Origin of the sequence: Serratia sp. Res13-Sevr-LER1-36-b, from assembly GCF_015673035.1 — a bacterium.
Lineage (GTDB): Bacteria > Pseudomonadota > Gammaproteobacteria > Enterobacterales > Enterobacteriaceae > Chania > Chania fonticola_C.
This window is the reverse complement of the sequence record NZ_JADACK010000005.1, coordinates 57,672-115,342: the sequence shown is the minus strand read 5'-3', so window position 1 is coordinate 115,342 and position 57,671 is coordinate 57,672. Positions and strand designations below refer to the sequence as shown.

The following is a 57,671-nucleotide window of genomic DNA, read 5'->3' as shown; positions in this document are numbered from 1 at the left end:
TTTTATGTGTCATTTCACAATCCAGAAAGGATTTATAGGATTGCATTATGAAAGTGAGTTTTTTAGGTTACCTTTTTCTGGTTTTAACCAGTTCCTTTTTTTGTGGGAACTTAAGCGCAGTCAGCACAGGCACGCTTACGGTGAAGTTTGGTCAGACAACGGAGGATACTTTTAAGGCAACTCATCCGGAAGCGGTAAATGTAGGTTATAATAACGAACTCAGAGGGAACATTTATAAAGAAACACCCGATAACAACAAGGACAAGCGAAGCAATATTATTTTTGAAAGTACCAAAGATGTCTTTGTCTTGTTTGATCAGAATAAAAATTTATCCGCACTGCAGTTACAATTTAAAAACGATCAGTTTAGTCTTATCAGTGCAATTCTAGCCAGTAAGTACGCCACCGTCGTAAAGAAAACCCCACTTATCGGCAGTGACTATATGGAGCTATACAATGACGGCGTTTCTATTTACTTGATGGATCCTTTTTTCTATTCAAATACGTCACTCTTCTTTATAAAGACCGATATTAGAGATAAAATTCTAAAAAACCTCCCCTCGGTGATGCTCAATGATGATATTAACGTACTGAATTACCTCGTGGAAAGGAGTTTCCCTTCAATAGAGTAATCCGATCAATGCCTCCTGCTATTATGCAGAATAACATAATAGCGGGCGGAGTAAAAACCAGCATCCCATCAATGTTTTTCTATCGGCACCACCAGCATATCAACCGCAATATGGTTGATCGTACGGCGCGTACTGGATACCAAACGACTCCACATATCGTGGTGGTGACCAAAAATCACCAAATCAATGCCTTTTTCACGAATGGCATTGTTCAGCGCTTCGCTTAGATCACCACGGCCAATGATCACTTCACTGATGGGATACTCCGCCTGCTGCTGGATAGCGTTAAGCATATTTTTCACTCGTTCAGAGAAGGTCTTATCGGCATAGTTGAATTCGCCACTACCAAACTCGCTGTAGTGGTTAGCTTGCTCATCGATATAAATCAACGACAGCTTGGCCTGCAGTGCGCCAGCCAATTCAGAACCTTTACGCACCAGTAGTTCGGCATCATCGCTCAGATCGGTTGCAATAACGATATGTTGATAAGTCATATTGTCGGCCCTCCGTATTACCTAATACCCAGCCTGATAACCTACCTATTAATTCTAGTCTAGCCTGAGAGTAGCTGCTTATCCTCTTATCATTCTACTGCTGAAATAATCCATCTCGGCATCAGGCACTACTGCAAAATCTGCAGGCAGATAAACTCTTTCATATGTTGATTTAACGCTATACCAAGGCGCAGGAAATGGTGCAAAACCAGGTAAAACTGGATTCCCAACTGTCTTAAGCGTCATAGCAAGCATGAGCTAACCCATTGTTTACTCGAACGGGCGCAGCATGATACTGCCCCCTATGTTGTCACCCCAGTGAGGGAATGTCTGCAGTCTAGGTTAGCCGATGCGCATCTAACCCCCAGCCCCATCTTCCATTACAGAAAGGTTCAGAAAATAAAGAAAATATATGATGGTGTGATTTGCCCATGAACTCCTTATACTCGGCCCTGTCGATAAGAAAAATCACCTGTCCTCCAACACCCAACCCTTTCCCCTCCCATTCGACACTTACTCTCAGATTAATCCAAACTTCGGCTTAATCATTTACCCGTGATTGGCCCCGAGTGCCGGAAACGCCACGTGCCATCATCAGGATAACGCAATGTCAATTTCTCCCTCTGCCCGGATCGCAAGCAACAGCTTGATTGAACCGGGGGCGATTATCGGTGCGCGCGTCAGCATTGGCCCCTTCTGCATCATCGCAGCTGGCGTCGAGATTGGTGATGACACGGTGATAGCCTCTCATGTCAGCATTAACGGCCTCACCCGTATTGGCTGCAATAACGTTATCGGGCAGTTTTCAACCATCGGCGAAGTGAATCAAGATTTGAAATATGCTGGTGAAGCGACGGATGTGGTCATCGGCGACAGAAACAGGATCGGTAAGAACGCGACCATTCATCGCGGCACCGCTCAAGGCTATCGACGAACGGCTATCGGCAATGACAACCTGTTCTTGAACAATGTTCACATTGGCCATGATTGCATTGTCGGCAATACCACGGTTATCGGTGATAACTCGGGGCTAGCCGGGCATGTTGAGTTGGATGATTTTGTGCAGATCGGCAATATATGCGCGATACATCAGTTTTGTCTGCTGGGTGCCCATGCGCATATCGCTCATCAGTCCGGCGTGGTGCAGGATGTTCCACCTTTTGTCAGTGCCAGTGGCAACCGCGCGGCCCCTATCGGTGTTAACGAGTCAGCGGCAGCCTTCCAATCGTTGGACGATCGGCAACAGCAAGTGATCCTAACCCTGTATAACATGCTGTATCACAATGCGCTGGCGATCGATGAGGTCAAACAGGAGGCGCAGCGCTTGAGCGAAACCTATCCGCTACTGCAATGGTTTAATTCTTTCTTCTCACGCTCGGCACGCGGCATTATCCGCTAGTCTTTGCCATTGAACATTCAGATGGGCGCCGCATGCGGCGCCCCTACATGGCGTAGTTTACAGTCGTTTATTTAGTTACCGCACGGCCAGTATTTTCGCTGGCTGACCAGATGCGATAGCGCACCTCGACGTCCTTCGGCACGTAAACCACGATCGGCAAGCGGCTGTTATAGCGCTGCATCGCGGCATCCCCCAGTTGAGCGGCAACGAACTCCTGACGCTTGGTATTATCTGGGCAAGCCATCATAGTAGAGGCCGGAGCCGAAAGCTTCGGCAGTACAAAATAGTTGTAACCCCAACCGGCCAGCGTTTTACTCTCCAGGTTGCCGCCCATCATGTGGCGGTTGCAATCCACTTCCAGCGTTTGGCCAATCAGCAGCTCAACCTTAAAGTTTTCTTCATTCTCCTGCTTGGGTAAATAAATGACCTGCCGGCTCATGCCCGGCTCTGCTTTCGGGAACGGTGCTACTTTTTCCAATGGCTGCATATTGAGATCGTCAGTACTTGCGGTGGTTGCAGCAACGGCGCTGACAGACGCGGCCATCAGCAGGCTGGTCACTACCATAGAAAGCTTGTTCATTTTTTATCCTTACAATTCATAACCTAAATACCCAACTACGCTAGCATACTTTGCGCCGTTAAATTATAGGCCAAATCTGGATATCGCCCCCAAGCCACTTGCCATCCATTAAGGTTTTCTTAAGACGGGATGATTACAGTAGCCCGATCCGTTACCGCCTATGAGCCTTCGTGTGAACCCATCAAACGCCAAACAATCGTCATTAAATCAATCCTCAACGGCTAGCCAAATTCAGACTGACGCCCTTTACTCCTTGCCCACATCCTTTTACCGTTGGCAAGCCTTTGGGCTGATGGTGGCTGCACTGTTGTTTATCTGGCTGTCACGCAATGAACAACTGGATTGGGCGGTCAGTAATTATTGGTATGACGCCGCCAGCCAGCGTTTTCCGTGGCAGAACAACTACTGGCTGGATCTGATCAACCATAGGTTGTTAAAGATTTCGGTGATCGCCGGAGCGGTACTGGCGCTGTTTTGGGGAATTTATCGCCATAACGCGCGGCTAATCGTCACCATGCTGTTGATCGGCATTGGGCCGTTGGTGGTGGGGATCCTGAAGGCCACCAGTGCACACTCATGCCCTTGGGATCTGCTGGAGTACGGTGGCAAAGCGATGTCATTTCCCCTGTTTGGCACCACGCCAGCGTTTCCGGGGCCTGGCCGTTGCTTCCCCGGAGGGCACGCCTCCAGCGGCTTCGCCGTGATGGCACTGTTCTTTCTGTTTTATCCGCAACGCCCGCGCCTGGCTTACTGGTGCTGGCTGGGCGGCATCACGCTTGGCATGCTTATGGGTTTTGGCCAGATCATGCGGGGCGCACATTTTCTTTCCCATAACCTGTGGGCCGGGTGGTGGGTTTGGTTCAGCCAGGTGGCTGTTTATTGGTGTATTAGCGGCTATTTTCGCCGTAAGACGAGGTAATACTTAATGGAGCAGTTGAACTATCTTCTTTTCGCCTGGATCAATGCCACTCCGGCCAGCCCGGAATGGTTGATCGATCTTGCCACCTTCATCGCACGGGATCTGATCGCCATTATCCCACTGCTGATTGTCGGCCTGTGGTTCTGGGGGGCACATAGCCAACTGGTAGCACAGCGAGAAGTGGTAGCCAAAACGACCATTGCCCTGTTATTTGCCATGTGCGCTTCGGCCGCTATCGGTGCGCTGTTGCCCCATGAGCGCCCTTTTGTCACCGGTATCGGCTATACCTTCCTGGCGCATGCACCAGATAGTTCTTTCCCCAGCGATCATGGCACCGCCATCTTCACCTTCGCCCTGGCCTTCCTGTGCTGGCATCGTGCCTGGTCAGGTATTTTGCTGATGGTCGCGGCAGTCGCCATTGCCTGGTCCCGCGTATTCCTTGGTGTGCACTGGCCGCTGGATATGGTGGGCGGTTTCCTGCTGGGTTGTGTGGGGTGTCTGTTTGCCCAATTGGTGTGGAACCTGTTTGGTGATGCCATCGCCCAACGTCTGACTCGCCTGTACCATTTCCTGTTCGCCTTCCCGATCCGTAAAGGATGGGTGAAGGAGTAATACCTGCCCGCGGGGGGCTTGCCCCCCGCCAGCTATAGCATACCGGTCGTCACGCGGAACTCCCGCATCTCCCCCGCTTTCAACATCACTGCCATTGGTATCACTGCAACCTCTGGGCTGCAACTGGCCGGCTGGACAAACGCCGTCGCCCGCGAGTTGGCTCGTGGCCGCTGTAAGACGGCATAGCTGAATTGGCGGGTGGCAAAACGGGTTACATACCTTCTGCCGCATGGCGCCAGCATAAAGAACTCGGCCTGATCGACATACAGCGAGAGGTCGTCAGAGCAAATGACCCGTAGTGGATTATCACGGATATTGAGCGCACAACCCGGCAGATTTTGGCGGAAAACGGCACCCTCTTCACAGGCATAGTTCATATGGCACATATAACTCAATGGCTGGGCCTGCTCGGCCAGGTTGTTGATCACCATTTCAATACTGAACTGTGTGCTGTTGGCGGCTAGCTGAACGGCCGGTTGGATGCGGCAAGGGCCATCGGCAGTGCTGGCTCGTACAGCGATCGCTTCCTCTTCTACCTCCAGCCAGACATCAATCACCGCACCATAATTAGCTGGCAAGCCTTGGTGAGAGGCAAAACAGCCACGGGCATCATTACGTCGAGGCTGCGATCGGCTGGCTTTTGCTTTGAGAGACTGGCCGTCAAACACCGCATCCCAAATCATCAAATCCTGGTAGGGCAACAACGTTAAGGTACCCCGCTGGTTTTGCAGCGCTAACGCGGCGATATCACCAGGAAACATAAACGCGGTCACCGTAAAACCAGCGCCGCAATACACTTCATTCGGCTGTGTGCCGAACAATCCAGGGCTCAGATTAATGATCGTCTTCATTTTCTTTCCTCAGGGGGCAGTCGTTGCACCGTGAACGAATTGGTCAAGGTGTAATCTATGTTATTTAAATAACATTTACCAGCACATTCTGTGGCAGATGGTGCTCATCAATTCCGCTTATGACTCAAAAATTAGTGTTAATACAGCTACCAATCGCGATGTGACAATGTTAGGATTATAACATCACTAACATCCAAAAGCGTTATTACACCCACTGAGGAATTACCATGACTACTGAACAGATTGATTACGCTCGCTATATCGACCACACCCTGCTGGCTATGGACACCACGGAAAGCCAGATCAACCAACTGTGCGAAGAAGCGCGTCAGCATAATTTCTATGCCGTTTGCGTTAACTCGGGTTATGTTCCGTTGGCCGCTCACCTGTTGCAGGAAAGCAACGTTAAAGTATGCTCGGTTATCGGCTTCCCTCTGGGGGCTGGTTTGACCGTCTCCAAGGCTTTCGAAGCCAAAGCTGCCATTGCCGCTGGCGCCCAGGAAATCGACATGGTGATCAACGTCGGTTGGCTGAAAAGCGGCCTGAATGACGAAGTGAAGGCCGATATCGCCGCGGTGCGTGAAGTTTGCGCGGCTATCCCGTTGAAGGTAATATTGGAAACCTGTCTGCTCAGCGATGAACAAATCGTTGTGGTTTGTGAAATGTGTCGTGAACTGGATGTCGCTTTCGTTAAAACCTCTACCGGTTTCAGCACTGGCGGCGCTCGTGAAGACCACGTCAAACTGATGCGTGCTACCGTAGGCAGCGAGATGGGCGTCAAAGCCTCTGGCGCAGTGCGCGATCGCGCTACCGCTGGGAAAATGATTGCCGCCGGTGCAACACGTATCGGCACCAGCTCGGGCGTTGCGATCGTTTCTGGCGATGCGGCGGCCACCGGTAGCTACTGATTTTCGCTAGCTCTATCTAGGTATAGCGACATCTAATGCGGGGTTGTGCCCTCAGTGCGAACTGGGTCTGCACTTCTCCGCATTATTGTGTTGGAGCGAACGAAAGAAACTTTTGGCTCCTTTATCCCTTTCGGCCACACTTGAGAAACTTGGGGTATAAACCTGTAGGAAAAACTGATGGAAACCCGGCGCGACGAACGTATCAACCGGCTAGTTCAGGCTCTAAAGCGTTCTGACAAGATCCACTTAAAAGAAGCAGCCGCACTGCTCGGCGTCTCGGAAATGACCATCCGGCGCGATCTCAGTGCCGAACCTGCTGCGGTGGTCTTGCTTGGGGGTTATGTCGTAGCCGATCCGCGTATCAACGGAGTCACCAATTATTTTGTCTCCGATCAGAAAGCCAAGCAGGTGGCGGAAAAGCGCCGTATTGGCATGTTGGCGGCACCGCTGGTCAACGAAAACGACACGGTGTTCTTTGACTGTGGCACCACCACCCCGGCCATTATCGACGCCATTGCCGATGAACTCCCCTTTACCGCCATCTGCCACTCACTCAACACCTTTCTGGCGCTGCAGGACAAGCCCAACTGCAAGGTGATCCTGTGCGGCGGCGAATTCAAACCGAGCAACTACATTTTCACCGCTGTTGGCCAACATAACGAGTTGGACCATATCTGCCCTAACGTGGCCTTTATCTCCGCGGCAGGCATCACTCTGCAGCATGGCGCAACCTGCTTCAATCTTGATGAACTGGCGATGAAACACAAAGCGTTGGACAAGGCGCAGCAAAAAATCCTGGTCGCCGACCACAGCAAATTTGCCCAAACCAAGCCTGCCTGCATCGGGCCGCTGGCATTGTTCGACAAAGTCATCACCGATCGCCAGCCTGACCCTGAATTCATCGACTTTTTCAACCAACACGCGGTCACTTTGCGTTTCTGATCTTGGCCTCACTACCGATTTTATGCCGTGTCCCTGGTGTTACCTGAGGGACGCGGTTGCCAATTTCTCGTTAAACTCAGGCTTTTTTTTAAGCAATTAAACTTAAAATAATCCTAATGGCCGATAATTACAGGTTAATGGATTGCAACAACTTGCCAGCGTTATTATTTCCCACAGAACATTATTGCAGTAATTTGCATCAAATCTCACCCAGATAAAATGGTTCCCTTCTTCCACCCACCTCATTAATCCGCCTTTTGGCAAAAAATTATCAGCTATTTTTAATCAAATTATCAGAGTTTACCTTTATTCATATGATGATTAAAATCGTCGTATTACGGTCATCCTCTTCCAGCCACACCGACAATCAAAATCAGTAAATAAGTTTAAAAACAATCAGATAAGCTTTTCCCCCTCACTAACCAAACGTGATCTATATCACTAAAACAGCTAAATCCGGCTTTTTAGCTAGATCCAAACCAGCACATAAAATATATTGCTCGCCCTGCCACACAAGACAGGTTTTTATCCGGCTAAACATCATACAAACCGGATAAAGGTTGTGGGATTAGTGAGAGCGGTTGCAGCATGATGTTTCGCACAAACGCGCAACATTTGCATGAAAATTTACAATAAAAGCCTTTAACCGCACACATCACGCATTTGGGAGCAAGATCACGGTTGTTTCTGCTGTAAATCGTTATCTTGCCGCCAACAAAATCGGTGGGCAGTTGCTCCTCCGACAGAAACATCGGCGTTGACCCCGTTAACAGCAGAAACCATTTGGACAGGTTAGCAACATCATTAGCCTGATAAACAATTCAGAGGCGCAATTCATCCTCTAGTTGTAACAACTGATTTTACCACTGGTGAGACAGCCACTTATTTCACCAGCGGATTTTAAACTTAAGTTTTTCTTTTTATTTTAAATTATCGTGTTCACCTCGGAGATATTTATGGACACTACACAGACCGGCACTATCGCCTCTGCAGCCTCAGGTTCCAGCACGGCCTGGCGTAAATCAGATACCATGTGGATGTTGGGCCTCTACGGCACCGCCATCGGCGCTGGCGTCTTGTTCTTGCCAATCAACGCCGGTATCGGCGGTTTAATCCCGCTGATCATCATGGCCATCATCGCCTTCCCGATGACCTTCTTCGCCCACCGTGGCCTGTGCCGTTTCGTTTTGTCTGGTAAAAACCCAGGTGAAGACATCACCGAAGTGGTAGAAGAACACTTTGGCATTAGCGCGGGTAAACTGATTACCCTGCTCTACTTCTTCGCCATTTACCCAATCCTGCTGGTTTATAGCGTCGCGATCACCAACACCGTGGACAGCTTCATCACCCACCAGTTGGGTATGGCCTCGCCACCGCGTGCCATCCTGTCGCTGATCCTGATCGTTGGCCTGATGGGCATCGTGCGTTTCGGTGAGCAGGCGATCGTGAAGACCATGAGTATCCTGGTATTCCCGTTTGTTGCGGTGCTGATGCTGCTGGCGCTATATCTGATCCCTAACTGGAGCAGTGCCATCTTCGAAAACGTCTCACTGGCCGGTTCTGGCGGCAGCCTGGGCCACGGCCTGGTAATCACCCTGTGGCTGGCAATCCCGGTTATGGTGTTCTCGTTCAACCACTCACCGATCATCTCCGCCTTTGCAGTCGCAAAACGCGAAGAGTACGGCGTGGACGCTGAGAAGAAATGTTCCCGCATCCTGGGCTACGCACACATCATGATGGTGCTGACCGTGATGTTCTTTGTTTTCAGCTGTGTGCTGAGCCTGTCCCCGGCGGATCTGGCCGAAGCCAAAGCGCAAAACATCTCCATCCTGTCTTACCTGGCTAACCACTTTAACAACCCGGTGATCGAGTACATCGCCCCAGTCATCGCCTTCATCGCTATCACCAAATCCTTCCTGGGCCACTACCTCGGTGCTCGTGAAGGCTTTAACGGCATGATTGCCAAATCGATGAGAAGCCGTGGTAAAACCATCACCACCCACAAGCTGAACCGCATCACTGCCATCTTCATGCTGGTGACTACCTGGATCGTTGCCACACTGAACCCAAGCATTCTGGGCATGATCGAGAACCTGGGTGGCCCAATCATCGCGATGCTGCTGTTCCTGATGCCGATGTATGCGATCCGTAAAGTGCCTGCCATGCGCAAGTACAGCGGCCACATCAGCAACGTATTTGTGGTCGTGATGGGCCTGATTGCCATCTCTGCCATCCTGTACACACTGTTCGGTTAATAGCGCTCAGCCGGTGCCCTATGGCACCGGCTATCTCGAATCTCCCCCTCCTACCCCGCCGCGAACTCAAGCATTACCCATATGCCCCCTAAACGGCAGGCTGAGGGAATTAACTTCAAGAAGGAAGCGAGACTATGGTCAGCGTTTTCGATATTTTCAAAATTGGCATCGGCCCTTCCAGTTCCCACACCGTCGGCCCGATGAAAGCCGGTAAACAGTTTATTGATGATTTGCAGGCCGCCGGGCAACTCCACGATACAACGCGGGTGGCGGTTGACGTCTACGGCTCACTGTCACTGACGGGTAAAGGGCACCATACCGACATCGCGATTATTATGGGCCTGGCGGGCAATCTGCCCCATGACGTGGACATCGACAGCATCGCCGGCTTTATTCGTGATGTAGAGCAGCGGGGCCGCCTGTTGTTGGCAAAGGGTGTGCACGAGGTCGATTTTCCACAGCTTGGTGGCATGAACTTCCACAGCACTAACCTGCCGCTGCACGAAAACGGCATGTCGATCAGCGCCTATGCTGGCGATCGGTTACTTCACAGCAAAACCTATTACTCCATCGGCGGCGGATTTATCGTTGATGAAGAAAACTTCGGCCAATCGGCCAACAATAGCGTTGCGGTCCCCTACCCTTATCGTTCCGCGCTGGATTTGCAGCAGCATTGCAAAGATACCGGGCTTTCACTTTCCGGTTTGGTGATGCAAAACGAACTGGCATTGCGCAGCAAAGCAGAGATCGAAGCGCACTTTGCCGACGTCTGGCAGGTGATGCGTGCCGGTATCGAACGCGGTATGAATACCGAAGGGTTGCTCCCCGGCCCGATGAAGGTACAGCGCCGTGCCGCCGCCCTGCGCCGCATTCTGGTAACCGGTGACAAGAACAATATCGACCCGATGAACGTAGTTGATTGGATCAATATGTTCGCGTTCGCGGTCAACGAAGAGAACGCTGCGGGTGGCCGAGTGGTAACGGCCCCCACCAACGGGGCATGCGGTATCATTCCTGCGGTACTGGCGTATTACGACCAGTTTATCCGCCCGGTGAACACCAACTCCTACAGCCGTTACTTCCTGGCTGCCGGTGTGATCGGCACGCTGTACAAGATGAATGCTTCAATCTCCGGCGCTGAAGTGGGCTGCCAAGGGGAAGTCGGCGTGGCCTGCTCAATGGCGGCAGCTGGTCTGGCGGAGCTGATGGGCGGCAGCCCGGCACAGGTTTGTATCGCCGCAGAGATTGCCATGGAGCACCATCTTGGGCTGACCTGCGATCCACTGGCCGGACAGGTTCAGGTGCCTTGTATCGAACGTAACGCGATTTCTGCCGTGAAGGCGGTCAACGCCGCACGTATGGCACTGCGTCGCACCAGCGAGCCACGCGTTTGCCTGGATAAGGTGATCGAAACCATGTACGAAACCGGCAAGGACATGAATTCCAAATACCGTGAGACATCACAGGGCGGATTGGCCATCAAGGTTGTGGCGTGTAATTGATCTGGCAGAAGGGGCCACTGTTGGCCCCTTATCAAACAAAGATTAACCGAAAATACCGCCAAACCACTGGGTCAGCTTCATCATCACAAAGTCCCACATGCGGCTAAAGAAGTTCCCTTCCTTCACTTCCTGCATCACCACCAGCGGGTGCTGTTCGATAGTTTTGCCATCCAGTTGGAAATCGATGGTGCCTACCACCTGATTTTTTGCCAGCGGCGCTTCCAGCGTCGGTTGGTTAAGCTTGTAGCTGGCCTTCAGGTTTTTCATCTGCCCTTTAGGGATAGTGACGGCGGCATCCTTTGCCACGCCCAGCGGCACTTCACCCACGTCGCCAAACCACACTTTCTGCGTCACAAAGGCTTTATCAGCCTTGATCGGCGTTGCGGTTTCATAGAAGCGGAAGCCCCAGGTCAGCAACTTCTCGCTTTCGCTAAAGCGCACGCGGTCACTCGGAGCCCCCAGTACCACCGAAATCAGGCGCATTGGGCCGTCGGTGGCCGAGGCGACCAGGTTATGCCCGGCCCCGCCGGTGTAACCGGTTTTGATACCATCCACATTCAGGTTGGTGCTCCACAGCAGGCGGTTACGGTTTATCTGGCGGATCTTGTTGAAGGTGAACTCTTTTTCTTTATGCAACGCGTACTCATCCGGCACGTCGCGGATCAGCGCCTGGCTCAGCAACGCCATATCGCGTGCGGTGCTGTACTGCCCTTCGGCATCCAGACCATGCACAGTCAGGAAGTGAGTATTTTGCAGGCCGAGGGACTTGCCATAATTGTTCATCAAGCCAACGAACGAATCCTGGCTACCCGCCACGAAATCCGCCAAGGCGATGCTGGCGTCGTTACCTGACTGGATGACGATGCCTTTATTGAGTTCCGATACCGGTACCTGATCGCCGGGTTTGATAAACATCAAAGAAGACCCCCGCAGCACCGGGTTGCCGGTTGCCCAAGCATCTTTACCCACGGTGACGAGATCGTCCGGTTTGATTTTACCGGCTTTCATCGCCTGGCCAATCACGTAGCTGGACATGATTTTAGTCAGGCTCGCGGGATCCAGGCGGGTATCCGCGTTGCCTTCTGCCAGGATCTTGCCACTGTCGTAATCCATCAATACATAGGCTTTCGCATCGACCTGTGGTGCGGCCGGAGCCTCTGCTGCCTGTACGGTAGGCACAACCAACAACATGACACCTACACTGAGGGCCAATTTACCAAGAGAAGTGGAACGGTTATTTTTCATCATGACGTCGCCAGAGTGTCCATTCAAACCATTGAAATAGCGTTAACTTTCAAACATGTTCACGTTTTCAGCCAACCAGCGAGAGTGGCACGAGGCCGCGCTGCCAACCGCGAAATACCCAGCGGCTCCCATTTGGGCCAACGCGGCACCGAAAGTGCCCCCGTTGTGAGTTTATTAGATTGCTCTTATTTTTGCAGGGTTTAGGCTGATTTTTCTGCATTTTTACATAACTGTACGTTACCGCAGAGAAATTGGCTGGAAATCAGGCTATGCGCAGGTTAAGTAAACCTTCAACAAACCGTCGCCGCACTGTCATCAAAATTACTTATGCTCTGCGCATTTCACCGCGGCAACTGGCTCGCAGCCGCGCGTATCCGTTATCCTGTAGCCCGCAGCATTCCTTGCCGGAGAAATATTGATGGATTTAGCCCTGTTCGACCTGGATGAAACCCTGATTGATGATGACAGCGCCAGCCTGTGGGTTCGCTGGCTGGTGGCCGAAGGGTTCGCCCCGGCAGAGTTGGAACGCCAAGAGCAGTTGTTGATGCAATCCTATTATCAGGGCCAGCTGTCGATGGAAGATTATATGCAGGCAACACTGGTTCCGCTGGTGGGCCTGAGTACCCAAACCGTCGCCGGTTGGGTGCAGCGCTATATTCGCCGGGATATCCTGCCCCGCGTCTACCCCGCGGCACGCGAACGCATGCAATGGCATCGCGAACGCGGCGACTGCATTCTGGTGATTTCAGCAACCGGCGAACACCTGGTTGCCCCCATCGCCGAGCAACTGGGCGCTGATGGAGCGCTAGCTATCGGTGTCGAGGTAGCAGAGGGCCGTTTTACCGGCAATACCTACGGCACCATGACCTACCAGCAGGGTAAGGTCATCCGTCTGCAACAGTGGTTGCAGCAACACCCTGAACTGCAATTTGCCCATAGCCACGGCTATAGCGACTCCATTAACGATAAGGCCATGCTGGAATACGTCGACAGCGCCACTGTCATTAACCCTAATAGCGACCTTGGCGCGTTGGCAGAGCTGCACGGTTGGGAAGTCTGCCACTGGGAACGCTGATTTCAAGGTGACAAAAACGGCTTTGTAGCGTAGGTATGGGGGTTACTTTTATCCGTCGATGAGGAGGTGCTTTGTGCTGACCATTTGGGGCCGTGAAAATTCTAACAACGTCAAGAAAGTGCGCTGGTGTGCCGCTGAGTTAGGGCTGAATTACACCCATATCAACGCCGGTGGTGCCTACGGCAAGGTTAACGAAGAACCTTACCGATCGCTTAACCCCAACGGCCTGGTACCGCTGTTGCAGGATGGGGATTTCGTGCTGTGGGAATCTAATACCATCGTGCGTTATCTGGCGGCCAAGTTCGGCCAGACGCCATTTTACCCTCAGGATCTCCAGGCTCGCGCTGCGGCAGAAAAATGGATGGACTGGAATACCTCAACCATCACCGCCCCTTTCCGCAACGTGTTCTGGGGCATGGTTCGCACTCCGCCCGAAAAGCGTGATATGGCCCTGATTGAGGCTGGCATTGCTGAACTGGAGCAACACTTTGCTATCATCGAACGCACATTGGCTGAGCAGCCTTTCCTCTCAGGCCAAGAGTTCGGCATCGGCGATATTCCACTCGGCAGCTTTGTTTACGCCTGGTTTTCCATGCCGATCGAACGCCAGCCCAGCCCGCATATGGAGCGCTGGTATCAACGGTTGTGCGCACGCCCTGCTTACCAGCACGCGGTGATGATACCACTCACTTGATTACCAAGGTGCCCCAGATGGGGCGCTTCTTACAACGCAGGGACGCAAAAGCATGTCATTGTTTTATTTACAGGTACGCCGTAACCACCTGACATTGAAAAGCCTCGACACTCAGAAGACCGCCTCTAGAGTTGGCCCTTTCAGCACTCAACGGCTGCTGGTTGGCCAGTTTTTTATTGCCGAATACTGCCTGTATAATCTGGTACCAGAGTTTTTCCCTGGCTTTCTCAATCAGCTTAAGCGCCGCCATTTACGTCATGACATAGTGATCCATGCAATGGAAATGCTGGAAGGCGGCGTAAGCCAGGTCGAGCAGCGGATCCTGCAGGAAATTACCGTTGCAAGTTTTCCCAAAGGATATCACTCAGTATATGCAGACCCGCATCCTCTGTGTGATGACACGGTAAAACGGATTTTCTCACTGAATTCCGACCAGGTACTCACCGCCGCCGATCTCAAACTAATCTAACTGGGCACTAATCGTGCCCAACCCGCAGCAGTTTCCCATTACTGTCATCAGTCAGCAGATAAAGGTAACCATCCGGCCCGACGCGCACGTCGCGAATACGCTCATTGCGATCGCCCAATAGCCGCTCTTCTGCCACTATTTTGTCGCCGTCCAGCGTCAAACGGATCAGGTCCCGTTGTGCCAATGCGCCAATAAACAGAGAGTGCTGCCATTCGGGGAATCGCTGGCTGTCGTAAAAGGCCATCCCACTGACCCCCGGAGAAACTTTCCAATAATGCAATGGCTGTTCGGTCCCTGGTACAACTTGGCCTTTAGCCTCAGGGATAGCTAGCCCTGAATAATTAATTCCATAGGTCGCTATCGGCCAGCCATAGTTTTTGCCCGGCAGAGGAATATTGATTTCATCACCGCCGCGTGGGCCGTGCTCATGCTCCCAAATCACCCCACTCCAAGGGTTCAGCGCTAATCCTTGCGGATTACGATGGCCATAAGACCAAATCTCCGGTCGCTTGCCCTGTTGGCCAACCAGCGGGTTATCGGCAGGTACCTTGCCCTCCGCCGTTAGCCGAACAATCTTGCCTTGCAGTTTGTCCATTTCCTGTGCAGTCGCCCGTTGGTTGTTTTCACCCAAGGTAATAAACAGATAGCCCTGGCGATCAAAGGCGAGTTTAGAACCAAAATGGTTGCCGGTAGACAACTTGGGCTGTTGGCGAAAAATCACACGAAAATCTTCCAGCTGTTTATTGTCTGCACTCAGGCGCCCATAACCAACAGCAGTGCCGGCTTTATCGGCATCCCCTGCTTCAGCAAAGCTAAGGTAAACCCGGCGGCTAGTGACAAAATCCGGAGCCAGCACCACGTCCAGTAATCCTCCTTGCCCCTGCGCATACACGTCTGGCACACCGGTAATCGGTGAGGAAAGCCCGGCAGACGGCTGCCATAACCGCAAACGGCCAGGGCGCTCCGTTATCAGGATACCGCTATCGTTCGGCAAGAAGGCCAGCGACCAGGGATGCTCAAGGCTGTCCTGTAATTCGGTCACTACCGGTGCCGCATGCAGCAGGCCATTGCCGAACAGCAACCAACCCGCAATCAAAAAAGGCCGCAACATGTCTTCTCCTTAAATTGGTACAGTTCAATGAGTTTAGCCCAGACGGTAAAGTTCGTGCTTTAATCTAAATTTCAATATGTTGCATTTTTCCTTTACTGTGCTTAAGTTAGTTGAACCATCCAGGGGGCACCATGAAAATCACCGTAACAGACGCACTACAGCCAGAAGATACCGAAGAGATTCGCAATCATTTGAAGACTTTTAACCGCCAATTTGTCGGCGATATCCTGAACAAAAACATTGGGGTTTTTGTCCTGGATGATCAGGGGAATAAACTCGCCGGGTTAACGGGCAGCACCGTAGGCCGCTGGTTAAGCATCGATTTGTTATGGGTTTCTGAGACATTACGCGGCGAAGGTGTAGGCAGTAAGCTCATCAAGAAAGCAGAACAGCAGGCAATGGCGGATGGCTGCAAATATGCGCGTGTAGATACTTTCAGTTTTCAGGCTCGTCCTTTCTACGAAAAACAAGGTTACCAATTGCAAATGACATTGCACAATGCGCCGGTAGAACATGAACGCTATTTCTTCACCAAAACCCTCACAGACTGACAGGTAACGCAATGGAAACCCAGGCAATGGTCATCAACTGCGTGGCGTACAAGGCCGGTAAACGGCTGACGGACGTGACGATTGAGGATATCAGTGAAGTGGTCAAGGAGCCGGACACCTTTATCTGGCTGGGCTTGTGGCAACCGGAAGACGCGTTTATGCGTAAGATCCAAGAGGAGTTCAGCCTGCACGATCTGGCGATCGAAGACGCTCTTTGCGCCCACCAGCGGCCAAAAATAGAAACCTACGGTGACTCGCTGTTCATCGTGGTGAAAACCGCACAGTGGATGAAAGAAGAAGTCGAATACGGTGAGACCCACTTTTTCGTTGGTAAAAACTTCCTGATCAGCGTGCGCCACGGCGCTTCTTCCAGCTATGCCCCTATCCGCGCCAAGGCAGAGGAAAACCCCAAGCAACTGTGCCACGGGCCTGGCTTTGCGCTGTATTCGGTATTGGATTTTATCGTCGACAACTATCGCCATATCGTCGGCAAGTTCGAAGCGATGATCGAAGACATCGAGTCCAACATGTTCAGGTCGGAGTTTGACGAAACCGCCATCGAAAACGTCTACAGCCTGCGCCGCCACCTGCTCGGCCTGCGTAATGCAGCCCTGCCGATGGATGAGATCTGCAATCAGCTGATCCATCTGCATGAGGATGTGATCCCTAAAGAGTTGCGGGCCTACGTTCGCGATGTGCAAGACCATACCCGGCAGGTCGCCAGCACGATAGATGATATGCGCGAAATGCTGACCAACGCCATGCACGTCAATTTGGCATTGGTGACCGTCAAGCAAAACGAAGTGGTTAAGCGATTGGCTGGCTGGGGGGCGATCCTGGCCATTCCAACGGTGATCTTCAGCCTGTACGGCATGAACTTCGCCGATATGCCCGAATTGAAGTTCCCCTGGGCTTACCACACCACGCTGGGCGTCACCGTCGCCGGTTGCTTCTTCCTGTACCAAAAACTCAAGCGTTCCGGCTGGTTATAGATCGCCATCAAAACGGCCTATACTGCTAGGGCCAAGACTTCTGCTGGCTACGTTACGTAGGGCGCTGCATGCGCCCGTCTGGCTTTGTCATCAATCTGGGCCGTTTTTGTTTACGCCGCCAACATATAACGGTGTAATTTCCGGTTGCCCAAGTGTAAAATCCGCCCGTTTCTATTTTGGATTGAGCTATGTCACAAACTATGACCCCAAAAGCCCCCCGTGTCGGCTTTGTCTCACTAGGTTGCCCGAAAAACCTGGTTGATTCTGAACGGATCCTGACTGAACTGCGTAACGAAGGTTACCAGGTAGTGCCCCGCTATGATGATGCCGAGCTGGTGATCGTGAACACCTGCGGCTTTATCGACAGCGCCGTTCAAGAGTCACTGGAAGCGATCGGTGAAGCCTTGAACGAGAATGGCAAGGTGATTGTGACCGGCTGCCTCGGTGCCAAGGAAAACCAAATCCGTGAGGTGCATCCAAAGGTCCTGGAAATTACCGGGCCGCACAGCTACGAACAGGTTTTGTCCCACGTTCACCAATATGTGCCGAAACCGGAACATAACCCCTTTACCAGCCTGACCCCGGCGCAGGGCGTGAAGCTGACGCCAAAGCACTACGCCTACCTGAAGATTTCCGAAGGCTGCAACCATCGCTGCACCTTCTGCATCATCCCATCGATGCGTGGCGATCTGGACAGCCGCCCGATCGGTTCCGTACTGGATGAAGCCAAACGCCTGGTGGAATCTGGGGTGAAAGAGCTGCTGGTGATCTCACAAGACACCTCGGCCTACGGCGTCGATGTCAAACATCGCACCGGTTTCTGGAACGGCCAGCCGGTAAAAACCAGCATGGTCAGCCTGTGTGAACAGCTTTCCAGCCTGGGTGCCTGGGTGCGTCTGCACTACGTTTACCCTTACCCGCACGTGGATGACGTGATCCCGCTGATGGCAGCAGGCAAGATCCTGCCTTATCTGGATATTCCACTGCAGCACGCCAGCCCGAAAATCCTCAAGCTGATGAAACGCCCTGGCGCGGTTGAACGCACGCTGGAGCGCATCAAGCGCTGGCGAGAAATCTGCCCGGAGCTGACGCTGCGCTCCACCTTTATCGTTGGCTTCCCTGGGGAAACCGAAGAAGACTTCCAGATGCTGCTCGACTTCCTGACCGAAGCCAAGCTGGATCGCGTTGGCTGCTTCAAGTTCAGCCCGGTAGAGGGTGCTGCCGCTAATGAACTGGCCGACCCGGTACCAGAAGAAGTGAAGGAAGAACGCTTCCATCGCTTTATGCAGTTGCAGCAGCAAATCTCCGCCCAACGCTTGCAAGACAAGATTGGCCGCGAAGTGCTGGTGCTGATCGACGAAGTGGATGAGGAAGGTGCCATTGGCCGCAGCATGGCGGACGCACCGGAAATCGACGGCGCGGTTTACCTCAACGGTGAAGCCAATGTCAAAGTCGGCGACATCGTCAAAGTGAAGATTGAGAACGCCGACGAGTACGATCTCTGGGGTTCAAAAGTCTGACTTCGACCACCGCGAAAAACAATAAAGGGGTTAGCAGCAGTGCTAACCCCTTTATTTATTGGTGAACTACCAGTTAGTTACTTTTCGTCTGGCAGAGCATAAGCAATGACATAGTCACCCCGCTCTGCGGCCTGACGAGCACCACCAGCGCTGATGATAATGTATTGCTTGCCGTTCTTCGGCGATACAAAGGTCATTGGGCCGGACTGGCTGCCCACTGGCAGACGCTCTTTCCAGATCTCTTTCCCGGTTGCCGTATCGAAGGCACGCAGGTAGAAATCCTGAGTACCAGCAAAGAACAGCAGACCGGATTGAGTTGACAAGCTCGCACCCAGCGTTGGCATGCCCACTTCCATCGGCATACGCATTTTAATGCCCAGCGGCCCCGTATCCTGCACTGTACCTACTGGAACCTGCCACACCAGTTTGCCCGACTTCAGGTCTACCGCTGACATGGTGCCAAACGGTGGCTTCTGGCATGGAATGCCCAGTGGGGAGAGGAAGCGTTCACGGATCGCACCGAACGGCGTACCGTCCATCGGAACCAGACCCATTTCGATGCCACTGGCGCCGGTCGGCACCTTGCTGCGTGGCACCATCGAGTTGGCCAGCCCCAAACGCATATCGTTAACAAACATGATGGCATTGTTCGGATCCACCGAGACGCTGCCCCAGTTCATCCCACCCAACGAGCCAGGATATTGTAAAGCACGGTCGATACCCGGCGGTGTATAGACGCCCTGGTGACGCATCCCTTTGAACTCGATGCGGCACAGCAGTTGATCGAGCGGCGTTGCGCCCCACATGTCGGACTCGGTCAGCGTCTCGTTGCCAATATTCGGCATTCCCACCGAGAACGGCTGGGTTTTGGAGTAACGTTCGCCAGGCACATTGCCCTGCGGGACTTCACGTTCTTCCACTTTCGCCACTGGCTGACCGTTCTCACGGTTGAGCATAAAGATCATGCCCTGCTTACTGGTTTGCACAAGCACGGGTGTCGTGCCGCCCTTGCCGTCTGGCAGATCGTACAGTAACGGTTGGGAAGGCAGGTCAAAGTCCCACAGGTCATGGTGCGTGGTTTGGAAATGCCAACGCACTTTGCCGCTGGTGGCATCAACAGCCACGATGGAAGAGCTGTATTTATCATCCAGCTCGGTACGCTCGCCGCCAAAGAAGTCAGGCGTGGCGTTACCGGTCGGCAGATAGATCAGATTCAATTTGGCGTCGTAGGACATTGCGGACCACACGTTCGGCGTACCGCGCGTATAGGTTTCACCCGCTGGTGGCAGCTTGGTAATGGCCGGATTACCCGGATCCCATGCCCAGGCAAGTTCACCAGTATGCACATCATAAGCACGTACCACACCAGGAGGTTCGCCGGTAGAGAAGTTATCTGCCACGCGGCCACCGACCACCACCAGGTTACCCGCCACCAATGGGGTCGAGGTTTGCTGGTAATAACCCGGTTTAACTTCGCCCATGCCCGCTTTCAGATCGACAGTACCTTTATCGCCAAAGTCGGCGCAAGGTTTGCCGGTATCGGCATCAATGGCAATCAAACGCGCATCGATGGTTGGCAGGAACAGACGGCGTTCGCACATGGCCGGTGCCGAAGCGCTAGCGGCAACCACTGGCGATGAGGCTGGCTGAGCCGCATTGTCGTAATAACCCAGGCCACGGCAACGCTGCCAGTTAGGTGCAGAGGCTTTAGGATCGTAGGACCACAACTCTTTGCCGGTATCGGCTTCCAACGACAGCACTTTGCCGTAAGCAGTACAGACATACAGGGTGTTGCCGATCTGCAACGGGGTATTCTGGTCTTCAGCGCCAGAGCCGTTGCTTTGTGGAATATCGCCGGTATGGGCAATCCACGCCACCTTCAGCTTGCTGACGTTAGACTTGTTGATCTGATCCAGCGCGGCAAAACGGTCACCGTGGGTGGTATTCCCCCAATGTTCCCAGTTTTTCTGCTCACTACCGGCAGCCACAGGTTTAACCGGAATATCTTCCTTGGCCGCCACCAGTGGCGTAGGCACAAAGGTGTAACCAAATCCGGCCACCAGCGCAACCGCCAGCAACCCAGCCAAAGAATAGCTGACGAAGCCGCGAACCGGATGACCGGCACGTTTCTTCAACCATGGATAGGCCAACGCGGCCAGGAAGGCCAGCACGCCGAACATAAACAAGCGTGAGAACAACGGCCAGAAATCCAGGCCAACATCCCACAACGCCCAAATCAGGGTGAACACAAAGGCCAGCGCATACACCCATATGCCTGCAGGTTTGAGCTTGATCACCAGTACCGCAGCGATCAGCATCACCACGCCCATCAACCCAAAATAGAGGCTCCCTCCCAATGAAGCCAGGTAAACGCCGCCGATTGCCAGCGCGAGGCCGATGACGCCCATCAGCCCCCCCAGCAGCCACATCAAGTAATTCCCTATACTTCGTTTATTGCCTGTCTTTGCCATATTCACTTTCTCCCACCGCTAGCAACGCGCAAATTTTGGCGCACTCACTGGTGTCATAAATAACCATCCCAAGATAACAACTCAACGGGGGTTAGGTTCCCCGCTGTACTCCTGCTTACTACTCAAATGAATAAGCAACACTCATGCCCCCACCCCAGTTTCTGCCTGGAGCGGGTTCGAAATAGCGGCCATTGCCTTCGTTGACAATCACCGAGCCGACGTACTGGCGATCAAACAGATTGTCCACCCGGCCAAAAACGGTAAATTGCCAGTTCCCAACCGGGTAGCGATAACCGGTATTCAGCGCCGCCACGGTGTAGGACGGTGCCTGCTGTGAATTCTGATCGTTGGTCTGGATATCGCTCATATAGCGCAGTTCAGCACCGGCGAACCAACCCTGAGGCGGCGACCAGGCCAGCGAAGCGTACCCCATATTGCGGGCAATCCCCGGCAGGCGGTTGCCCTTCGGCACCTGCTTTGCAGCAGAACAGATGCTGTCGCCGCAGACATTATCGCGGTAAGTGGCATCCAGCAGCGTCCAGGCCATTTGCAGACGCCAGTCGTAGTTGAACTGTTGATCCAGCGCTAACTCCACCCCACGGCGACGGGTTTGCCCCGCGTTCTTATAGCTGGTGCGCCCGTTGCTGCTCTCATCGACGACAATTTCGTTTTTGGTATCGGTTTGGAACAGCGCCGCGCTGAACAGGCCGTTGCCGATACGGGTCTTGCTTCCTAATTCAACGGTATCGCTGGTAGCAGGTTTTAGATCGAGATTGAGCCCCGCCACGCCACCTGGGCGATAAGAGAGTTCATTGATGGTAGGGGTTTCAAAACCACGCCCGGCGGAAGCGTAGATATTCCAGGCCTTGGTCAACGCATAATTGAGCGAGCCTACTGGCAGCCACTGGTGATAGCGGGCATCGCCACTGTCATCGCCATTACTGCCGGTAATATAGCGATCGTTGGAGTCAAAATTGACGGTGCTGAAGCGCACTCCGGCATCCAGCGTCAAACGTTGGGTCAGGTTCCAGGAAGTTTGCAGATAGGGATCCACATTCCACATTAGGTTGCGTTCATCCCGCCGTAGATTACCCTTGGTCCCCAATTCGTTAACGCCGTTAACTACCGTGAAGTTCTCATAGCCTTTGCGCTGCTCGGTCATGGTTTCGTAGTCGAGCCCACCGGTCACGCTGAAGGGTAAAGTGGCCACTTCACCACGATGAGTCCAGCGAGTATCGATTCCCTGATAATGACGAGCCAGAGAGATCACTCCGCCGGGATGTTGTTCACTTCGCTGCTGTACGGCCACTGGAATTGACTGATACTGCGTGGTTTCCCGCTCACCGGCGTAAGTCATGATGCTCAGATCGTCATTGGCACTCATCTGACGTTCATAGCGCAACCCGGCCTGGGTTTGTGAGATGGTTTTACGCGTGTTGTATTGATCTGCTCTTGGGGCCTGGCGCGGATTGTCGTGCCATTCAGCTTCGGTTAAACCACCGGGATCGTCGGCATTGATGTCGACCGAGTTAAACAACAGCGTCAGCGTGCTGACATCATCAATGCGCACACCCAAACGCGCGTTGCCCAGGTTCTTGCGTGCCCCACTGTGGTCGCGGAACCCTTCGGTGGTAAAACGGGTCGTGGAGACGGCGTAGTTCACGTCACCGGCGTGCGTGCCATCGCCGGTTGCACCGCTGGCTTTCATGCCGTAGCGCCAGGTGCCGTCACTGCCGCTATACATCCCCGCTTCAATCTTGATAGGCTGTTGGCCGGTTTCGGTCTCTACATTGATGACGCCGCCGGAAGCGTTGCCATACAGCGCAGAAAACGGCCCGCGCAAAACCTCCACCTTATCCACTGAATTGAGATCGATATTCGACGTTTGCCCTTGGCCATCCGGCATGGTGGCAGGAATACCATCCACATAAATGCGTACTCCGCGTACGCCGTACATTGAGCGCGAGCCAAACCCACGGATTGACAGTTGCAAATCTTGCGCATAATTCTGGCGATTTTGAATTTGCAACCCCGGCACGCTGCCCAGCCCTTCAGAGATATTAATCTGCGGCCTGGCCTGACGAAGTTCATCGCCATTAAGCACGCTAACCGCTGCCGGAGTACTCAATTCTGAAAGACCGCTGCGCTTGGCCGTGACCACCATGGAAGATTGGTCCACTGCCCGATCGCTGGCTTGTACGTTTACCGCCATACACAGAGCGCAAGGTAACAGCGCAGAAATGGCGACAGGTGAGATCGCTGTATTTTTTTTATTAAGAAAATTCATGTAAAAACTGCCATTAGACGCTTGAGAGGATAGGTACCTTTTAGAAAAAACCGAGCGTATGTTAATACTTATCGCAACAGTTTGAAAATAGCGGAGAGAAACTCAAACTTCCGTTAACTCGAATTTTACACAAATGATAAATATAAATGATGAGTCTTAAATGGGGGAATGTGAAGGATTTAGATTATTGCTATCAATATCAATGCGTAAAATTAATTTCCTTATAATTTAGTCATGTTTAATAATCAAACTGGGAGAGTAAAAAAATAAGCAAGATTTTTGGAGGAGCACTGCCCCGCAAGCTGCGGGACAGTTTGATTTGGTTAACTGATCGGCATGCGATTCGGGTCTGGGTATTGATATTCAAACCCCAGCTCGTTACAGATACGGCTACCGTCCACCAGCCGCCCTTCTTGTTCATCTTCTTGCGCAAACTGCGGAGGTTGCAGATGCAGTTGCTCGGCCAGCGCCGGGTAGAAATCACGTTTGAGCGGATGGCCTGGCGCACAAAGATTATAGGTGTGCCCGCCCTTCGGCAGCTTCAGCAGCAGTTGAATGGCCGCAATCACGTCATCCTGATGCACCAGATTGACCCCGTGCGAACCGCCCTTGACGTCAACCTTACCCGCCAGGAAACGGCCTGGATGACGATCTCCACCCACCAGCCCTGCCAAGCGCAAAACGTCCACCGACGTGTTGGGCAATTGATGTAGCCAAAGCTCCAACTCCTCCAGCACTCGGCCAGCCGATGTCACCGGCTTGAGCGGCGAATCTTCCCGAACGGTACCGCTGGTTTCACCGTAAACCGACGTGGAGCTGGTAAAGATAATATGCGGCACGCCAAACGCTATCGCGCTGTCTACCAGCATACGTACGGCATCAAAGTAGCTTGCGCTCCCTTCGACGGTACGGCTGGCTGGCAGAGTGATCACCAACGCATCCGTGTACAACAGCTGTTCCAGATCGTGAGCTTCGCAAATCAGCTCCGGCGTCAGTTCCAGGCGATAACATTCGATACCACTCATCCGCGCGGCTTCTACCCCATCCGGCGTAGTTTTACTGCCAACCACTTCATACCCGTGGCCCATTAACGATAAAGCCAGCGGCATCCCTAACCAACCCAGACCCACAATGGCGACTTTTTTCATCAGTATGCCCCTAAGAATCGACTAACAAGCCCAACTTCACCGTTGCGGAAGGCCACCGGCCACACCGCAGGCGATAGTGAGATACTCCTCTAGGCTACGCCACCGCGCTGGTGGTTACAATCGGTTAACCTTAAGGTTGGGTAAAGCCGCGTACGGCTAATAACTCAGCCGCTTTCAATAAATTAAATTCATAACCACAAAAAAGGGTTGCAAGTTATACAACGGATAGTTTAGCTTAATTAGCACCTCAGCACTGGCTGACCCAATTTTAAAGAGAAATGACATGACTCGCGTTCAGTTCAACCACCATCATCACCATCATCCTGACTAGTCTTTCAGGCGATGTGTGCTGGAAGACGATTCTCGAATCTTCCAGTGGCGCGTAGAACGAACTAAACGCAAGAAAGAGCCCTCGGAAGATATCTTCCGAGGGTTTTTTTTTGGCTCCGGACAGACAGAAAAATAATTTTAATAACAAATTCATAAAATTACAGATTAAACAGAGGTTACCATGTTGGACAAAACACGTTTACGTATCGCCATGCAGAAATCAGGCCGCCTGAGTGAAGAGTCTCAGGAATTGCTGGCCCGCTGCGGCATCAAGATCAACCTGCAGCAACAACGCCTGATTGCCTTCGCCGAGAATATGCCGATCGATATCCTGCGGGTACGTGATGACGATATCCCAGGCCTGGTGATGGATGGCGTGGTGGATCTGGGTATCATTGGTGAGAACGTGCTGGAAGAGGAACTGCTCAACCGCCGTGCTCAGGGCGAAGACCCGCGTTACTTCACGCTGCGCCGCCTGGATTTTGGGGGTTGCCGCCTGTCGCTGGCCACCTCGCTGGATAGCGAATACTCTGGCCCGCAAAGCCTGCAAGACTCCCGCATCGCAACCTCTTACCCGCACCTGCTCAAACAGTACCTCGATAAACAAGGCGTTCGTTTTAAATCCTGCCTGCTGAACGGCTCGGTGGAAGTAGCTCCGCGTGCAGGCTTGGCAGACGCTATCTGTGATCTGGTGTCTACCGGTGCCACCCTGGAAGCCAACGGCCTGCGTGAAGTGGAAGTGATTTACCGCTCGAAAGCCTGCCTGATCCAGCGTGACGGCGAAATGCCGGAAGCCAAACAACAGTTGATTGACCGCCTGATGACCCGTATCCAAGGCGTGATCCAGGCGCGCGAATCCAAATACATCATGCTGCACGCACCAAGCGAACGCCTGGACGAAATCGTCGCGCTGCTGCCGGGAGCAGAACGCCCGACCATTCTGCCGCTGGCAGGCTCTCAGAACCGCGTAGCGATGCACATGGTCAGCAGTGAGACCCTGTTCTGGGAAACCATGGAAAAGCTCAAAGCCCTGGGTGCCAGCTCCATTCTGGTCCTGCCAATTGAGAAGATGATGGAGTAACGCCATGCCAAACTTCAATACCGTCGTCAATTGGGGCAGTTGCAGCGCGGAACAGCGCGCGGAGTTGCTGATGCGCCCGGCCATTTCGGCTTCGGACAGCATCACCCGTACGGTGCGCGAGATCCTCGATAACGTGAAAACCAATGGCGACAGCGCGCTACGTGAGTACAGCGCCAAGTTTGATAAAACCGAAGTCGCAGCATTACGCGTAACGGCAGAGCAGATTGATCAAGCCTGCGCCCGTCTGGGTGACGAGATCAAACAGGCGATGGCCGTAGCCGTCGCCAACGTGGAAACCTTCCACAATGCACAACAGCTGCCAGCGGTAGACGTTGAAACCCTGCCCGGCGTGCGTTGCCAGCAGGTGACCCGCCCAATCGATTCGGTGGGTTTGTATATCCCTGGCGGTTCCGCACCGCTGTTCTCCACGGTATTGATGTTGGCTACCCCGGCACGCATTGCCGGTTGCCGCCGCGTGGTGCTGTGTTCCCCACCGCCGATCGCCGATGAGATCCTGTATGCTGCCAAACTCTGTGGCGTTCAGGAAGTATTCCAGGTCGGTGGCGCGCAGGCGATTGCCGCCATGGCGTTTGGCACGGATTCGGTGCCACGGGTAGCGAAAATCTTCGGGCCGGGCAACGCCTTTGTCACCGAAGCCAAACGTCAGATCAGCCAACGGCTGGACGGTGCGGCCATCGATATGCCCGCAGGCCCTTCCGAGGTGCTGGTGATTGCAGACAGCGGCGCAACCCCGGCGTTTGTCGCTTCCGATCTGCTGTCTCAGGCCGAACATGGCCCGGATTCACAGGTCATTCTGTTAACCCCAGACGCCGCGATGGCCGAAGCGGTCGCCGTAGCGGTTGAGCAACAGCTGGCACAGCTGCCACGGGCAGAAACCGCCCGCCAGGCTTTGGCCAGCAGCCGCCTGATTGTGGCGAAGGATTTGGCCGAGTGTGTCGCCATCAGCAACCAGTACGGCCCAGAGCACCTGATTATTCAGACCCGCAGCGCGCGCGATCTGGTGGACAGCATTACCAGCGCTGGTTCGGTGTTCCTCGGTGACTGGTCGCCGGAGTCCGCCGGTGATTATGCTTCCGGCACCAACCACGTGCTGCCAACCTATGGTTATACCGCCACCTGCTCTAGCCTGGGGCTGGCGGATTTCCAAAAGCGCATGACGGTTCAGGAACTGACGCCGCAAGGCTTTATGACCCTGGCCCCAACCATTGAGATCCTGGCAGCCGCCGAACAGTTGGTCGCCCACAAAAACGCCGTGACCCTACGCGTCGCCGCACTGAAGGAGCAAGCATGAGCATCGAAGAATTAGCACGCAAAAACGTGCGCGAGCTGACCCCGTATCAGTCGGCACGCCGCCTTGGTGGCAAAGGTGACGTCTGGTTGAACGCCAACGAATACCCGGTTGCGCCAGAGTTTCAACTGACCGCCCAGACCTTTAACCGCTACCCGGAATGCCAACCTGCGCTGGTGATTGAGCGCTACGCCGCCTACGCCGGGGTGAATAAAGACCAGGTGTTGGTCAGCCGTGGCGCAGATGAAGGTATCGAACTGCTGATCCGTGCTTTTTGCGAGCCAGGTAAAGACGCCATCCTGTTTTGCCCACCGACTTACGGCATGTACGCCGTCAGCGCCGAGACTTTTAACGTAGAGCGCCGCACGGTCGCCGCCAAAGAAGATTGGCAGCTCGATCTACCTGCAATTGCTGCCAGCCTGGATAACGTCAAGCTGATCTACGCCTGCAGCCCGAATAACCCGACTGGCAACCTGCTCGATCCCAACGATCTGCGTAACCTGCTGGAACTGGCCAAAGGCAAAGCGATCGTCGCCATCGATGAAGCTTATATCGAGTTCTGCCCGCAGGCCTCGGTTGCTAGCTGGCTGAATGATTACCCGCACCTGGTAGTATTGCGCACGCTGTCCAAAGCCTTCGCCCTGGCTGGCCTGCGCTGCGGCTTCACCCTGGCCAATGAGGAAGTGATAGCCCTGCTGCTGAAAGTGATTGCCCCGTATCCGCTCTCGACCCCGGTGGCCGACATCGCCGCCCAGGCGCTGAGCACCGAGGGGATCCGCGTTATGCGCCAGCGCGTCACCGAGATTGCCGCCAACCGCAGTTGGCTGCAGCAGGCGTTACAAGACTGCGCCTGCGTGGAGCAGGTCTTCACCAGTGACAGCAATTATCTGCTGGTTCGCTTTACCGCCTCAAGTCATGTCTTTAAAACCTTATGGGATCAGGGCATTATCTTGCGAGACCAAAATAAACAGCCTGGCCTGTCCGGTTGCCTGCGGATCACCATCGGCACCCGTAACGAATGCCAGCGCGTCGTTGACGCACTCAATACTCTGCCCGGCGCATAGGAGCCAACGTGAGCCAAAAATATCTCTTTATTGACCGTGACGGCACGCTGATTGCTGAACCCCCGGAAGATTTCCAGGTCGACCGCCTGGATAAACTGGCGCTGGAGCCAGAGGTGATCCCTGCCCTGCTGGCCTTGCAGCAAGCCGGTTTCACCCTGGTGATGATCACCAATCAGGACGGCCTCGGCACCGCCAGCTTCCCGCAGGAAACCTTCGATCCACCGCACAACCTGATGATGCAGATCCTCAGCTCCCAGGGCGTCAAATTCGACGATATCCTGATCTGCCCGCACAAGCCGGAAGACCATTGCGACTGTCGTAAACCGAAGGTTGCCATGGTCAAAGGCTATCTGGAGCCGGGCGTGATAGACGTGGCCAACAGCTATGTGATTGGCGATCGCCAAACCGACATTCAACTGGCGGCCAATATGGGTATTCAGGGGCTGCTGTACCAGCGTCAGGCGCTGGGCTGGCAGGCCATCACCCAACAGCTGACCAAACGCGATCGCTATGCGCACGTTAACCGCGTGACCAAAGAGACGCAGATTGACGTCAAAGTCTGGCTGGATCGCGAAGGCGGCAGCAAGATCAAGACCGGCGTCGGCTTCTTCGACCACATGCTGGATCAGATTGCCACCCACGGCGGCTTCCGGATGGATATTCAGGTGAACGGCGATCTGTACATCGACGATCACCACACGGTAGAAGACACCGGATTGGCGCTGGGTGAAGCACTGAGTAAAGCCTTGGGCGACAAACGCGGCATCGCACGCTTCGGCTTCGTATTGCCGATGGATGAATGCCTGGCCCGTTGCGCACTGGATATCTCTGGCCGCCCACACCTGGAATATAAAGCCGAGTTCAACTATCAGCGCGTAGGCGATCTCAGCACCGAGATGATCGAGCACTTCTTCCGCTCGCTGTCTTACACCATGGGCTGCACCCTGCACCTGCGCACCAAGGGTAAAAACGACCATCACCGTGTCGAAAGCCTGTTCAAGGTGTTTGGCCGCACGCTGCGCCAGGCGATCCGCGTTGAGGGCAATACGCTGCCCAGCTCGAAAGGAGTGCTGTGATGAACGTGGTGATCCTGGACACCGGCTGCGCCAACCTCGCCTCGGTCAACTATGCGGTGCAACGCCTGGGCTATCAGCCACAGGTGAGCCGCGATCCGGAGATCGTGCTGCGCGCCGACAAACTGTTCCTGCCTGGTGTGGGTACTGCACAGGCGGCAATGGACCAGTTGGAACAGCGCGACCTGATCGATCTGATCAAGGCCTGTACCCAGCCAGTGCTGGGGATCTGCCTGGGTATGCAGTTGCTGGCAGCCAGCAGTGAAGAAAATGGGGGTATCAAAACGCTAGGGATTATCGATACTCCGGTAACACAGATGACCGATTTTGGCCTGCCTTTGCCCCATATGGGCTGGAACCAGGTTACGGCGCAGGCCGGCGATCATCTGTTCCGCGGCATCGAGGATGGTGCTTACTTTTACTTCGTTCACAGTTATGCGATGCCGATATGCTCAAGCACCATCGCTCAGGCGAACTACGGCGAGCCCTTCACCGCCGCCGTACAAAAAGACAACTTCTTTGGCGTGCAGTTTCATCCAGAGCGATCTGGCAACGCCGGGGCGCAACTGTTGAAGAACTTTCTGGAGATGTAGGCAGCATGATTATTCCCGCTTTGGATTTGATCGACGGTAACGTAGTGCGCCTGCATCAGGGCGATTACGGCCAACAGCGCGACTACGGCAACGATCCGCTGCTGCGTCTGCAAGACTATCAGCAGCAAGGGGCGCAAGTTTTACACCTGGTTGATTTGACCGGGGCCAAAGACCCGGCGGCTCGTCAGATCCCACTGTTACGTAAACTGCTGGCCGGAGTAAGCGTGCCGGTACAGGTTGGCGGCGGTATCCGTAACGAACAAGACGTTGCGGCCCTGCTGGAAGCCGGAGCCACGCGTGTGGTCATCGGCTCCACCGCAGTCAAGCAGCCAGAAATGGTACAGGGTTGGTTTGAGCGCTACGGTGCCGATGCCATGGTGCTGGCGCTGGACGTACGCATCGACGCCGCAGGCCGTAAGAACGTGGCTATCAGCGGCTGGCAAGAAGACTCGGAAGCCACGCTGGAACAGGTGGTTGAGCAATATCTGCCGTTTGGCCTGAAACATGTGCTGTGCACCGATATCTCACGCGACGGTACGCTGAAAGGCTCCAACGTGGGGCTGTATCAGGAAGTGTGCCAACGTTATCCGCAGATCGCCTTCCAGGCTTCTGGCGGCATCGGCAATCTGGACGATATCGCCCAGCTGCGTGGCAGTGGTGTGGAAGGGGTGATCGTCGGGCGCGCCCTGTTGGACGGTAAATTCAGCGTTGAGGAGGCTATCGCATGCTGGCAAAACGGATAATCCCTTGTCTGGACGTCAAGGACGGGCAAGTGGTCAAGGGCGTGCAGTTCCGTAACCACGAAATCATTGGCGACATCGTGCCACTGGCCCAGCGCTACGCGCAGGAAGGTGCCGACGAACTGGTCTTTTACGATATCACCGCCTCCAGCGATGGACGGGTGGTAGACAAAAGCTGGGTTTCACGGGTTGCGGAAGTGATCGATATTCCGTTCTGCGTGGCCGGGGGCATCAAGAGTGCCGAAGACGCCAGCCAGATCCTCTCCTTTGGGGCGGACAAGATCTCCATCAACTCCCCTGCGCTGGCCGACCCAACGCTGATCAGCCGCCTGGCCGATCGCTTTGGCGTACAGTGCATCGTGGTCGGGATCGACACCTGGTATGAAGCCGCAACCGGCAAATACCACGTCAACCAATATACCGGGGATGAAAGCCGCACCCGAGTCACCGAGTGGCAAACCCTCGATTGGGTGCAGGAAGTGCAAAAGCGTGGCGCTGGGGAGATTGTGCTCAACATGATGAACCAGGACGGCGTACGCAACGGTTACGATCTGGAACAGCTGAAGCGGGTACGTGAGGTGTGCAAGGTGCCGCTGATCGCCTCCGGCGGTGCCGGTACCATGGAACACTTCCTGGAAGCCTTCCGCGATGCCGACGTTGACGGCGCGTTGGCGGCTTCGGTATTCCATAAGCAAATCATCAATATCGGCGAACTGAAACGGTTCCTGGCAGAGAAAGGCGTGGAGATACGCGTGTGTTAACAGAACAACAGAAAGCTAAGCTGGATTGGGCAAAAACCGACAACCTGATGCCGGCAATCGTACAACATGCCGTTTCCGGCGAAGTATTAATGCTGGGCTATATGGATCAGGCCGCCCTGGACGTTACCGAGCAAACCGGCAAGGTGACGTTCTTCTCACGGACCAAGCAGCGCCTGTGGACCAAAGGCGAAAGCTCAGGCAACTTCCTTAACGTGGTCAGCATTACGCCAGACTGCGATAACGATACCCTGCTGATCCTGGCCAACCCGATTGGCCCAACCTGCCATTTGGGTAACGACAGTTGCTTCCATCCGGCAAGCAGCGACTGGGGCTTCCTGTACCAGCTTGAGCAATTGCTGGCTTCGCGTAAAACCGCCAGCCCGGATAGCTCGTACACTGCCAAGCTGTATGCCAGCGGTACCAAGCGCATTGCACAGAAAGTTGGTGAGGAAGGCGTAGAAACTGCCCTGGCCGCCACGGTAAACGATCGCGAAGAACTTACCAATGAAGCTTCCGACCTGATTTACCACCTGCTGGTGCTGTTGCAGGATCAGGAGCTGGATTTGAGCAAGGTGATTGGCCGCCTGCGCGAACGGCACGAGAAGAAATAATCCTGTTTTGCAGGCAATAAAAAAGCCGCCGGGCGTTAACCTCGGCGGCTTTTTTTATCGTTCAACGAGCGGGATTATTCCATCCATTCGGTATGGAATACGCCTTCTTTATCGGTACGCTTATAAGTATGAGCACCGAAGTAGTCACGTTGCGCCTGGATCAGGTTGGCAGGCAGCACCGCAGAGCGATAGCTGTCGTAGTACGCGATCGCCGCAGAGAAGGTTGGCGTTGGGATACCGTTCTGCACCGCATAGGAAACCACATCACGCAGCGCCTGCTGATACTCATCGGCGATTTGCTTGAAGTAAGGTGCCAGCAGCAGGTTGGCGATGTCGGCATTCTCAGCATAGGCATCGGTGATCTTCTGCAGGAACTGAGCGCGGATGATGCAACCGGCACGGAAGATCTTGGCAATTTCGCCGTAGTTCAGATCCCAGTTGTTTTCCTTGGAAGCCGCTTTCAACTGAGAGAAGCCCTGCGCATAGGAAACGATTTTACCCAGGTACAGAGCGCGACGAACTTTCTCGACAAACTCGGCTTTCTCACCGCTGAAGGCCGCAACTTTCGGGCCGGTCAGGACTTTAGAAGCCGCTACGCGCTGGTCTTTCAAAGAAGACAGGTAACGTGCAAATACAGACTCGGTGATCAATGACAGTGGCTCGCCCAGATCCAGAGAGCTCTGGCTGGTCCATTTGCCGGTGCCTTTGTTGGCCGCTTCATCGAGGATCACATCAACCAGGTATTTACCCTCTTCGTCTTTCTTGGTGAAGATGTCTTTGGTGATGTCGATCAGGTAGCTGTTCAGTTCGCCCTTGTTCCACTCGGCGAAGGTTTCCGCCAACTGCTCGTTGTTCAGATTCAGCGCCTGCTTCAGCAAGGAGTAGGCTTCTGCGATCAGCTGCATGTCGCCATATTCGATACCGTTGTGCACCATCTTCACGTAGTGGCCAGCACCGTCAGCACCGATATAGGCCACGCATGGCTCACCTTCGGCCACAGCGGCGATTTTCTTCAGGATGGGTGCCACCAGCTCGTAAGCTTCTTTCTGGCCACCAGGCATGATTGAAGGCCCTTTCAGCGCTCCTTCTTCGCCACCGGAAACGCCGGTGCCAATAAAGTTGAAGCCCTGAGCAGACAGCTCGCGGTTACGACGGATAGTATCCTGATAGTAGGTGTTACCACCGTCGATCAGGATATCGCCTTTATCCAGGTGAGGAGTCAGCGAGGCAATGGTCTTGTCCGTAGCTTCGCCCGCTTTTACCATCAGCAAAATGCGGCGCGGTGTTTCCAGCGATGCAACAAACTCTTCGACGGTGTAGTGCGGCACCAGGTTTTTGCCTGGGTTCTCTGCAATAACTTCGTCAGTCTTGTCGCCTGAACGGTTAAAGATAGAAACGGTATAGCCACGGCTTTCGATGTTCAAAGCCAGATTGCGGCCCATCACCGCCATGCCGACAACGCCGATTTGCTGTTTGGACATTAGGAACTCCTGTCTGAGGATGACACCTGTATCACGGCTCTTGGCCAACAGGTTTTTGATGTGGCCAACATGTTAACTCAGGATTGTGTTCGCTGGGTAGTGATTGGTGCGATAGGTCACATAATTGCATAAAGAGTATACTTGGCCGATTGACTTTAATGGCCTCATCTACTTGACGCCAGGTTAGCCACTACTTTTTCATAAAGTGTTTTTCAAAGAAGTGCCATGAAAGTGAAGCCATAACTAATGTTAAGGCTAAAACTAGCGTGAGCGACTGCCCATGGGATAGCCAATCAAGTTTTTTGACTGATAGCAGAATGGGCAGATGCCAAAGGTAGATGCCATAAGAGATAGTGCCACAATAGTAAAGTGGATATAAAACTCTCTTAAGAATCGGTGTTACTTTAAGAGAACACAGAGACAAAATGATCATGCCGAATGCTGATGCCAACAGCGTTCGAAAAAATACCACCATCCATGGATAGTTCCAGAATGATGCATATTCTAGATAAATTGATAGGGCTGCTGTTGTTAACAGCGTCGCAATAATCATCAAAGAGATCGTAGAGTATCTTCGATTAGACACTATTTTCACCCCAAGATCAGAGGTAATCAATCGGGCCAAGAGGATACCAATGGCAAACTCGTCAAGCATACCTGGGAGTTGGGTGGCACTAACAAATAATTTAAACACACCAAGAGGTTGATCTAAGCTTATCAATGAAAAAGCAGCAAATCGCCACGCATATGATACGGTCAAGGCAGACAGCAATAACACCCACCAAGGAACACGCTTCAGCCAACCGGCAAACAAAGCAATGAAAATATAAAACTGCATCTCCACACCTAAAGACCAATTACTTCCATTGATTGCCCCATGCAAATTGTAATTGAGATTATGAATAAACAGAAGGTGAGTTGATATATTTAACGCAAAATCATTAAAAAGCAGCGTAGGTGATATAAAAACAACAAACACTAGTAACGTCAGGTAATGTAATGGGACAATTCTACGCAATCGTCTTTTCATAAAGGACGGTATGAATTTTTCGGTCCCATTACTCTCCAGTTGTTTAAAAGCAGACATGGCGATAACAAAACCCGAAATCACAAAAAACATGTCAACGCCCATCCAGCCAAATCGGAACCAAAGAAGAGGTCCGCTAGTAGGAAATGATGACCAATTGAAGTGCTCAATCACATGATAAACAACGACAGATATTGCAGCGAAACCTCTTAAAATATCTATAGAGTCAAAGTGATACTTGACATTTATCTTTTCGGCTTTGGCCACAGACATTTTTATTATTACCTTTGATAAGAGAGCCAGCAAGGATATTTTTATAGATTATACCAGTAGTGAAAAAGCACCTACCAATACCGAGTTACTTTATTTATCATCTTCAATACGAGTGAATTGCAGCATGTTATTTTCAGCTCTAGGGAGTTTTTTTAAACAACGATTATTTAAATCTGTTCTTTGCTGGTCGAAGAACCATCCCCACTTATTGAAGTATTTCACAGCAGAGATAATATGGTAAGCCAAAAAACGTTTATCTCTGTAAGAACGCCGCTGCGACTCGTGGACAACAACCGAGTCAGGGCAATAGCTTACCTTATGGTTTTCGCAAATTCTTCTCGACAAATCAACATCTTCAAGGTAGAGAAAGAAACGCGTATCAAAATAACCAACGTCACGAATAGCCTTATTACTTACTAACATAAAGCAACCGGAAAGCGAAGGTGCAAAGAACGGTTTACTATAATCCGCAGAATGGAGTTCGTAGTCTTGATTCAGCGAACTGGTAAATTGAGAGATAAATCTTCGCATAAATAATTGATAAGGTGATGGCAGTATTTTACACGCATGTTGTAAGCGCCCATCGGGGTAAACAATTTTGGGAACAGCCAAGTCAATATTACCTTGTAAGCAAAACTGATATAGCTTATCCACTTCACCTTTTTTAAAATCAATATCTGGATTACAAATTAAAAAATGGCCTGAATGCTCTTGGAAGCGAGAAAACACTTGATTATGGCCGGCACCGAAGCCTGCATTCTCCTCAACGCGAATAACTTCAATTTTGGGATTATCCAGTTCTAGCAACCAGTGGCAATGCGCGCCATTATCTACAATAACCAGCTTTGAAACGCTCTCCTCCTCTAACAAGGAGGTCAAGGTTCTGCTTACAGATTGATACTCATGTCGATACAACACAAGAGATGCAATTATTTTCACTTAAAACACCAAATTAAGTACGTGGGTATTCTGGCGAACACATAACGACTCCATCATGTTACCTCCTAAAAATCCACTAAATGTGTCATCCAAAAAATCATATAACAGCCAGTATCAATTCTACTTTAAAATCAGGTAGTTAAAAACATTCATCATCAAGAAAAGAAAAAAGCCCTGTATTTGATAAACGTTTGGTTTAATACAGGGCATAGATAAGTGATCAGCTATTTTAGTTTAGAAAGCGGCGCTTGATGCCTTTAATACCTTCATTCTTAAGCACTTCCCACCCTCTTTTACCCAGAGTCATACCAACTCGTGGATTTGTCAGGGAACGCTTTATCATACTCACAAACCGGTCTTTATCGAATTCGGCATTGCCACCACGGAAACCAGGCGTCAGAACAATACTGAATTGGCGTAAAGCTTCATCTTTGGTTTGTGGATCAAACAGCTCTGGATACTCTTTTGCACCTTGCGTAATCCACCACTGATTATAGGTAGTGACGTCAAAAGGCGTTGGGAAAGCATTTTGTAGGTCAATTCGTTCGCGGTAAACGATACGTTGCGCTTTAGAAATAGCCGATCCGTCAGAGTGCTGACCATATGCCCAAACCACCTTAGCTAATGGATCTTGAGCCAAGTTCTTGGTTTGATCGTCATACCAATCAATAAGCTTATGCACATCCGAGTTTTCACCCGCATTTTTGGATGCCATGATCCTATGCGCACCACTGTCGAAACCGGTAAAGTGGTAGAAACCTAATGGTTCACCATCAACAAAATAGTTGCCTTGAGAATCAATAGTAAAATCACGGGTCGTCAGGTTCCATGTCGCAACGTTGTGACGGCTAGAACGCATAATCGCAACATCAGTAAAGAATGCAGGTACCAGATCAATCCAGCGCTGGTCGGTAAACAAACCATTAGGAATGTCCGCACGGCAGAAGTGATAGATACGCTCACCCCACCATTTAGCGAATGACAAACCCACATCTGTCGCAGCAACTGCGCAGAATCCAAGGTTGTAAACACCGTGCTTCAGGCTGCAAATTTCATTATCCATTACCGCTGACAACGAAGTCTCTGGCTTGGTTTGATGTGGAGTCAACACCACATTCGCTGAATCAAGAGCTTCTAGGATATCATCCAGGCGTGAGAAAACCACTGTGTCTGGATCAAGATAGATAACTTTCTTGCAGCCTGGTAACTGTAACAACCGCGCTAACATGAAAGGCTTGATGGCCGTCGCCAGTTCAACGATGGTATGGCAATAAGCCCAACCTTTCCAATCAGGTATATCCAATTCAGAAACGGAAACAACTTCATCAAAAGGCTCGTTGCTCAAGTCAATTTCGGGCCTTTTTTCATCGGCTAAAGCAAGATGAATAGTCCATTCTGGGTGATATTTCCTAATGGACTGAAAAAGCATTCTCACTTTAGGAATGTAATTGAATGCCGCACTGGTAAAAACATGAACTTCAGACATATCTGCCTCATTGGATTGAATATACTTGCCGGTGAAATTTTACCAACTCTTGCAACACGATTCCAGCTGACATAGAAGACAAGACTAAACCATCTTGATAAGTTCTAAGGCGTTCGGCTGGAGCTCCCAGATCAAAACTAGCAACAGGATAACCTAGCTCCATCATTTCCTGAACCACATAAGAAAACGTTTCAGGCCAAATAGATGGGAATAAAATGATATTAACACCATGCTTTTCAAGCAAACTTGGCAACTCATCATGCTTGTATGCCCCAGTTTGAGTAACAATATCTGCAGGACAGGATGATTCAACAGTACCAATAATAACTATTTCCGCAGGATATTGCTTATCTTTTATTTCTTGAGCCAACTCTTTAACAATTTGCGCCCCCTTATGATAGCCAATTATTCCGACGACACCTATTTTCAACTGCTGTGTCTGCTCTATATTCGCCTTAGCTGGGAGATAATCTACAGTATGAGGAATAACAACCGCATTCTCTTCTTGGATCTGCGGGTAAACACGCCGATAGAGATCCAGAGTGTTTTGAGAAAAAGTAACAATTTTGTCAGAGGCGATCATCAATCCCCCCCACTTGTCTCGCCACTCTTCTATATCATTTGATTCAAATAAAGTAGTAAATCCAAAGGTATTGTTACGTAAACATGAAGCGCAAACTGACGGATCCGGTATGTCACAATACTTCCCTTGGTCGTTAATCAGGAAGTGGGATGGACATAACGGGAAGAGATCATGGGCCTGAGTTATCAGTTGAGCATTAGTTTTCATTTTCAAGCCGATAAGAAAACCCGGTATTTCTTCCGGACTCGTAAATGAAACCCCTGTATTATAGATGATCTCTTTTATTTTAACAAAGGCAAGCAGGTCATAGATAAACTTATAACCAGGTATTTTAAACTTAAACGCCCCTTTTTCACCGCGAACGATCAATTTATAAGATAATGTGGTTATATCAAAAGAAAGCACCAGTGCCGAGTAACCAGCACTCATCTTCTCTTGAATCAATCGATTTCTATAATGGTTAACTCCACCACCCAAATCATGATCGATTAAAAAGATGACTCGTTCTCTCTCCGCAGGATTGAGAAATGCAACAATATCGTCAGCTGAACCAAGGTTTTTACTCGGGGTTTTATTTTTATACCGGCTGAACTTTTCATATAACAATGAAATTTTGCCAGATTTTATCAACATGAAGGCACGTTTGAGCAACACCGTAAACTGTTTAAAAATCAGTCTCTTCGATGTTGCTCCGCCACTATCTACATCTATAGCCACATTTAAACAACTATTTGGTATGTCAACGCTCTCAGTCGAACCATCTGAGTAGGTACATAACAATTTTAGATCTGCAACCTTAGCTTCTGAGCCAAATGAACCATAAATAATATATCCGGAATGTTTGGCTTTCTTAAAGCTTGAAAAATAAGCACCTACATCATCCCTGCACTTCCCATAGTCGATTTTCAGAACATTATCAGTATCACTTTCAGGCAAAGATAAACAAAGCTTGGTAATACTTTTATCTTCATGAAAAATCCATCCATAGCTGAAGATAGTACCATTTTGTTGAACAAAGTAATCGATCGACCAATGCAGTTTACTCATTTCAGTTCCTATTACCTTTAATGAGTCTGGATAATTTCCCTAAAATTCCAGACTGATACATCTGTAACTCTGCTTCCAACTTATGAATTTTATCTAATCGGTCATATGCAAAACGTTCAGCAATATCTTTTGCACTGTGCAAAGCTGCAATTTCAGCGAGCCTGTCATGAGCCAGTTTTTCCGCAATGTCTTTGGATTGCTGCTGGCTGGCAATCACTTCTTTCGCTTGGTGCAAGCTCTCTTTTATCTGAGCAAAAGACATGGAAACACATTCAGCATCATTCACTTCATAGAGACCGGGTAAAACATGTTCCGGGTACCAGGTTATGAGTGAACTTTCCTGTTCACCAGTTGAGAAAGCATGTAATGCAGACTCTAGCTGAAGATAATCGTCAAGTAAGGATTTATCAGCAGAGAAAGACAATGCCTCAAAAAGCTGCTGGATGAACTCCCCCCGTGTAAGAGAAGAGCCAGAATCAGGAATTGCGAAGCAAGATATCTTACCTAGTAGGGACAAGGCCGCACGGAAAACCAAGTGGCCAACGGTTAACCCTTCTTTTGCCAACCATTCACGTTCGAAATAGCGTGGCTGCCCTTCTGCATCGATGACAAAGTTGGAAGGAATAGCATCCAAATAAGTCGGTGGTAACATGGTACTCTGGGTAAATTCATCATAGCTCACCCCTTCACCACGCAGTGCTATTTCCAGACACTCGATATAATAACGGAAATAGCCAGCTACGTACTCCATCGACCACCCCGGAGTCGTCACAATCTTGATAAACTCTGTCGATAATGAGGGGCCTTTGATATAGGTTTCATAACCATCAAGTCTAAAGCCGATAAGTTTATCATCCGGAGCCAAGACGTCACTCAGCAACTCTCTTTTAACAACAACCTGATTTTCCGCGGTATATTTAAAAACCGTCTTTTTGCTAAATGGACGGTGCCTTTCCCCACCATAATGTACAGCAAGCAGATTTTTATCAAAAACCTCCGCAGCGGTAATACTGGCAACCAATAGGAAAGAGTTGCTCATTTCAACAGCTAACTTGTTATTAAAAACAACGGGCCATGCCAGCTCAGGAATTAAATGCAGCTTCTCTGGCAACTGCATATCGGCGCGAACTGACTGAGTGGCAAAAACAGAGGCATCAAACTCATCACTGTTGGCTCCTACCTCCGTTACCACCGATACAGGCAGTTTATAATCAGGGAAAGGCAATAACGTCTGTACTGAAGATAACCCTACCGTAGCAAGCTTCTCAATCAAGACATGATGACCGTAGGTTTCAGCCTGCTGTTTCGTATAGCGACCTTCAATGCCATACATAACCTGCCCAATGTGATCCTCCCGCGCACCAGCAAAATATTTGAGGCCCAACTGGTTTTCGATCGCGATCAACAGTTTACCATCAGGTTTGAGACGCGCTTTGATGTTGTTAAGCATGCTGATGGCACTATCACTACCTTGGCTGAACAAATTGGAGTATTCAAGTACGCCAATCAAGGTAATCACATCAAATTTTTCTTCACATTCAAAGTCGTCGAAACGTTCACTGACAACGGTTACATTGGCCAGGTCCAGCGTTCTGGCTCGTGCTATTGCAGCACGTCTTAAGCTACCTTCAAGAGCAAGAACCTCGGCTCCCGACTCCCCCAAGAAACGAGTAATCGCACCACAGCCAGCACCTATTTCAAGTATTTTGACGCCTGGAGTGAAGAGCGAATTTAATGGCCGCAGTAAATTAGAACGTAAGCTGGAAAAATGATAGGTGGTTACCCAATCAGAACACCGAGCTCTAAGTTCCGGAGATGATACGCTGCGATCTTTAGTATTGCTGACGATATTTAATAGTAGATTCTCTTGAACATCGCCATCGCTATAAGGAATACCGGTGTAATCAACACGAGCCCAGACACCTGAAGCTTCGCGAAAAGAATAAAGATTAGTATCTAAAAACATAATTATTTACCAAATGAAGAGTTAATTTTTAGGTTTAATTCTAAGTTTGTCATCCCTGAAAAAGATTCCACAGTTGGCACAAGGAAATGAATTACATCGTATCGCCTATCATGCGGCACCACCTCATTATCCTTCATAGAGGCGATCCCTAAAGAAATGAAATAATCACCAGCGCCTAGTTTGTTATCGAATTCAAATTCAACAATTGAGTGGGTATTTTCCCGACCATGTTGAAGGGTATCTTCATTTAGCAAATGTGAATTTGTATTATATACCGTCACTCCTTCCTTGGTTTTCACTGCAAAACCAATGATAGGGTTATGTATATTCTTTTCGAAATAAATTGAACAACGAATTTTTATCTTTTCGTCAGCATAGACAGTTGCTGGGTTAAGGCGTTCCCCAGCAAATAATTGATAATCTAGCCAAGAAGCGGCACGATCACCCCAGCGATATTCGTTTTTATTATAATTAGCCTTGGTGTTAAAGCAGTCTGTATCCAAGCTCAACCCCGCCGCAACAGATGACGCTGAGTTTTGGGTATTGTTTCCTTGGGCACTAGCTTCAGTTACCACATCATCTTTGGCTAGACTCTGGGTTTTGCCAAACAGTATGTCCATATATTTATTGACAGCGACTTTAGGAGAACCTTGATATAACTTATTCCCACCACTAAGAAGGACTGCTTTGTCGCAATGCGTGACAATCTGCTCACCAGAGTGGGTCACTAACAGGATACTGGTTCCATTATTCTTCAACTGTCTTAAACGGTCAAAACACTTCGCTTGAAACTTAGCATCGCCAACAGCCAAAGCTTCATCGACAATAAGGATATCAGGATCGACTTGTGCCTGCACTGCAAAGGCCAGCCTGACCACCATACCGCTAGAGTAGGTTTTGACCGGCTGCTCAATAAAGTCTCCGATATCAGCAAAGGCGGCAATAGCATCGAATCTATTATCGATTTCAGATTTGGAAAGACCCAAAATTGCAGCGTTAAGATAAATATTTTCTCTGCCGGTAAACTCGGGGTTGAATCCTGAGCCTAACTCAAGTAAGGCAGCTATTCGGCCTGTAGTCTCCACAGTACCACTGGTTGCAGTCAACGTACCGCAAATAACCTGCAAAAGGGTGGATTTTCCACTGCCATTTTTGCCAATAAGACCAACGGTTTCGCCTTTCATAACGTCAAAAGAGATACCATTTAACGCCCAGAATTCTTTATAGTAGTTTTCTGATTCACTAGTGATAAGGCGTTTTAATTTCGGCAATACAAACTGCTTTAATCTGTCATGCGGATTATTATAGACATAGAAACATTTTCTTATGTCTTTAATGCTGATGGCTATATTATCAGAGGACATCTGCAAATCCCTTTCTCGTTTTTTGGAAAACAAAAAAACCGAACCAGGCAAAAACCAAGCAACCGACTAAATAGATGATATAACTAACCAATGAAGGAACAACACCAAAATACATGACATCTCGGAATTGTGCGATAGCAGGTGCTAAAGGATTAAGGTTTAGCAATGGTCTATACTTCTCTGGAATAGCGGTGATTGGATAGAAAATAGGCGATAAAAACATAAGTGCAGTGACCAAGATCGTAATCATTTGCCCTACATCTCGCAAAAAAACGCCTAAAGAAGACAGCAACCAACCTACACCGGTAACAAAAATGAACAATGGTAATAATATAACCGGAAGCAGAAACACAGTGATATGTGGAATGCCAGCTTCGATAGTATAAAATATTAGCCAAACAACAATACTTATTGCCGCATGAAATAATGCGGAACATGCGCTAATTATGGGTAGTATTTCTAACGGAAAAATCACCTTCTTGACATAATTTACATTAGATAATATTAATCCGGGTGATTTTATTGCACACTCGCTGAAAAAGTTGAAAATAATCAACCCTGCAAATAGCACCAATGCAAATTCAGCTCGGGAGGTACTCTCTGTACTCCAGCGCGCGTTAAAGATAAAACTAAAAACAAAAGTATAAACCACCAGCATAAAGATAGGGTTAAAGAAAGACCAAAGAATGCCAAAAACCGAACCTTTATATCTGCCAGACACTTCTCTTTTGGTTAGATTAAGAATAAGTTTCCTATGCAGCCAAAAGCTCGATACTATAGCGATTGGTGATGAACTGTTGCTTTTTTTCATCAAAATATTCCAATAATTATTACTGAACTCACACAAATACTGACAAGGTTACCTAGAAATGGCTCACGCGGGTTTATATATCAAATAATAACTGGTCATTCATAAACCTTAAATGTATATGAGTAAGTTACTAGAAACGATAACCGGTTGGTTTTATCTCCATCCTTTACCACAATAGAGGATACTTGTCATGTTTATTAATTCCCCTACAGTTTGTGCCTTTTAAAAAATGAATTCCCCCCCATAAATTGAAACACCGCTAGTGCAAAAAACACAAACAGTCAATAAGAATAATCCCATTAGTGCACCATTTTGAATATCGCATCAACATCATGAAAATTCGGTATTTTCAACAAATATACCCACTAGATTGCCCCAAAAATGGCACGCTACCGCCCTTGGCATGCAGTAGCCAATAGATATATCTCAACTTTAGAGTGGATTTTTCCCCGAGAAAAGCCCGACTACTTGCCATAAAAGCCAAAATAGACTAATAGGGTTCGTCCACACAAAACTTCGGGCCATATGCTACCACCATATCGATTAAAACACCTTTAGATTCTTGATAGTTTCAGTATGTTCTTAATTGAATTGCGGTAAAAACAACCAACTCACTAGCAGTTATATGGACCAACAGCTTCTATTGAGTAAGGAAACATCTTCGAGTAGGTGTTAAGTTGACAAATGACGGAGGGATACAGAGAGGAATTTTATTGAATACTATCATAAGGATATGGGTTATTAGATGTTAGGAGAACAGTATATTAAACGTAGTCGCGGTGCCCAGTCGGTTCGCTGGGCACGACGCAATGCACTTACTGACTTCCTATGCTGGATCTGAACAGCTCTTGACTACACTGCCGACTCTATCTTGCCACTGGGATAGCACAACCCCACACGCTTTGATTTTTTCGCAATTTAACAGCGAATACTTCGGTCTTTGTGCAGGAGTTGGGTATTGATCGGTGGTGATAGCGTTAACTGTCGGGCTACGGGTCAAAATACCTTGCTCAAACGCAGAGGTGAAGATAAATTCGGCGAATTCGTTCCAGGTAACATCTTTGTCACCGCAAAAATGATAAATGCCACCTTCCGCATCAGCTTTCAACAGGTCGATGATGGCAGCAGCAATATCACCAGCGTAAGTTGGGCAACCGCGCTGGTCTGATACAATGCCCAAAACGTCGCGATCTTGCGCCAGACGCAGCATGGTTTTCACAAAGTTATTGCCATACTCACTGAATACCCACGCGGTGCGGATAATGATAGCTTCTGGCTGGGTAATCATGACAGCAATCTCACCATCGAGTTTAGTCTTACCATAAACGCCTAACGGGTTGGTTGCGTCATTTTCGCAGTATGGCGTATCAGCGAGACCATCAAAGACATAGTCTGTTGATACATGAACCAAGCGGCAATTGGCTATTTTGGCAGCCAAAGCCAGGTTTTTAGGCCCTTGTTCGTTGATCAACTTAGCCATTTCACAATCATTTTCCGCTTTATCTACGGCGGTATAGGCTGCAGCATTCACTATCACATCAGGCAGGAAGGTGAGTGTAGTCTTCTTAACCTTTTCGAAATCAGTAATATCCAAAGAATCACTGTCGGTAGCCAGTACTTCCCAACCTGCAGGTAGGCGATCGATAAAGCAACGCCCCAATTGCCCATTGGCACCGGTCAACAAAACCTTCATTGGCCTAACTCCTTAAACAGCTTGCCAATTTTATCTTTTTCAGAGAGTAGCGGATTCTCTAATGGCCATTCGATTCCCACAGCTGGATCGTTCCATAACAAACAGCCTTCATGTGCAGGATTGTAATAGTCTGTACATTTATATTCAAAGTCTGCGACATCAGAAAGCACAACAAAACCATGAGCTAAGCCCGGTGGGACCCAAAACTGGGTTTTGTTTTCTTCGGAAAGGATCACCCCTTCCCAAGCTCCGTAAGTTGGAGAGCCTGGACGAATATCAACCGCGACATCAAACACTTCACCACGCACTACACGTACCAATTTACCCTGAGGATTTATCTTTTGGAAATGCAGGCCACGCAGCACACCGCGTGATGAACGCGAGTGGTTATCCTGAACAAAATCCAGATCGATATCCAACATTTCCTGGTAGCGTCTCTTTTCAAACGTCTCAAGGAAAAAGCCTCGTGCATCGCCAAATACCTTGGGTTGAATAATCTTCACACCATCGATTTTGGTATCTGTGACTTGCATTCTATTTCTCCAAACTCAGTTGCAATAAATACTGCCCGTACAGGGTCTTGCTAAGCAGTTTAGCCTCAGCCTCTACCTGCTCACGAGTCAGCCACCCTTTGCGGTAGGCAATCTCTTCCAAGCAAGCAACCTTGAACCCTTGGCGATTTTCGATCGTGTGTACAAACTGGGAAGCCTCAATCAGGCTATCGTGAGTACCGGTATCCAACCACGCAAAACCGCGCCCAAGCAACTCAACATTAAGAGCCTCTTTATCCAGATACATCTGGTTGAGCGTGGTGATCTCTAGTTCACCACGTAAGGATGGCTTGACCTGCTTCGCCATCTCAACAACATGATGATCATAGAAGTAAAGCCCGGTAACGGCCCAATTGGATTTAGGTTTCACTGGCTTTTCTTCCAGAGATAATGCCCGGAAGTCATCATCAAATTCCACCACCCCAAAGCGTTCAGGATCCATGACCTGGTAGCCAAATACGGTTGCCCCCTGGTTACGCTCAACTACAGACGTCAACTTCTTGCCAAAACTCTGGCCAAAGAAAATATTGTCGCCTAATACCAGAGCACAACTATCCCCATTGATGAACTCTTCACCAATCAGGAATGCCTGCGCCAAACCATCCGGGCTAGGCTGGATAGCATAGCTCAATGAGATGCCAAAACGACTCCCATCACCTAGTAACCGTTTGAATGACGGCAGATCCTCTGGCGTAGAGATAATCAGAATGTCGCGGATCCCCGCCAGCATCAATACTGAAAGCGGATAGTAAATCATCGGCTTATCGTAGATCGGCAAGAGCTGCTTTGAAACACCACGAGTAATAGGATAAAGACGTGTGCCTGACCCACCCGCTAAAACAATACCTTTCATTTTCACACCTTAAATTAGCGGGTTAGCCCCAGACGTTCCCCGGCATATGAACCATCTTTAACACGGCTCCACCAAGCTTGGTTAGCCAGATACCACTCAACCGTTTTTCTAATGCCGCTCTCGAAGGTTTCTTGCGGCTTCCAGCCCAATTCACGATCAATTTTTGAGGCATCAATGGCATAGCGCATGTCGTGACCAGGACGATCGGTAACAAAGGTGATCAGGTCTTCATACTTAGCCAGATTACCTGGCTTATTCGGCACCAATTCGTCTAGCAAACGGCAGATCGTTTGCACAACTTCGATATTTTTACGCTCGTTATGACCGCCAATGTTGTAGGTTTCACCAACTTCACCTTCACAGACCACCTTGTACAGTGCTCGTGCGTGATCTTCCACATACAGCCAATCACGCACTTGAGTACCGTTGCCATAGATCGGCAACGCTTTACCTTCAAGAGCGTTAAGAATGGTTAGCGGGATTAGCTTTTCCGGGAAGTGGTAAGGACCGTAGTTGTTAGAACAATTCGTTACGATAGTTGGCAGGCCATAAGTGCGCAACCAAGCCCTGACAAGGTGATCGCTTGAGGCTTTCGAAGCTGAATAAGGGCTGCTTGGCGCATAAGGTGTGGTTTCCGTGAACAGATCATCGGTACCGTGCAGATCGCCGTAAACTTCATCAGTGGAGATATGATGGAAACGGAATGCCTTCTTGGCCTGCTCACCTAAAGCTTGCCAGTACTGGCGGGCCGCTTCCAGCAGAGTATAGGTACCTACAATATTGGTTTCGATAAATGCGGCGGGGCCATCAATGGAACGATCGACGTGGCTTTCTGCTGCCAGGTGCATAACAGCATCAGGCTGGAACTCGACAAAGACACGGTCCAGTTCCTGACGATTACAGATATTCACCTGTGCGAACTGGTAACGTTCGCTGCTTGCTATTGGCGTTAAAGACTCAAGATTGCCAGCATATGTCAGGCTATCTAAGATCAAGATTTGGTCTTGGGTGTCGTTGATGATGTGCCGCGCAACGGCGGAACCAATGAAGCCAGCGCCACCGGTAATGATAATTTTCATATAACCCTCTAAACAGCCAAGCGTGGCCGTTTGCAGCCACGCCAGTGTCTATGATTTCAAATTAACCAAACTTTACTCTGTAGTAACTTGGCTATAGTGACCTTGGAACCCAATCACCTAAAAATCAATAAACTACAGCATTACTTATGTTAAAGAAGCGTAATATTGTACAAGAACCAACATTCATTCACCATCAGAATACAGGCAATAAAAGTTCAGCATTGAAATTAAAACGCGACTATCAGCGATACCCTTGTGGGTTCTTGCTTTGCCAGTTCCAGGTATCGCGCATCATGGTATCAATACCCCGAGTGACCTCCCAACCGAGCTCTTTCTTGGCCAGGTTGGCGTCGGCCCAAAACGCAGGCAAATCACCATCGCGACGCGGCAAGATCTGATAAGGGATAGTGACGCCTGAAGCTTTCTCAAAAGCATGCACCATCTCCAGCACAGAGAACCCAACACCGGCTCCCAGGTTGTATGCCTTGAAGCCTTCGACCTTCTTCAAATGATCCATTGCCATCAGGTGGCCTTCAGCCAAATCCATCACGTGAATGTAGTCACGCACACCGGTGCCGTCTTCGGTTGGATAATCCCCTCCAAACACACCTAGCTTCTCCAACTTGCCGATAGCAACCTGCGAAATGTAGGGCAGCAAATTGTTAGGGATGCCGTTAGGATCTTCGCCTATCATGCCAGACTCATGGGCACCGACTGGGTTGAAGTAACGTAGAGCGATAATCGAGAACTGCGGCTCAGCCTTGGCGAAGTCCTGCAGGATTTGCTCAACCATCAGTTTGGATGTGCCATACGGGCTCGTCGTACCACCAATAGGCGTGGTTTCAACATAAGGTACTGGGGAGTTAGCCCCATAAACTGTGGCTGAGGAACTGAAGATAAACTGATGAACTCCGGCACGACGCATCTCATCCAGGAGCACTAGAGTGCCAGAGACGTTGTTCTGATAATACTCTAACGGTTTGCGGGTGGACTCCCCTACCGCTTTGAGGCCAGCAAAGTGAATCACCGCCGAGATACGGTGACCATCGAAGATGCGGTTCAGACATTCCGGATCTTGGATATCGCCTTGGTAGAAGATGGCTGCCTTGCCTGTTAGTTGCTCCACTCGGTGCAGCGACTCTTCGGATGAGTTCGAGAGGTTGTCTAGAACCACAACCTCCTCTCCCCGTTCCAGCAAGGCCAGAACGGTGTGGGAGCCGATATAGCCGGCTCCGCCGGTGACTAGAATTGCCATTGTTACCCCTTTTGTGCGCCAATCGCTAAGAATAAGGATGTCTTTACCCTATCATAACTCAAGCATCTCATATGATAATCTCGTATTGTTAATGAGAACGCACTAACAGATACTGTCCAAAATTAATATACAAACCTAAGAAATGGAGGAAGTTTAGTCGGTTGCTTAACTAAAATTTTAGCTCTTAGTCATAACGCATAACTTACGCAGCCACAACTTTCTTTCTCTTTTTTTGTAGAGTACTTCTTATCCTATTAGTTATTGGCTTTTCAATAATCAAGTGAATTATCACAGTAGCGAGCAATGCAAAGAGAACCGTTGATATGACAACAAAAACTGGATTGATAGCAATAGAGAGTTTCTTAAAGATAGTTGGCACAATAGGTGCTAGCAATGGATGAAATAGATATGTTGAATATGAAGCATTCCCTAGTAACGTAGACAACTTTGAGATAGCGCCAACAAATAATGACTCACATTGAACCACAATAAAGAAAAAAGTGACAACAAAAGTAAACGTTTCAAAACTCAATCTTTCTATTATCGGTTCACCGTGGCTTATTTTCCTAAAAATGAACACAACCGAAAGAGCAGTTAAGACCAGGGTGAACACTCTCAACGTCATCCTTCTGCACTTCATCATCATGATATAACTGAACATTCCGATTACAAAATAAAGCATTATTTTGTCAAAGTACATAGTCGCGACAGGCCAATCATCGGTTCGCATTGTTGATATTAAAGAAAAAATAACAATCACAAGTGATGAGATAACCACTGGGCTTTTTTTTGCAAAGAGAGCCATTGCAAAAATAAAGTAAAAGAACATTTCAAAAACCAGCGTCCATCCAACACCCAATATTGGCTCCCATCGACCATCAGGACTCACTGAAGGCAAGAAAAAATATGATAATACAATCCTAGATGGGTCGAAGGTTGCATGCAGTACAATAGCAGGAGACAAAATTAAGGCAATTACTTTAACAGAAGTGGCAATCCAGTACATAGGAACTATTCTTGTTAGCCGCTTGACTGTGAAATCAACACCACTACTAAACTCACCATTTTTAGTTATAGAAGATAAAAGAATAACAAAACCACTAATAACAAAAAATATATCAACACCGACTGACCCTGCTTTGAAAACAGGCATGGAATCACTAAATCGCTCATGCGTGTAGAACGTTGAGTGTGTAATTAAGACAAGCAAGGAGGCTATAAATCGCAGAAACTGTATGCTATTTACAGTTCTATTAATAGTCGGGATACTGGTTTTCATCTGGAATCATCCATATAATATAGCAGGTCGTTAACTATTAGACGCGTCATCAGGAGATGCATGAGCTAGATTTGTGCAAATATCAAATCTGAGTTGACTGAGTCTACAAATCATTTAGTATTACAGAAATGGTTACTGGCTAGGCATTACTAATAATGCACCTGCTTACAAGACCATGAACAAAAAAACATTGATATGAATAACATTTCCACAAAAGAGGTTGTAGTATGAAACCGGTAAACAGAAGAATGTTTTTGAGATACCTTCTATTAACATCTCCATTTATGTTTACTAGCCGCATTGCTTGGCCATCCAAAGAGCAGAAAAGAGAGAAAATCGCATACATTACTATCGACACTCCGATTGAAAAGATACATGAGGCAATTGCTGTCGGGGGCGTTATTATTTTTTTTCGAGGTACATATAAGTTAGGAGAGGTTAGAGTCCCATCCAACTGTACCATAATAGGTAGTGGCCAATTGAAGTATGATGAGTTAAATGAAAAATGGCAAGGCGATGGCACGCTGATATTGGGAAGCCTGAACTGTAACAATGCTAATAACTTCGCCATCAGCAACATTACAATTGATAGTTTTACTGGAAAATTAAATTCATTATACAGTGTCACAGCAAAAACCGGCCCAGGATACATAAATAACGTCACAACAAGAGCAAATAATCACGGTCAGTTATGGGAAGCCAACGATGATAACCCTGAAAACAATAATGCCATTGGTAATATACTCATAACAGAATGTACTCACTACCACGGCCCAAATGGCTTTGTCACGAAACAAAAAAACGTAACATTTAGAAATTGTAAAGTTATAAATATTGATGTGCAGGCCTTTGTCGTAGTATCTGATAACATAAACGGTTCATCAATTTTTAGTCGTGCTACAAATAGTAAAATTGAAAATTGCTCAGTCACTCAAACTCTTAATAATGGTTCTCAAGGAATTAGAGTATACTCAAGAAACTATGCGAAAAATGATACCGTTCTTGGAGTAGACAATGTATCAATTAATGACTTTACATCTGAAGGACTAGGTTCAAACGCTATTACTATTGGGGATAACAAAAAAAGTAACAACTATGAAAAAGTAATCTCAAAGAATATAAATTTAGTTATAAACAAAAAAATATCAAGTAAATATTCCGAACTAAAACTTTCTCATTGTGACGAGGTCTTGATAAAATTGCCGAATAAAAAGGTTAGTATGAAAATTGAGACGCATACGGGAACATCAAATGTTAACATAGCAGATTCTGGTATGACAATAGAGGGATGTTCATTATATGACGTATCACGTGGAACTATAGATAAGTTAAAAACACTTGTTGGTGACAAGTGTTAGTCACACGTAGCCGCTAATTTTTCGAAAAACCTTTGTTTTTAGTTTCCTTTAAGCGTCATACTTCGATACTCAATTGCAAAAAGAGTCAACCCGTATTAAACGCTAACTCTTTATATTAAACATTACTGTCTTTAATCCATAAGGATAGCTATTTTACCATCATGTCGTCGAGACGTATCTTCCAAGGTGACAAAAGCACCCCCTGACTTTTTATTTTCTCACAGTTAAGCACTGAGTACTTAGGTCTCTTGGCTGGCGTCGGATATTCTGAGGTCCTAATGCCATTAACCATTGGGGCTCTTGCTAAAAATCCTTGCTTGATTGCTGAGGAAAAAATAGCTTCAGCAAACTCGCTCCAGGTCACAGTTTCATCGCCACAGAAATGATAGATCCCACCTGCTGCTTCTCTCTGCAAGAGATCGATAATTGCCTGAGCAATATCGCCTGCATAGGTAGGGCAACCAAACTGATCGGATACCACGCCTAAGGTGTCACGATCCTGCGCAAGCTTTAGCATAGTTTTAACGAAATTATTTCCGTACTCACTAAAAACCCAGGCCGTACGAATAATCAACGCATCCGGTTGGTGGTGGCTAACCGCAATCTCGCCGTCCAGTTTAGTTTTGCCATACACCCCTAGCGGCTTAGTAGGAGCGGTTTCAATATAGGGAGTAGTAGCCTCACCATCGAAAACGTAATCCGTAGAAACATGTACTAGGCGAGCTCCAACTTCATTGGCCGCCAAAGCCAAATTCTTCGGACCGAATTCATTAATCAATGCCGCGATTTCATGGTCAGTTTCAGCTTTATCAACTGCAGTGAATGCTGCAGCATTCACAATAACATTCGGTCGATAATCAACTACTGCACTTTTTACCTTAGCAAGATCAGTGATATCAAGCACATCTGCATCAGTTGCCCACATATCCCACCCGGCTGGTAAGCGATCCTGGAAGCAACTCCCCAGTTGCCCTTTCGCGCCGGTTAGTAAGATTCTCATAGTCCTAGATCCTTGAATAACTTGCCGACTTTATCTTTTTCGGACAACAATGGATTATTGATCGGCCATTCAATACCAACCTGTGGATCATTCCATAGCAGACAGCCTTCATGGGCTGGATTATAATAATCGGTGCATTTATATTCGAAATCTGCAACATCAGAAAGCACAACAAAACCATGAGCTAAACCCGGCGGAACCCAGAACTGGGTTTTATTTTCTTCCGAGAGGATAACCCCCTCCCAAGTACCGTATGTCGGGGAGTCAGGGCGGATATCCACCGCAACGTCAAACACTTCGCCACGCACAACGCGAACCAGTTTGCCCTGAGGATTAATCTTCTGAAAATGAAGGCCGCGCAATACACCGCGCGCAGAACGTGAATGGTTGTCCTGAACAAAATCCAGGTCAATATCTAACATTTCTTGATAACGTTTCTTTTCAAACGTTTCGAGGAAAAAACCGCGAGCATCACCAAATACTTTCGGCTGGATGATTTTCACACCATCGATTTTTGTGTCTATTACTTGCATCTTATAACTCCCCGATCAGATGCGACAAATACTGGCCGTAGAGTGTTTTGCCAAGTAATCTGGCTTCTTCAGCAACTTGCTCACGAGAAAGCCAGCCCTTGCGAAAAGCGATCTCTTCCAGACAAGCAACTTTAAAACCCTGTCGTTTTTCAATGGTATGGATAAATTGAGATGCTTCGACCAAGCTGTCGTGAGTACCAGTATCTAACCAAGCAAAACCTCGACCGAGCAACTCGACATTTAGCTTTCCTGCGTCCAAGTACATTTGATTAAGCGTAGTGATCTCTAACTCACCACGGTGGGATGGTTTAACCTGCTTGGCCATTTCAACGACTTCATTATCGTAGAAATACAAGCCGGTAACCGCCCAGTTAGACTTCGGCACAGTTGGCTTTTCTTCAAGGGATAATGCGCGGAAATTGTCATCAAACTCAACCACGCCAAAACGTTCAGGGTCCATTACTTGATAGCCAAACACCGTGGCCCCGGAATTTTTTTCGACCACATTTTCAAGTTTTTTGCCAAAACTTTGGCCGAAATAAATATTATCCCCCAGAACCAATGCACAACGATCACCATTGATGAACTCTTCACCAATCAGGAAGGCCTGCGCCAGGCCGTCAGGGCTTGGCTGGATTGCATAACTCAGCTTGATACCAAATCGACTTCCGTCGCCCAATAAGCGTTTGAACGAAGGCATATCTTCGGGGGTAGATATAATTAAAATATCGCGAATACCGGCCAGCATTAACACCGAGATCGGGTAATAAACCATCGGTTTATCATAAATCGGTAGCAGTTGTTTAGAAACACCACGTGTAATCGGATACAAACGAGTACCTGAACCACCCGCGAGTACAATTCCTTTCATTTCAAATTCCTAAATTAGATTAACGGTTTAAACCCAGACGCTCACCAGCATATGAACCATCTTTAACACGGATCCACCAGGCTTGGTTAGCCAAATACCACTCAACCGTTTTTCTAATGCCGCTTTCGAAGGTTTCTTGTGGTTTCCAACCCAGTTCACGGTCAATTTTCGAGGCATCAATCGCATAGCGCATGTCGTGGCCAGGGCGGTCAGTCACAAAGGTGATCAAATCTTCATACTTGAGCAGATTGCCAGGCTTATTAGGGACCAATTCGTCCAGCAACCGGCAGATGGTCTGCACCACGTCTATATTCTTACGTTCGTTATGACCACCAATGTTATAGGTTTCCCCAATTGCACCTTCACAAACAACCTTGTACAAAGCCCGTGCATGATCTTCCACATACAGCCAATCCCGAACTTGAGCACCATCACCGTATACAGGTAAAGCTTTACCCTCCAGCGCATTAAGGATCGTCAGCGGTATCAACTTTTCGGGGAAGTGATAAGGGCCATAATTGTTTGAACAGTTAGTCACAATAGTCGGTAAACCATAGGTACGCAGCCAAGCTCTGACAAGATGATCGCTTGAGGCTTTCGAGGCAGAGTAAGGGCTACTTGGCGCATAAGGCGTGGTTTCCGTAAACAGATCTTCCGTCCCGTGCAAATCGCCATAAACCTCATCGGTCGAGATATGATGGAAACGGAAAGCTTTTTTAGCAGCGTCATCCAAAGCTAGCCAATACTGACGCGCAGCTTCTAGAAGGGTATAGGTACCAACGATATTGGTTTCGATAAATGTAGCAGGCCCATCAATGGAACGATCAACATGGCTCTCGGCGGCCAGGTGCATAACCACATCAGGCTGGAACTCGGTAAATACACGGTCCAATCCCTGACGATTACAAATATCTACATGTTCAAATTTGTAGCGATCGCTACTAGTGATCGTGTCTAGTGATTCCAGATTCCCGGCATATGTCAGGCTATCTAAAACCAATATTTCATCCTGGGTATTATTAATAATATGACGTGCGACGGCTGAACCAATAAAACCAGCCCCACCAGTAACTATAATTCTCATGCATTCCTCTACAAAAAACATAACTTAGCTATTTATGAGCAACTATCTATAATTAAAACAAAAAAACCATTTGACTAATTATTTAGATACGAAAAGTATCATATTCAAATCAGCTTGATTGAATACTTTCTGATAAGGCCTTCATTTAAAAACTGACAAAATAAAATATCAGCTTGTACTTAAGCCAGCTTACTTTCCATTTTAGATGGTAACACCATATTCTGTTATCATAAATTTAACGGAAGACTGCTTAAGAGAACCGAATAAAGTTAATACTTATCCTTCATGACATCTATCGATAGCCAATTACCTAATAAAGCAATATTAATTTGGAAGTAAAACGCAGTTAATTAACTACCAATGCAGTCTATTCGATGAGAGGATCTTGTAAAAAACCCATAACCCTTCCACAAGAAAATTAGCTAAACTATGCATAATTCACCAGAAGAAGGCTCACGTACCAAATGAAGAATTGTTCCACGGCCAGTCCTATTATTTCCGTTCAATCTAAACTTCCCTCCGTTAGAAACATCTAAAATAGTAGTATGATCATCACTAATGTTTATATACAAATCTTGATAATTTTCCACACACAAAATATCTTTAATCTCTGTTTTCTGATTATTGTCGAAAACAAGATAAATACCCGGTTTATATACACTAATGGCAGGGTAAGGATCGTTCAAAGTTGCTTTTACTATATCCACCTGATCTTTTGATGTGTTATAAAACATTGTTCCGGAAGCAGCGGTATATAATATATTAACTATATTGTTTTTATTCTTAGGAATTATATATGGTAGCCCTTCATGGGCCCCCTGGCTACATACTGCGGTTATAAAACACCCATTACAGGACTCATCCATATTGACTAAGTACCGTTTACTTGGTGAAAGGTCCGTTATCTGACCAAGAATATAGTCACACTTCTCCATTACAAGCACATCATAACTTCCTGCCGCTAAAGCCCCCGTGCCCAGTTGCTGTGTATTGACATTCTGGCTAGCTAAGGTAAATGTACCATTGGTGCAATCAATAAGATGAAGAGCGCCCATTGATGGATCATTAACTATTGCACTTAAATTAAAGTTAATGACACCTACAAGTTTCATCCCAAATGCACCCTGATTAGTTATAGAACTTTTTATTTTTGCCGAGTTCGAAAGTCGTCCCGAAAAAGCAGAAACAAAATTGCTTATTGTAACGTAGTGACTTTTCCCACCACCTAAACGAGGTGCAATTAGTAAAGCTTCTGCAGAAAACTCGTTATCACCAATCCTCGCCTTAGGTTCAAAAGGATGGCATAGTGAAAGATTGAGGTAATGTCCACTTATTCTTATTGACGCATCAGGGAACAGAACAGCACCGATCCAAGTCAGTCCATCTGTATCCTCAATTCTTACACCATACTTGATGCTTCCAGTAGTTTTAATATTAGACAAATATAAATCACCATATGGCAACCGATCGTCAGCACATGGTTCAAAATTCACAATGAAATTTATATTAGAACCATCCAAGTCATTTATCCAAGTTCGAGCAGTTTGCTGCGTTTCTTTTCCAGCTTCACAGTAGATTAGTGAATTGACTCTCACTCCTTTTAGTTGATTTAACCTTGCAGCGAAGGTTCCAGTGACATTAATAGCATTTATATTTGATGTCGTTCCACGTCCGTCATTTTTAGCACCTAGATCACTAAAAGTAAGAGACGAAAAACTGATTGAAAGAGATGACAATTTATCTTTTAAAACAGGCTCAAACACGCTGAAACCAGAAAACCCAGGTAAAATCCAGCATTTAGAATTTACAACATCAACCCCCTTAATATGACATACGCCAGGATATTTAATTGTGCGAGAAACAGAAAAATTGGCAGGAAGTTGAATAACCTTGCCAGCACTGGATTGTAATAAAAGTTCAAGTGCATCAGATGAGTCGATTATTGATGAGTTAACAACACCGTACTTTTCAGCATAGATTATATCTTCAAGGGAAGTTATCGAGTTAATGTTATTATCACTAGATTGGCCTCCGTTACTCTTATTAGATTCTGCATGGGAACTCAATATAAAAAATGACATGATGGATGACATACCCAACCGAATAACATTTCTTCTATTAGATAAGTTTTTATCACTAATTTTACTAAAGAGTTTCTTAAAGAAAAGCATATTTCATCTCAATTATGATTCGTTATAATAACTAGATAACTGTCATATAGTCAATACGCTGATTTATTAACAAATCCTTTAAATACGGTAAGAAATATGATTTTCAGATCTAACCAGACGCTCCAATCTCGAATGTAGTCTAAATCATACTCAACCCTTTTCTCCATTTTTTCGAGTGTATCCGTTTCACCACGCCAGCCATTTATCTGAGCCCATCCCGTAATTCCCGGTTTAACCTTGTGGCGTAGCATGTAACCTTTAATCAACGATCTATACTGTTCATTATGCGCTACCGCGTGAGGTCGAGGCCCGACAATAGACATGTCCCCCAAAAGCACATTGAAAAATTGAGGAAGTTCATCTAAAGATGTTTTCCTCAAAATCCGTCCGATTGAAGTGACTCTGCTATCTCCTACCTTGGCCTGCTGAATAGAACCATCATTCTCCATTACATTCATTGACCTAAACTTCCAAACATTTATAGGCTTACCATCCATGCCATATCTAGTCTGCCTGAATAAAATAGGCCCTTCAGAAGTAAACTTGATCATCAATGAAATAATAAGTAGCACAGGAAGAATAAATATTATAATCCCTATTGAAATAACTATATCTTCCGTTCTCTTGACAATTCTATTCAGACCATTCATTGGTGTATCAAAGAGAGAAACCATTTGTATACCATTTATCTCTTCACTACGAGACTGCAACAAATTGAATGCAAGAACATCAGGAATTAACAAAACTG

52 protein-coding genes and 1 other annotated feature (1 of these 53 only partly in view) are annotated in these 57,671 nt (G+C 48.8%); of the genes, 24 read left to right on the top strand and 28 right to left on the bottom strand.

Features of this window, described 5'->3' with window-relative positions:
• Positions 1-47 precede the first annotated feature (47 nt).
• Entirely contained in the window at positions 48-632 is a 585-nt protein-coding gene (locus tag IMQ33_RS01605; protein ID WP_196062777.1) for a hypothetical protein, read from the top strand.
• A gap of 68 nt (positions 633-700) precedes the next feature.
• Here IMQ33_RS01605 and IMQ33_RS01600 read toward each other — a convergent pair whose 3' ends face one another.
• The gene (locus IMQ33_RS01600; protein ID WP_024528628.1) at positions 701-1,126 is read right to left on the bottom strand and encodes a universal stress protein; all 426 of its coding nucleotides are present in this window, start codon (positions 1,124-1,126) and stop codon (positions 701-703) included.
• A gap of 607 nt (positions 1,127-1,733) precedes the next feature.
• Here IMQ33_RS01600 and lpxA point away from each other — a divergent pair.
• The gene (gene lpxA, locus IMQ33_RS01595; protein WP_196062778.1) at positions 1,734-2,525 is read left to right on the top strand and encodes an acyl-ACP--UDP-N-acetylglucosamine O-acyltransferase; all 792 of its coding nucleotides are present in this window, start codon (positions 1,734-1,736) and stop codon (positions 2,523-2,525) included.
• 67 nt (positions 2,526-2,592) lie between these two features.
• Here the strand turns inward: lpxA and eco are convergent, their stop codons facing one another.
• Positions 2,593-3,105 carry a serine protease inhibitor ecotin gene (gene eco / locus IMQ33_RS01590; RefSeq protein WP_065685368.1) on the bottom strand — a complete coding sequence of 171 codons (513 nt, stop codon included), beginning with the start codon at positions 3,103-3,105 and terminating at the stop codon, positions 2,593-2,595.
• 160 nt (positions 3,106-3,265) lie between these two features.
• On the opposite strand from eco, the gene IMQ33_RS01585 reads away from it, so the two are divergent.
• Both IMQ33_RS01585 and ybjG read left to right on the top strand, forming a co-directional pair.
• Positions 3,266-4,024 (top strand): phosphatase PAP2 family protein, encoded by a 759-nt coding sequence (locus tag IMQ33_RS01585; RefSeq protein WP_196062779.1) that lies wholly within the window; start codon positions 3,266-3,268, stop codon positions 4,022-4,024.
• Between the two features lie 6 nt (positions 4,025-4,030).
• Positions 4,031-4,636 carry an undecaprenyl-diphosphate phosphatase gene (gene ybjG / locus IMQ33_RS01580; RefSeq protein WP_065685369.1) on the top strand — a complete coding sequence of 202 codons (606 nt, stop codon included), beginning with the start codon at positions 4,031-4,033 and terminating at the stop codon, positions 4,634-4,636.
• A 32-nt stretch (positions 4,637-4,668) separates the two neighbouring features.
• Here the strand turns inward: ybjG and IMQ33_RS01575 are convergent, their stop codons facing one another.
• Positions 4,669-5,487: a hypothetical protein gene (locus tag IMQ33_RS01575; protein ID WP_230326833.1), complete on the bottom strand. Its 819-nt coding sequence runs from the start codon at positions 5,485-5,487 to the stop codon at positions 4,669-4,671.
• 227 nt (positions 5,488-5,714) lie between these two features.
• On the opposite strand from IMQ33_RS01575, the gene deoC reads away from it, so the two are divergent.
• The 4 genes from deoC to IMQ33_RS01555 all read left to right on the top strand — a co-directional run bounded on the left by deoC (position 5,715) and on the right by IMQ33_RS01555 (position 11,094).
• Positions 5,715-6,395 (top strand): deoxyribose-phosphate aldolase, encoded by a 681-nt coding sequence (gene deoC, locus IMQ33_RS01570; protein WP_161713545.1) that lies wholly within the window; start codon positions 5,715-5,717, stop codon positions 6,393-6,395.
• Positions 6,396-6,572: 177 nt separating this feature from the next.
• Positions 6,573-7,337 (top strand): DNA-binding transcriptional repressor DeoR, encoded by a 765-nt coding sequence (gene deoR / locus IMQ33_RS01565; RefSeq protein ID WP_065685372.1) that lies wholly within the window; start codon positions 6,573-6,575, stop codon positions 7,335-7,337.
• A gap of 956 nt (positions 7,338-8,293) precedes the next feature.
• Entirely contained in the window at positions 8,294-9,592 is a 1,299-nt protein-coding gene (locus IMQ33_RS01560; protein ID WP_065685373.1) for an HAAAP family serine/threonine permease, read from the top strand.
• Positions 9,593-9,726: 134 nt separating this feature from the next.
• Complete coding sequence (locus IMQ33_RS01555) at positions 9,727-11,094, top strand: L-serine ammonia-lyase (protein WP_065685374.1); 1,368 nt, start codon at positions 9,727-9,729, stop codon at positions 11,092-11,094.
• Positions 11,095-11,136: 42 nt separating this feature from the next.
• Here the strand turns inward: IMQ33_RS01555 and IMQ33_RS01550 are convergent, their stop codons facing one another.
• Positions 11,137-12,342, bottom strand: a complete 1,206-nt coding sequence (locus tag IMQ33_RS01550) for a serine hydrolase (RefSeq protein WP_065685375.1) — start codon at positions 12,340-12,342, stop codon at positions 11,137-11,139.
• Positions 12,343-12,757: 415 nt separating this feature from the next.
• On the opposite strand from IMQ33_RS01550, the gene IMQ33_RS01545 reads away from it, so the two are divergent.
• The 3 genes from IMQ33_RS01545 (at position 12,758) to IMQ33_RS01535 (ending at position 14,577) form a co-directional block, all read left to right on the top strand.
• Entirely contained in the window at positions 12,758-13,414 is a 657-nt protein-coding gene (locus IMQ33_RS01545) for an HAD family phosphatase (protein ID WP_074028896.1), read from the top strand.
• A 73-nt stretch (positions 13,415-13,487) separates the two neighbouring features.
• A complete protein-coding gene (locus IMQ33_RS01540; RefSeq protein ID WP_094982886.1) occupies positions 13,488-14,108 on the top strand; it encodes a glutathione S-transferase family protein in 621 nt (206 codons plus the stop codon).
• A 52-nt stretch (positions 14,109-14,160) separates the two neighbouring features.
• A complete protein-coding gene (locus IMQ33_RS01535; protein ID WP_065685378.1) occupies positions 14,161-14,577 on the top strand; it encodes a YjaA family stress response protein in 417 nt (138 codons plus the stop codon).
• Positions 14,578-14,584: 7 nt separating this feature from the next.
• On the opposite strand, the gene IMQ33_RS01530 is transcribed toward IMQ33_RS01535, so the two are convergent.
• On the bottom strand, positions 14,585-15,688 hold the full coding sequence (locus tag IMQ33_RS01530; RefSeq protein WP_196062780.1) for a PQQ-dependent sugar dehydrogenase: 1,104 nt from the start codon (positions 15,686-15,688) through the stop codon (positions 14,585-14,587).
• A 131-nt stretch (positions 15,689-15,819) separates the two neighbouring features.
• Between IMQ33_RS01530 and IMQ33_RS01525 the strand changes: the two genes are divergently transcribed.
• The 3 genes from IMQ33_RS01525 (at position 15,820) to rimO (ending at position 18,751) form a co-directional block, all read left to right on the top strand.
• On the top strand, positions 15,820-16,239 hold the full coding sequence (locus IMQ33_RS01525; RefSeq protein ID WP_161713549.1) for a GNAT family N-acetyltransferase: 420 nt from the start codon (positions 15,820-15,822) through the stop codon (positions 16,237-16,239).
• A gap of 11 nt (positions 16,240-16,250) precedes the next feature.
• The gene (locus IMQ33_RS01520; protein ID WP_065685381.1) at positions 16,251-17,231 is read left to right on the top strand and encodes a magnesium and cobalt transport protein CorA; all 981 of its coding nucleotides are present in this window, start codon (positions 16,251-16,253) and stop codon (positions 17,229-17,231) included.
• A gap of 188 nt (positions 17,232-17,419) precedes the next feature.
• Positions 17,420-18,751, top strand: coding sequence for a 30S ribosomal protein S12 methylthiotransferase RimO (gene rimO / locus IMQ33_RS01515; RefSeq protein WP_186530059.1), 1,332 nt, complete (start codon positions 17,420-17,422; stop codon positions 18,749-18,751).
• A gap of 77 nt (positions 18,752-18,828) precedes the next feature.
• On the opposite strand, the gene IMQ33_RS01510 is transcribed toward rimO, so the two are convergent.
• The 3 genes from IMQ33_RS01510 to IMQ33_RS01500 form a co-directional block, all read right to left on the bottom strand.
• Positions 18,829-21,222, bottom strand: a complete 2,394-nt coding sequence (locus IMQ33_RS01510) for a glucose/quinate/shikimate family membrane-bound PQQ-dependent dehydrogenase (RefSeq protein WP_196062781.1) — start codon at positions 21,220-21,222, stop codon at positions 18,829-18,831.
• A 118-nt stretch (positions 21,223-21,340) separates the two neighbouring features.
• Positions 21,341-23,434, bottom strand: a complete 2,094-nt coding sequence (gene pqqU / locus IMQ33_RS01505) for a TonB-dependent receptor PqqU (RefSeq protein WP_370573008.1) — start codon at positions 23,432-23,434, stop codon at positions 21,341-21,343.
• Between the two features lie 398 nt (positions 23,435-23,832).
• Positions 23,833-24,657, bottom strand: coding sequence for an SDR family oxidoreductase (locus IMQ33_RS01500; protein WP_161713551.1), 825 nt, complete (start codon positions 24,655-24,657; stop codon positions 23,833-23,835).
• Between the two features lie 283 nt (positions 24,658-24,940).
• Between IMQ33_RS01500 and hisL the strand changes: the two genes are divergently transcribed.
• From hisL to hisIE, 9 genes are all read left to right on the top strand, one after another.
• Positions 24,941-24,988, top strand: a complete 48-nt coding sequence (gene hisL / locus IMQ33_RS01495) for a his operon leader peptide (protein ID WP_100396937.1) — start codon at positions 24,941-24,943, stop codon at positions 24,986-24,988.
• Positions 24,964-25,099, top strand: a sequence feature (His leader region). Its footprint overlaps the gene before it by 25 nt.
• 69 nt (positions 25,100-25,168) lie before the next feature.
• Positions 25,169-26,068 (top strand): ATP phosphoribosyltransferase, encoded by a 900-nt coding sequence (hisG, locus tag IMQ33_RS01490; RefSeq protein WP_021179966.1) that lies wholly within the window; start codon positions 25,169-25,171, stop codon positions 26,066-26,068.
• A 4-nt stretch (positions 26,069-26,072) separates the two neighbouring features.
• Positions 26,073-27,380 (top strand): histidinol dehydrogenase, encoded by a 1,308-nt coding sequence (hisD, locus tag IMQ33_RS01485; protein WP_196061693.1) that lies wholly within the window; start codon positions 26,073-26,075, stop codon positions 27,378-27,380.
• A complete protein-coding gene (gene hisC, locus IMQ33_RS01480; RefSeq protein WP_065685393.1) occupies positions 27,377-28,441 on the top strand; it encodes a histidinol-phosphate transaminase in 1,065 nt (354 codons plus the stop codon). The genes hisD and hisC overlap by 4 nt, the downstream gene beginning before the upstream one ends.
• A gap of 8 nt (positions 28,442-28,449) precedes the next feature.
• Positions 28,450-29,517 carry a bifunctional histidinol-phosphatase/imidazoleglycerol-phosphate dehydratase HisB gene (hisB, locus tag IMQ33_RS01475; protein ID WP_065685394.1) on the top strand — a complete coding sequence of 356 codons (1,068 nt, stop codon included), beginning with the start codon at positions 28,450-28,452 and terminating at the stop codon, positions 29,515-29,517.
• Positions 29,517-30,107, top strand: coding sequence for an imidazole glycerol phosphate synthase subunit HisH (gene hisH, locus IMQ33_RS01470; RefSeq protein ID WP_021179970.1), 591 nt, complete (start codon positions 29,517-29,519; stop codon positions 30,105-30,107). The genes hisB and hisH overlap by 1 nt, the downstream gene beginning before the upstream one ends.
• A gap of 5 nt (positions 30,108-30,112) precedes the next feature.
• Positions 30,113-30,850 carry a 1-(5-phosphoribosyl)-5-[(5-phosphoribosylamino)methylideneamino]imidazole-4-carboxamide isomerase gene (hisA, locus tag IMQ33_RS01465; protein ID WP_021179971.1) on the top strand — a complete coding sequence of 246 codons (738 nt, stop codon included), beginning with the start codon at positions 30,113-30,115 and terminating at the stop codon, positions 30,848-30,850.
• Positions 30,832-31,608 carry an imidazole glycerol phosphate synthase subunit HisF gene (gene hisF, locus IMQ33_RS01460; RefSeq protein WP_021179972.1) on the top strand — a complete coding sequence of 259 codons (777 nt, stop codon included), beginning with the start codon at positions 30,832-30,834 and terminating at the stop codon, positions 31,606-31,608. Before hisA ends, hisF begins: the two co-directional genes overlap by 19 nt.
• Positions 31,602-32,219, top strand: a complete 618-nt coding sequence (gene hisIE / locus IMQ33_RS01455; protein WP_021805010.1) for a bifunctional phosphoribosyl-AMP cyclohydrolase/phosphoribosyl-ATP diphosphatase HisIE — start codon at positions 31,602-31,604, stop codon at positions 32,217-32,219. Before hisF ends, hisIE begins: the two co-directional genes overlap by 7 nt.
• 74 nt (positions 32,220-32,293) lie before the next feature.
• Here the strand turns inward: hisIE and gndA are convergent, their stop codons facing one another.
• The 14 genes from gndA to IMQ33_RS01385 form a co-directional block, all read right to left on the bottom strand.
• Positions 32,294-33,700 (bottom strand): NADP-dependent phosphogluconate dehydrogenase, encoded by a 1,407-nt coding sequence (gene gndA, locus IMQ33_RS01450; protein WP_065685396.1) that lies wholly within the window; start codon positions 33,698-33,700, stop codon positions 32,294-32,296.
• A gap of 190 nt (positions 33,701-33,890) precedes the next feature.
• Complete coding sequence (locus tag IMQ33_RS01445) at positions 33,891-35,000, bottom strand: acyltransferase (protein WP_098927907.1); 1,110 nt, start codon at positions 34,998-35,000, stop codon at positions 33,891-33,893.
• A 90-nt stretch (positions 35,001-35,090) separates the two neighbouring features.
• Entirely contained in the window at positions 35,091-35,939 is an 849-nt protein-coding gene (locus tag IMQ33_RS01440) for a glycosyltransferase (protein WP_098927909.1), read from the bottom strand.
• A gap of 229 nt (positions 35,940-36,168) precedes the next feature.
• Positions 36,169-37,425 (bottom strand): glycosyltransferase, encoded by a 1,257-nt coding sequence (locus IMQ33_RS01435; RefSeq protein ID WP_098927911.1) that lies wholly within the window; start codon positions 37,423-37,425, stop codon positions 36,169-36,171.
• 7 nt (positions 37,426-37,432) lie between these two features.
• Positions 37,433-39,055, bottom strand: a complete 1,623-nt coding sequence (locus IMQ33_RS01430; RefSeq protein ID WP_196061692.1) for a glycosyltransferase — start codon at positions 39,053-39,055, stop codon at positions 37,433-37,435.
• 1 nt (position 39,056) lies between these two features.
• Positions 39,057-41,021 (bottom strand): bifunctional 2-polyprenyl-6-hydroxyphenol methylase/3-demethylubiquinol 3-O-methyltransferase UbiG, encoded by a 1,965-nt coding sequence (locus IMQ33_RS01425; RefSeq protein ID WP_196061691.1) that lies wholly within the window; start codon positions 41,019-41,021, stop codon positions 39,057-39,059.
• A 2-nt stretch (positions 41,022-41,023) separates the two neighbouring features.
• Positions 41,024-42,385 (bottom strand): ABC transporter ATP-binding protein, encoded by a 1,362-nt coding sequence (locus IMQ33_RS01420; RefSeq protein ID WP_196061690.1) that lies wholly within the window; start codon positions 42,383-42,385, stop codon positions 41,024-41,026.
• The gene (locus IMQ33_RS01415) at positions 42,375-43,196 is read right to left on the bottom strand and encodes an ABC transporter permease (RefSeq protein WP_196061689.1); all 822 of its coding nucleotides are present in this window, start codon (positions 43,194-43,196) and stop codon (positions 42,375-42,377) included. The genes IMQ33_RS01420 and IMQ33_RS01415 overlap by 11 nt, the downstream gene beginning before the upstream one ends.
• 826 nt (positions 43,197-44,022) lie before the next feature.
• Positions 44,023-44,889 carry a dTDP-4-dehydrorhamnose reductase gene (gene rfbD / locus IMQ33_RS01410; RefSeq protein ID WP_098927921.1) on the bottom strand — a complete coding sequence of 289 codons (867 nt, stop codon included), beginning with the start codon at positions 44,887-44,889 and terminating at the stop codon, positions 44,023-44,025.
• Complete coding sequence (gene rfbC, locus IMQ33_RS01405; protein ID WP_021805020.1) at positions 44,886-45,422, bottom strand: dTDP-4-dehydrorhamnose 3,5-epimerase; 537 nt, start codon at positions 45,420-45,422, stop codon at positions 44,886-44,888. Before rfbC (IMQ33_RS01405) ends, rfbD (IMQ33_RS01410) begins: the two co-directional genes overlap by 4 nt.
• Before the next feature lies 1 nt (position 45,423).
• The gene (gene rfbA / locus IMQ33_RS01400; RefSeq protein ID WP_161739075.1) at positions 45,424-46,293 is read right to left on the bottom strand and encodes a glucose-1-phosphate thymidylyltransferase RfbA; all 870 of its coding nucleotides are present in this window, start codon (positions 46,291-46,293) and stop codon (positions 45,424-45,426) included.
• A gap of 14 nt (positions 46,294-46,307) precedes the next feature.
• The gene (rffG, locus tag IMQ33_RS01395; RefSeq protein WP_098927925.1) at positions 46,308-47,372 is read right to left on the bottom strand and encodes a dTDP-glucose 4,6-dehydratase; all 1,065 of its coding nucleotides are present in this window, start codon (positions 47,370-47,372) and stop codon (positions 46,308-46,310) included.
• A gap of 241 nt (positions 47,373-47,613) precedes the next feature.
• Positions 47,614-48,627: a UDP-glucose 4-epimerase GalE gene (gene galE, locus IMQ33_RS01390; RefSeq protein WP_196061688.1), complete on the bottom strand. Its 1,014-nt coding sequence runs from the start codon at positions 48,625-48,627 to the stop codon at positions 47,614-47,616.
• 202 nt (positions 48,628-48,829) lie between these two features.
• The gene (locus IMQ33_RS01385; protein ID WP_196061687.1) at positions 48,830-49,906 is read right to left on the bottom strand and encodes an acyltransferase; all 1,077 of its coding nucleotides are present in this window, start codon (positions 49,904-49,906) and stop codon (positions 48,830-48,832) included.
• A 227-nt stretch (positions 49,907-50,133) separates the two neighbouring features.
• On the opposite strand from IMQ33_RS01385, the gene IMQ33_RS01380 reads away from it, so the two are divergent.
• Complete coding sequence (locus IMQ33_RS01380) at positions 50,134-51,264, top strand: hypothetical protein (RefSeq protein WP_196067747.1); 1,131 nt, start codon at positions 50,134-50,136, stop codon at positions 51,262-51,264.
• 148 nt (positions 51,265-51,412) lie between these two features.
• Here the strand turns inward: IMQ33_RS01380 and rfbD (IMQ33_RS01375) are convergent, their stop codons facing one another.
• From rfbD (IMQ33_RS01375) to wcaJ, 6 genes are all read right to left on the bottom strand, one after another.
• Positions 51,413-52,264, bottom strand: a complete 852-nt coding sequence (gene rfbD / locus IMQ33_RS01375; protein ID WP_196062099.1) for a dTDP-4-dehydrorhamnose reductase — start codon at positions 52,262-52,264, stop codon at positions 51,413-51,415.
• Positions 52,261-52,797 (bottom strand): dTDP-4-dehydrorhamnose 3,5-epimerase, encoded by a 537-nt coding sequence (gene rfbC, locus IMQ33_RS01370; protein ID WP_196062100.1) that lies wholly within the window; start codon positions 52,795-52,797, stop codon positions 52,261-52,263. The genes rfbD (IMQ33_RS01375) and rfbC (IMQ33_RS01370) overlap by 4 nt, the downstream gene beginning before the upstream one ends.
• A gap of 1 nt (position 52,798) precedes the next feature.
• Positions 52,799-53,668, bottom strand: a complete 870-nt coding sequence (rfbA, locus tag IMQ33_RS01365; RefSeq protein ID WP_024484865.1) for a glucose-1-phosphate thymidylyltransferase RfbA — start codon at positions 53,666-53,668, stop codon at positions 52,799-52,801.
• Between the two features lie 19 nt (positions 53,669-53,687).
• Positions 53,688-54,752, bottom strand: a complete 1,065-nt coding sequence (gene rfbB, locus IMQ33_RS01360) for a dTDP-glucose 4,6-dehydratase (protein WP_098927936.1) — start codon at positions 54,750-54,752, stop codon at positions 53,688-53,690.
• Between the two features lie 422 nt (positions 54,753-55,174).
• Entirely contained in the window at positions 55,175-56,923 is a 1,749-nt protein-coding gene (locus tag IMQ33_RS01355) for a hypothetical protein (RefSeq protein ID WP_196067746.1), read from the bottom strand.
• A gap of 50 nt (positions 56,924-56,973) precedes the next feature.
• Positions 56,974-57,671, bottom strand: the 3' portion of a protein-coding gene (wcaJ, locus tag IMQ33_RS01350) for an undecaprenyl-phosphate glucose phosphotransferase (protein WP_098931682.1). The gene runs 697 nt beyond the window's last position; only the last 698 of its 1,395 coding nucleotides appear in the window; the start codon falls outside the window, past its right edge — the gene reads right to left on this strand; the stop codon is at positions 56,974-56,976.

What these genes read in the sequence shown, in the direction of transcription:
- IMQ33_RS01605 (WP_196062777.1), top strand. Translation starts at nt 48, where the DNA reads ATGAAAGTGAGTTTTTTAGGTTACCTTTTTCTGGTTTTAACCAGTTCC.
- IMQ33_RS01600 (WP_024528628.1), bottom strand. Translation starts at nt 1,126, where the DNA reads ATGACTTATCAACATATCGTTATTGCAACCGATCTGAGCGATGATGCC.
- lpxA (WP_196062778.1), top strand. Translation starts at nt 1,734, where the DNA reads ATGTCAATTTCTCCCTCTGCCCGGATCGCAAGCAACAGCTTGATTGAA.
- eco (WP_065685368.1), bottom strand. Translation starts at nt 3,105, where the DNA reads ATGAACAAGCTTTCTATGGTAGTGACCAGCCTGCTGATGGCCGCGTCT.
- IMQ33_RS01585 (WP_196062779.1), top strand. Translation starts at nt 3,266, where the DNA reads ATGAGCCTTCGTGTGAACCCATCAAACGCCAAACAATCGTCATTAAAT.
- ybjG (WP_065685369.1), top strand. Translation starts at nt 4,031, where the DNA reads ATGGAGCAGTTGAACTATCTTCTTTTCGCCTGGATCAATGCCACTCCG.
- IMQ33_RS01575 (WP_230326833.1), bottom strand. Translation starts at nt 5,487, where the DNA reads ATGAAGACGATCATTAATCTGAGCCCTGGATTGTTCGGCACACAGCCG.
- deoC (WP_161713545.1), top strand. Translation starts at nt 5,715, where the DNA reads ATGACTACTGAACAGATTGATTACGCTCGCTATATCGACCACACCCTG.
- deoR (WP_065685372.1), top strand. Translation starts at nt 6,573, where the DNA reads ATGGAAACCCGGCGCGACGAACGTATCAACCGGCTAGTTCAGGCTCTA.
- IMQ33_RS01560 (WP_065685373.1), top strand. Translation starts at nt 8,294, where the DNA reads ATGGACACTACACAGACCGGCACTATCGCCTCTGCAGCCTCAGGTTCC.
- IMQ33_RS01555 (WP_065685374.1), top strand. Translation starts at nt 9,727, where the DNA reads ATGGTCAGCGTTTTCGATATTTTCAAAATTGGCATCGGCCCTTCCAGT.
- IMQ33_RS01550 (WP_065685375.1), bottom strand. Translation starts at nt 12,342, where the DNA reads ATGATGAAAAATAACCGTTCCACTTCTCTTGGTAAATTGGCCCTCAGT.
- IMQ33_RS01545 (WP_074028896.1), top strand. Translation starts at nt 12,758, where the DNA reads ATGGATTTAGCCCTGTTCGACCTGGATGAAACCCTGATTGATGATGAC.
- IMQ33_RS01535 (WP_065685378.1), top strand. Translation starts at nt 14,161, where the DNA reads ATGTCATTGTTTTATTTACAGGTACGCCGTAACCACCTGACATTGAAA.
- IMQ33_RS01530 (WP_196062780.1), bottom strand. Translation starts at nt 15,688, where the DNA reads ATGTTGCGGCCTTTTTTGATTGCGGGTTGGTTGCTGTTCGGCAATGGC.
- IMQ33_RS01525 (WP_161713549.1), top strand. Translation starts at nt 15,820, where the DNA reads ATGAAAATCACCGTAACAGACGCACTACAGCCAGAAGATACCGAAGAG.
- IMQ33_RS01520 (WP_065685381.1), top strand. Translation starts at nt 16,251, where the DNA reads ATGGAAACCCAGGCAATGGTCATCAACTGCGTGGCGTACAAGGCCGGT.
- rimO (WP_186530059.1), top strand. Translation starts at nt 17,420, where the DNA reads ATGTCACAAACTATGACCCCAAAAGCCCCCCGTGTCGGCTTTGTCTCA.
- IMQ33_RS01510 (WP_196062781.1), bottom strand. Translation starts at nt 21,222, where the DNA reads ATGGCAAAGACAGGCAATAAACGAAGTATAGGGAATTACTTGATGTGG.
- pqqU (WP_370573008.1), bottom strand. Translation starts at nt 23,434, where the DNA reads ATGGCGGTAAACGTACAAGCCAGCGATCGGGCAGTGGACCAATCTTCC.
- IMQ33_RS01500 (WP_161713551.1), bottom strand. Translation starts at nt 24,657, where the DNA reads ATGAAAAAAGTCGCCATTGTGGGTCTGGGTTGGTTAGGGATGCCGCTG.
- hisG (WP_021179966.1), top strand. Translation starts at nt 25,169, where the DNA reads ATGTTGGACAAAACACGTTTACGTATCGCCATGCAGAAATCAGGCCGC.
- hisD (WP_196061693.1), top strand. Translation starts at nt 26,073, where the DNA reads ATGCCAAACTTCAATACCGTCGTCAATTGGGGCAGTTGCAGCGCGGAA.
- hisC (WP_065685393.1), top strand. Translation starts at nt 27,377, where the DNA reads ATGAGCATCGAAGAATTAGCACGCAAAAACGTGCGCGAGCTGACCCCG.
- hisH (WP_021179970.1), top strand. Translation starts at nt 29,517, where the DNA reads ATGAACGTGGTGATCCTGGACACCGGCTGCGCCAACCTCGCCTCGGTC.
- hisA (WP_021179971.1), top strand. Translation starts at nt 30,113, where the DNA reads ATGATTATTCCCGCTTTGGATTTGATCGACGGTAACGTAGTGCGCCTG.
- hisF (WP_021179972.1), top strand. Translation starts at nt 30,832, where the DNA reads ATGCTGGCAAAACGGATAATCCCTTGTCTGGACGTCAAGGACGGGCAA.
- gndA (WP_065685396.1), bottom strand. Translation starts at nt 33,700, where the DNA reads ATGTCCAAACAGCAAATCGGCGTTGTCGGCATGGCGGTGATGGGCCGC.
- IMQ33_RS01445 (WP_098927907.1), bottom strand. Translation starts at nt 35,000, where the DNA reads ATGTCTGTGGCCAAAGCCGAAAAGATAAATGTCAAGTATCACTTTGAC.
- IMQ33_RS01435 (WP_098927911.1), bottom strand. Translation starts at nt 37,425, where the DNA reads ATGTCTGAAGTTCATGTTTTTACCAGTGCGGCATTCAATTACATTCCT.
- IMQ33_RS01430 (WP_196061692.1), bottom strand. Translation starts at nt 39,055, where the DNA reads ATGAGTAAACTGCATTGGTCGATCGATTACTTTGTTCAACAAAATGGT.
- IMQ33_RS01425 (WP_196061691.1), bottom strand. Translation starts at nt 41,021, where the DNA reads ATGTTTTTAGATACTAATCTTTATTCTTTTCGCGAAGCTTCAGGTGTC.
- IMQ33_RS01420 (WP_196061690.1), bottom strand. Translation starts at nt 42,385, where the DNA reads ATGTCCTCTGATAATATAGCCATCAGCATTAAAGACATAAGAAAATGT.
- IMQ33_RS01415 (WP_196061689.1), bottom strand. Translation starts at nt 43,196, where the DNA reads ATGAAAAAAAGCAACAGTTCATCACCAATCGCTATAGTATCGAGCTTT.
- rfbD (WP_098927921.1), bottom strand. Translation starts at nt 44,889, where the DNA reads ATGAAGGTTTTGTTGACCGGTGCCAATGGGCAATTGGGGCGTTGCTTT.
- rfbC (WP_021805020.1), bottom strand. Translation starts at nt 45,422, where the DNA reads ATGCAAGTCACAGATACCAAAATCGATGGTGTGAAGATTATTCAACCC.
- rfbA (WP_161739075.1), bottom strand. Translation starts at nt 46,293, where the DNA reads ATGAAAGGTATTGTTTTAGCGGGTGGGTCAGGCACACGTCTTTATCCT.
- rffG (WP_098927925.1), bottom strand. Translation starts at nt 47,372, where the DNA reads ATGAAAATTATCATTACCGGTGGCGCTGGCTTCATTGGTTCCGCCGTT.
- galE (WP_196061688.1), bottom strand. Translation starts at nt 48,627, where the DNA reads ATGGCAATTCTAGTCACCGGCGGAGCCGGCTATATCGGCTCCCACACC.
- IMQ33_RS01385 (WP_196061687.1), bottom strand. Translation starts at nt 49,906, where the DNA reads ATGAAAACCAGTATCCCGACTATTAATAGAACTGTAAATAGCATACAG.
- IMQ33_RS01380 (WP_196067747.1), top strand. Translation starts at nt 50,134, where the DNA reads ATGAAACCGGTAAACAGAAGAATGTTTTTGAGATACCTTCTATTAACA.
- rfbD (WP_196062099.1), bottom strand. Translation starts at nt 52,264, where the DNA reads ATGAGAATCTTACTAACCGGCGCGAAAGGGCAACTGGGGAGTTGCTTC.
- rfbC (WP_196062100.1), bottom strand. Translation starts at nt 52,797, where the DNA reads ATGCAAGTAATAGACACAAAAATCGATGGTGTGAAAATCATCCAGCCG.
- rfbA (WP_024484865.1), bottom strand. Translation starts at nt 53,668, where the DNA reads ATGAAAGGAATTGTACTCGCGGGTGGTTCAGGTACTCGTTTGTATCCG.
- rfbB (WP_098927936.1), bottom strand. Translation starts at nt 54,752, where the DNA reads ATGAGAATTATAGTTACTGGTGGGGCTGGTTTTATTGGTTCAGCCGTC.
- IMQ33_RS01355 (WP_196067746.1), bottom strand. Translation starts at nt 56,923, where the DNA reads ATGCTTTTCTTTAAGAAACTCTTTAGTAAAATTAGTGATAAAAACTTA.